The sequence below is a fragment of the Pseudomonas sp. NPDC089741 genome (assembly GCF_044748825.1).
In the GTDB taxonomy this organism is placed as follows: domain Bacteria; phylum Pseudomonadota; class Gammaproteobacteria; order Pseudomonadales; family Pseudomonadaceae; genus Aquipseudomonas; species Aquipseudomonas helmanticensis.
In genome coordinates this window covers 229943-285570 of the sequence record NZ_JBIVGT010000006.1, presented here as the reverse complement: position 1 = coordinate 285570, position 55628 = coordinate 229943, and the positions used below count along the sequence as shown (strand labels likewise).

Annotated in this window: 56 protein-coding genes and 2 pseudogenes (2 of these 58 running past the window's edge); 34 read left to right on the top strand and 24 right to left on the bottom strand. The window is 58.8% G+C overall.

Features of this window, described 5'->3' with window-relative positions; translation table 11 throughout:
• Window positions 1–556: pseudogene (tssI, locus tag ACIPZE_RS09740) on the top strand (type VI secretion system tip protein TssI/VgrG); its annotated part reaches 442 nt to the left of the window's first position; the annotation flags it as partial.
• 172 nt (window positions 557–728) lie between these two features.
• Here the strand turns inward: tssI and ACIPZE_RS09735 are convergent.
• Window positions 729–1025, bottom strand: a complete 297-nt coding sequence (locus ACIPZE_RS09735; protein WP_283436551.1) for a hypothetical protein — start codon at window positions 1023–1025, stop codon at window positions 729–731.
• A 490-nt stretch (window positions 1026–1515) separates the two neighbouring features.
• Here ACIPZE_RS09735 and ACIPZE_RS09730 point away from each other — a divergent pair, with 490 nt between their 5' ends.
• On the top strand, window positions 1516–1785 hold the full coding sequence (locus ACIPZE_RS09730; protein WP_129393657.1) for a DUF2790 domain-containing protein: 270 nt from the start codon (window positions 1516–1518) through the stop codon (window positions 1783–1785).
• 90 nt (window positions 1786–1875) lie between these two features.
• The gene (locus ACIPZE_RS09725; RefSeq protein ID WP_129393655.1) at window positions 1876–2274 is read left to right on the top strand and encodes a hypothetical protein; all 399 of its coding nucleotides are present in this window, start codon (window positions 1876–1878) and stop codon (window positions 2272–2274) included.
• On the opposite strand, the gene ACIPZE_RS09720 is transcribed toward ACIPZE_RS09725, so the two are convergent.
• Window positions 2271–2540, bottom strand: coding sequence for a DUF1652 domain-containing protein (locus tag ACIPZE_RS09720; protein ID WP_129396125.1), 270 nt, complete (start codon window positions 2538–2540; stop codon window positions 2271–2273). The genes ACIPZE_RS09725 and ACIPZE_RS09720 overlap by 4 nt on opposite strands.
• Window positions 2541–2909: 369 nt before the next feature.
• Between ACIPZE_RS09720 and eco the strand changes: the two genes are divergently transcribed.
• Both eco and ACIPZE_RS09710 read left to right on the top strand, forming a co-directional pair.
• Window positions 2910–3395 carry a serine protease inhibitor ecotin gene (eco, locus tag ACIPZE_RS09715; RefSeq protein WP_283436553.1) on the top strand — a complete coding sequence of 162 codons (486 nt, stop codon included), beginning with the start codon at window positions 2910–2912 and terminating at the stop codon, window positions 3393–3395.
• A gap of 21 nt (window positions 3396–3416) precedes the next feature.
• Window positions 3417–3722, top strand: a complete 306-nt coding sequence (locus ACIPZE_RS09710) for an NIPSNAP family protein (protein WP_129393651.1) — start codon at window positions 3417–3419, stop codon at window positions 3720–3722.
• A 30-nt stretch (window positions 3723–3752) separates the two neighbouring features.
• On the opposite strand, the pseudogene ilvA reads toward ACIPZE_RS09710, so the two are convergent.
• Window positions 3753–4742, bottom strand: a pseudogene (ilvA, locus tag ACIPZE_RS09705) (threonine ammonia-lyase, biosynthetic); the annotation flags it as partial.
• A gap of 301 nt (window positions 4743–5043) precedes the next feature.
• Between ilvA and ACIPZE_RS09700 the strand changes: the two are divergent.
• Complete coding sequence (locus ACIPZE_RS09700; protein ID WP_283436555.1) at window positions 5044–5379, top strand: DUF2834 domain-containing protein; 336 nt, start codon at window positions 5044–5046, stop codon at window positions 5377–5379.
• 117 nt (window positions 5380–5496) lie between these two features.
• On the opposite strand, the gene ACIPZE_RS09695 is transcribed toward ACIPZE_RS09700, so the two are convergent.
• Together ACIPZE_RS09695 and ACIPZE_RS09690 are read right to left on the bottom strand one after the other, a co-directional pair.
• Entirely contained in the window at window positions 5497–6420 is a 924-nt protein-coding gene (locus ACIPZE_RS09695; protein WP_283436556.1) for a magnesium transporter CorA family protein, read from the bottom strand.
• A 7-nt stretch (window positions 6421–6427) separates the two neighbouring features.
• Window positions 6428–8002 (bottom strand): RimK family protein, encoded by a 1575-nt coding sequence (locus tag ACIPZE_RS09690; protein ID WP_283436557.1) that lies wholly within the window; start codon window positions 8000–8002, stop codon window positions 6428–6430.
• Between the two features lie 92 nt (window positions 8003–8094).
• Between ACIPZE_RS09690 and ACIPZE_RS09685 the strand changes: the two genes are divergently transcribed.
• The gene (locus ACIPZE_RS09685) at window positions 8095–9195 is read left to right on the top strand and encodes a peptidase C39 family protein (protein WP_283436558.1); all 1101 of its coding nucleotides are present in this window, start codon (window positions 8095–8097) and stop codon (window positions 9193–9195) included.
• Between the two features lie 120 nt (window positions 9196–9315).
• On the opposite strand, the gene ACIPZE_RS09680 is transcribed toward ACIPZE_RS09685, so the two are convergent.
• Both ACIPZE_RS09680 and ACIPZE_RS09675 read right to left on the bottom strand, forming a co-directional pair.
• Complete coding sequence (locus tag ACIPZE_RS09680; protein WP_283436559.1) at window positions 9316–10470, bottom strand: PQQ-dependent sugar dehydrogenase; 1155 nt, start codon at window positions 10468–10470, stop codon at window positions 9316–9318.
• A gap of 50 nt (window positions 10471–10520) precedes the next feature.
• Window positions 10521–10856 (bottom strand): hypothetical protein, encoded by a 336-nt coding sequence (locus ACIPZE_RS09675; RefSeq protein ID WP_400772609.1) that lies wholly within the window; start codon window positions 10854–10856, stop codon window positions 10521–10523.
• 189 nt (window positions 10857–11045) lie between these two features.
• Here ACIPZE_RS09675 and ACIPZE_RS09670 point away from each other — a divergent pair, with 189 nt between their 5' ends.
• The gene (locus tag ACIPZE_RS09670; protein ID WP_122855156.1) at window positions 11046–11900 is read left to right on the top strand and encodes a Ku protein; all 855 of its coding nucleotides are present in this window, start codon (window positions 11046–11048) and stop codon (window positions 11898–11900) included.
• 159 nt (window positions 11901–12059) lie between these two features.
• On the opposite strand, the gene lpxO is transcribed toward ACIPZE_RS09670, so the two are convergent.
• A complete protein-coding gene (gene lpxO / locus ACIPZE_RS09665) occupies window positions 12060–12959 on the bottom strand; it encodes a lipid A hydroxylase LpxO (RefSeq protein WP_129393635.1) in 900 nt (299 codons plus the stop codon).
• Between the two features lie 379 nt (window positions 12960–13338).
• Between lpxO and ACIPZE_RS09660 the strand changes: the two genes are divergently transcribed.
• Window positions 13339–14925: an ABC-F family ATPase gene (locus tag ACIPZE_RS09660; protein ID WP_129393633.1), complete on the top strand. Its 1587-nt coding sequence runs from the start codon at window positions 13339–13341 to the stop codon at window positions 14923–14925.
• Window positions 14926–15205: 280 nt separating this feature from the next.
• Complete coding sequence (locus tag ACIPZE_RS09655) at window positions 15206–16393, top strand: MFS transporter (protein WP_400772606.1); 1188 nt, start codon at window positions 15206–15208, stop codon at window positions 16391–16393.
• A gap of 134 nt (window positions 16394–16527) precedes the next feature.
• Here the strand turns inward: ACIPZE_RS09655 and ACIPZE_RS09650 are convergent, their stop codons facing one another.
• Window positions 16528–17565, bottom strand: a complete 1038-nt coding sequence (locus ACIPZE_RS09650; protein ID WP_400772605.1) for an alpha/beta hydrolase family protein — start codon at window positions 17563–17565, stop codon at window positions 16528–16530.
• 236 nt (window positions 17566–17801) lie between these two features.
• Window positions 17802–18413, bottom strand: a complete 612-nt coding sequence (locus ACIPZE_RS09645) for an FMN-dependent NADH-azoreductase (RefSeq protein WP_129393628.1) — start codon at window positions 18411–18413, stop codon at window positions 17802–17804.
• Window positions 18414–18540: 127 nt separating this feature from the next.
• Between ACIPZE_RS09645 and ACIPZE_RS09640 the strand changes: the two genes are divergently transcribed.
• Complete coding sequence (locus ACIPZE_RS09640; protein ID WP_283436562.1) at window positions 18541–19449, top strand: LysR substrate-binding domain-containing protein; 909 nt, start codon at window positions 18541–18543, stop codon at window positions 19447–19449.
• Window positions 19446–19805, top strand: a complete 360-nt coding sequence (locus ACIPZE_RS09635; RefSeq protein ID WP_400772603.1) for an MmcQ/YjbR family DNA-binding protein — start codon at window positions 19446–19448, stop codon at window positions 19803–19805. Before ACIPZE_RS09640 ends, ACIPZE_RS09635 begins: the two co-directional genes overlap by 4 nt.
• Window positions 19806–19903: 98 nt before the next feature.
• Here ACIPZE_RS09635 and ACIPZE_RS09630 read toward each other — a convergent pair whose 3' ends face one another.
• Both ACIPZE_RS09630 and ACIPZE_RS09625 read right to left on the bottom strand, forming a co-directional pair.
• On the bottom strand, window positions 19904–20332 hold the full coding sequence (locus ACIPZE_RS09630; protein ID WP_283436564.1) for a DUF1294 domain-containing protein: 429 nt from the start codon (window positions 20330–20332) through the stop codon (window positions 19904–19906).
• Window positions 20329–21159 carry an undecaprenyl-diphosphate phosphatase gene (locus ACIPZE_RS09625; protein ID WP_400772602.1) on the bottom strand — a complete coding sequence of 277 codons (831 nt, stop codon included), beginning with the start codon at window positions 21157–21159 and terminating at the stop codon, window positions 20329–20331. The genes ACIPZE_RS09630 and ACIPZE_RS09625 overlap by 4 nt, the downstream gene beginning before the upstream one ends.
• A gap of 305 nt (window positions 21160–21464) precedes the next feature.
• On the opposite strand from ACIPZE_RS09625, the gene ACIPZE_RS09620 reads away from it, so the two are divergent.
• The 9 genes from ACIPZE_RS09620 (at window position 21465) to ACIPZE_RS09580 (ending at window position 29682) form a co-directional block, all read left to right on the top strand.
• Window positions 21465–23099, top strand: coding sequence for a methyl-accepting chemotaxis protein (locus ACIPZE_RS09620; protein ID WP_283436566.1), 1635 nt, complete (start codon window positions 21465–21467; stop codon window positions 23097–23099).
• Between the two features lie 145 nt (window positions 23100–23244).
• Window positions 23245–23808, top strand: coding sequence for a nicotinamide riboside transporter PnuC (gene pnuC, locus ACIPZE_RS09615; RefSeq protein ID WP_283436567.1), 564 nt, complete (start codon window positions 23245–23247; stop codon window positions 23806–23808).
• Window positions 23805–24329 carry an AAA family ATPase gene (locus ACIPZE_RS09610; protein ID WP_283436568.1) on the top strand — a complete coding sequence of 175 codons (525 nt, stop codon included), beginning with the start codon at window positions 23805–23807 and terminating at the stop codon, window positions 24327–24329. Before pnuC ends, ACIPZE_RS09610 begins: the two co-directional genes overlap by 4 nt.
• A 357-nt stretch (window positions 24330–24686) precedes the next feature.
• Window positions 24687–25136: a hypothetical protein gene (locus ACIPZE_RS09605; protein WP_400772599.1), complete on the top strand. Its 450-nt coding sequence runs from the start codon at window positions 24687–24689 to the stop codon at window positions 25134–25136.
• Between the two features lies 1 nt (window position 25137).
• Window positions 25138–25713, top strand: a complete 576-nt coding sequence (locus tag ACIPZE_RS09600; protein WP_129393610.1) for an adhesin — start codon at window positions 25138–25140, stop codon at window positions 25711–25713.
• Between the two features lie 73 nt (window positions 25714–25786).
• Window positions 25787–26794: a heme utilization protein gene (locus ACIPZE_RS09595; RefSeq protein ID WP_283436571.1), complete on the top strand. Its 1008-nt coding sequence runs from the start codon at window positions 25787–25789 to the stop codon at window positions 26792–26794.
• Between the two features lie 63 nt (window positions 26795–26857).
• On the top strand, window positions 26858–27538 hold the full coding sequence (locus ACIPZE_RS09590) for a C39 family peptidase (RefSeq protein ID WP_129393606.1): 681 nt from the start codon (window positions 26858–26860) through the stop codon (window positions 27536–27538).
• 44 nt (window positions 27539–27582) lie between these two features.
• Entirely contained in the window at window positions 27583–28329 is a 747-nt protein-coding gene (locus ACIPZE_RS09585; protein WP_283436572.1) for a hypothetical protein, read from the top strand.
• Between the two features lie 45 nt (window positions 28330–28374).
• On the top strand, window positions 28375–29682 hold the full coding sequence (locus ACIPZE_RS09580) for a hypothetical protein (RefSeq protein ID WP_283436573.1): 1308 nt from the start codon (window positions 28375–28377) through the stop codon (window positions 29680–29682).
• 83 nt (window positions 29683–29765) lie between these two features.
• Here the strand turns inward: ACIPZE_RS09580 and ACIPZE_RS09575 are convergent, their stop codons facing one another.
• Complete coding sequence (locus ACIPZE_RS09575; RefSeq protein WP_400772596.1) at window positions 29766–31091, bottom strand: sigma 54-interacting transcriptional regulator; 1326 nt, start codon at window positions 31089–31091, stop codon at window positions 29766–29768.
• A 345-nt stretch (window positions 31092–31436) separates the two neighbouring features.
• Here ACIPZE_RS09575 and ACIPZE_RS09570 point away from each other — a divergent pair, with 345 nt between their 5' ends.
• The 3 genes from ACIPZE_RS09570 to nhaB all read left to right on the top strand — a co-directional run bounded on the left by ACIPZE_RS09570 (window position 31437) and on the right by nhaB (window position 34853).
• A complete protein-coding gene (locus ACIPZE_RS09570; protein WP_283436574.1) occupies window positions 31437–31703 on the top strand; it encodes a hypothetical protein in 267 nt (88 codons plus the stop codon).
• Window positions 31704–31985: 282 nt separating this feature from the next.
• Complete coding sequence (locus ACIPZE_RS09565) at window positions 31986–33275, top strand: hypothetical protein (protein WP_283436575.1); 1290 nt, start codon at window positions 31986–31988, stop codon at window positions 33273–33275.
• 75 nt (window positions 33276–33350) lie between these two features.
• Entirely contained in the window at window positions 33351–34853 is a 1503-nt protein-coding gene (gene nhaB, locus ACIPZE_RS09560) for a sodium/proton antiporter NhaB (RefSeq protein ID WP_283436576.1), read from the top strand.
• Between the two features lie 110 nt (window positions 34854–34963).
• Here the strand turns inward: nhaB and ACIPZE_RS09555 are convergent, their stop codons facing one another.
• From ACIPZE_RS09555 to gnd, 3 genes are read right to left on the bottom strand one after another with little or no spacing between them, the layout of a single operon-like run.
• On the bottom strand, window positions 34964–35782 hold the full coding sequence (locus ACIPZE_RS09555) for an HAD family hydrolase (RefSeq protein ID WP_283436577.1): 819 nt from the start codon (window positions 35780–35782) through the stop codon (window positions 34964–34966).
• Window positions 35779–37302 (bottom strand): glucose-6-phosphate dehydrogenase, encoded by a 1524-nt coding sequence (zwf, locus tag ACIPZE_RS09550; RefSeq protein ID WP_129393592.1) that lies wholly within the window; start codon window positions 37300–37302, stop codon window positions 35779–35781. Before zwf ends, ACIPZE_RS09555 begins: the two co-directional genes overlap by 4 nt.
• The gene (gene gnd, locus ACIPZE_RS09545; protein WP_129393590.1) at window positions 37299–38279 is read right to left on the bottom strand and encodes a phosphogluconate dehydrogenase (NAD(+)-dependent, decarboxylating); all 981 of its coding nucleotides are present in this window, start codon (window positions 38277–38279) and stop codon (window positions 37299–37301) included. Before gnd ends, zwf begins: the two co-directional genes overlap by 4 nt.
• 274 nt (window positions 38280–38553) lie before the next feature.
• Here gnd and ACIPZE_RS09540 point away from each other — a divergent pair, with 274 nt between their 5' ends.
• The 4 genes from ACIPZE_RS09540 (at window position 38554) to ACIPZE_RS09525 (ending at window position 43537) form a co-directional block, all read left to right on the top strand.
• Complete coding sequence (locus ACIPZE_RS09540) at window positions 38554–38736, top strand: DUF6026 family protein (protein ID WP_400772592.1); 183 nt, start codon at window positions 38554–38556, stop codon at window positions 38734–38736.
• A gap of 199 nt (window positions 38737–38935) precedes the next feature.
• Window positions 38936–40684 (top strand): phosphoethanolamine transferase CptA, encoded by a 1749-nt coding sequence (locus ACIPZE_RS09535; RefSeq protein WP_400772590.1) that lies wholly within the window; start codon window positions 38936–38938, stop codon window positions 40682–40684.
• 246 nt (window positions 40685–40930) lie between these two features.
• Window positions 40931–43177, top strand: a complete 2247-nt coding sequence (locus ACIPZE_RS09530; RefSeq protein ID WP_400772589.1) for a TonB-dependent siderophore receptor — start codon at window positions 40931–40933, stop codon at window positions 43175–43177.
• Between the two features lie 150 nt (window positions 43178–43327).
• A complete protein-coding gene (locus ACIPZE_RS09525; RefSeq protein WP_129393582.1) occupies window positions 43328–43537 on the top strand; it encodes a hypothetical protein in 210 nt (69 codons plus the stop codon).
• 83 nt (window positions 43538–43620) lie between these two features.
• Here ACIPZE_RS09525 and ACIPZE_RS09520 read toward each other — a convergent pair whose 3' ends face one another.
• The 3 genes from ACIPZE_RS09520 to zapE all read right to left on the bottom strand — a co-directional run bounded on the left by ACIPZE_RS09520 (window position 43621) and on the right by zapE (window position 45981).
• Window positions 43621–44118: a GNAT family N-acetyltransferase gene (locus ACIPZE_RS09520; protein WP_400772587.1), complete on the bottom strand. Its 498-nt coding sequence runs from the start codon at window positions 44116–44118 to the stop codon at window positions 43621–43623.
• A 145-nt stretch (window positions 44119–44263) separates the two neighbouring features.
• Window positions 44264–44845, bottom strand: coding sequence for a DinB family protein (locus tag ACIPZE_RS09515; RefSeq protein ID WP_283436579.1), 582 nt, complete (start codon window positions 44843–44845; stop codon window positions 44264–44266).
• A 17-nt stretch (window positions 44846–44862) separates the two neighbouring features.
• The gene (gene zapE / locus ACIPZE_RS09510) at window positions 44863–45981 is read right to left on the bottom strand and encodes a cell division protein ZapE (protein WP_283436580.1); all 1119 of its coding nucleotides are present in this window, start codon (window positions 45979–45981) and stop codon (window positions 44863–44865) included.
• Window positions 45982–46191: 210 nt separating this feature from the next.
• On the opposite strand from zapE, the gene ACIPZE_RS09505 reads away from it, so the two are divergent.
• Window positions 46192–47244: an aldo/keto reductase gene (locus ACIPZE_RS09505; RefSeq protein ID WP_283436581.1), complete on the top strand. Its 1053-nt coding sequence runs from the start codon at window positions 46192–46194 to the stop codon at window positions 47242–47244.
• Window positions 47245–47349: 105 nt separating this feature from the next.
• On the opposite strand, the gene speB is transcribed toward ACIPZE_RS09505, so the two are convergent.
• A complete protein-coding gene (gene speB, locus ACIPZE_RS09500) occupies window positions 47350–48309 on the bottom strand; it encodes an agmatinase (RefSeq protein ID WP_400772585.1) in 960 nt (319 codons plus the stop codon).
• 18 nt (window positions 48310–48327) lie between these two features.
• Complete coding sequence (locus ACIPZE_RS09495) at window positions 48328–49419, bottom strand: polyamine ABC transporter substrate-binding protein (protein WP_400772583.1); 1092 nt, start codon at window positions 49417–49419, stop codon at window positions 48328–48330.
• A gap of 99 nt (window positions 49420–49518) precedes the next feature.
• Between ACIPZE_RS09495 and ACIPZE_RS09490 the strand changes: the two genes are divergently transcribed.
• The 3 genes from ACIPZE_RS09490 to ACIPZE_RS09480 all read left to right on the top strand — a co-directional run bounded on the left by ACIPZE_RS09490 (window position 49519) and on the right by ACIPZE_RS09480 (window position 52639).
• Complete coding sequence (locus ACIPZE_RS09490; RefSeq protein WP_400772581.1) at window positions 49519–50418, top strand: LysR family transcriptional regulator; 900 nt, start codon at window positions 49519–49521, stop codon at window positions 50416–50418.
• Between the two features lie 214 nt (window positions 50419–50632).
• Window positions 50633–52099, top strand: a complete 1467-nt coding sequence (locus tag ACIPZE_RS09485) for a nucleobase:cation symporter-2 family protein (RefSeq protein WP_283436585.1) — start codon at window positions 50633–50635, stop codon at window positions 52097–52099.
• Between the two features lie 66 nt (window positions 52100–52165).
• On the top strand, window positions 52166–52639 hold the full coding sequence (locus tag ACIPZE_RS09480) for an LEA type 2 family protein (RefSeq protein WP_129393566.1): 474 nt from the start codon (window positions 52166–52168) through the stop codon (window positions 52637–52639).
• A gap of 180 nt (window positions 52640–52819) precedes the next feature.
• On the opposite strand, the gene ACIPZE_RS09475 is transcribed toward ACIPZE_RS09480, so the two are convergent.
• Window positions 52820–53743, bottom strand: a complete 924-nt coding sequence (locus tag ACIPZE_RS09475; RefSeq protein ID WP_400772578.1) for a carbon-nitrogen hydrolase family protein — start codon at window positions 53741–53743, stop codon at window positions 52820–52822.
• A gap of 84 nt (window positions 53744–53827) precedes the next feature.
• Between ACIPZE_RS09475 and ACIPZE_RS09470 the strand changes: the two genes are divergently transcribed.
• Window positions 53828–54736 carry a LysR family transcriptional regulator gene (locus ACIPZE_RS09470; protein WP_400772577.1) on the top strand — a complete coding sequence of 303 codons (909 nt, stop codon included), beginning with the start codon at window positions 53828–53830 and terminating at the stop codon, window positions 54734–54736.
• A gap of 6 nt (window positions 54737–54742) precedes the next feature.
• On the opposite strand, the gene ACIPZE_RS09465 is transcribed toward ACIPZE_RS09470, so the two are convergent.
• Window positions 54743–54997, bottom strand: coding sequence for a hypothetical protein (locus ACIPZE_RS09465; protein WP_007917411.1), 255 nt, complete (start codon window positions 54995–54997; stop codon window positions 54743–54745).
• A gap of 154 nt (window positions 54998–55151) precedes the next feature.
• Between ACIPZE_RS09465 and ACIPZE_RS09460 the strand changes: the two genes are divergently transcribed.
• Window positions 55152–55469 (top strand): YqjD family protein, encoded by a 318-nt coding sequence (locus ACIPZE_RS09460; protein ID WP_016982860.1) that lies wholly within the window; start codon window positions 55152–55154, stop codon window positions 55467–55469.
• A gap of 72 nt (window positions 55470–55541) precedes the next feature.
• Here ACIPZE_RS09460 and ACIPZE_RS09455 read toward each other — a convergent pair whose 3' ends face one another.
• Window positions 55542–55628 carry the 3' end of an Ldh family oxidoreductase gene (locus tag ACIPZE_RS09455; RefSeq protein ID WP_283436588.1) on the bottom strand. It continues 954 nt past the right edge of the window, so only the last 87 of its 1041 coding nucleotides appear in the window; the start codon falls outside the window, past its right edge — the gene reads right to left on this strand; the stop codon is at window positions 55542–55544.

Here is a 55628-nt window from a genome sequence, read left to right as displayed (position 1 = left end):
CGATCAGAAGATCCGGGTGGGCAATGAACGGCACGACACCGTTGAAGCCAATACGCTGAGCGAGTTCAAGGTTGAAGAGCACCGGATTACGCATCTGGATCGCAAGAGCGAGATGCGTGCGAATGATCACCTGACGGTTGCAGTGACCCAGCACCTTAAGGTCGGGACTGCGCAGTTTGTTGAGGCAGGCACCGAGATTCACTACCACGCTGGCGAGAAGCTGGTGGTAGAGGGCGCGATGGAGCTCACGGCCAAGGCTGGCGGGAGTTTTGTGAAGGTCGATGCGGGTGGGGTGACCATTAGTGGTGCCGAGGTGAAGACCAACTCGGGTGGCGCACCCGGCTCAGGCACCGGGATTGCAATCCTCGCCCCGCTCATTCCAGGTCTCGCGGCGATCGATAACGCCGGACGTCTGCTGCAAACCCGCGTCAATCAAATGATGCAGGCAGAGTCCCTCGCCGTGACGCCGAAACTCAAAGCACCTACCGGCATCTGCGTCGAATGTCTGAAGAAAGCCATGCGCGAAAAACTCGCCCTGCAATCGGGGGCCAATTGATGACAAAGAGTGACGCGGCGAAAGCCTGGAGCGAAGCGCAAAAGAATGCTCAGTCGATATTCGCGATCGTTGAAACCGGCCTGTTGCCGGACCAAGCTCGATTGCAGTTCGCCACGCTGAAAGACGGGGCGTTTCTCACTCCGTCCCGTGGCTGCGCCCTATCAATTTCTCATCAAACCTGCGCCTTCCAACTCAACATCTGCTGCTGTGCCACCTGCAGCAAATCATTGCCATCCTGCGTCAGCAGGTAAAGCGCATGGGTGATGTGTGGAATGTCTTGCACGTCGGCGTGTTTGAAGCATAGGCAATGCAGCGTTTCGAGCAGGTCGGCGGCGGCGCGGATACGCTGGACGGCGGCTTCGAGGATGTCTTTAGGGTTGGCTTGGGTGTCGATGAGCAGCGTAGGGGTTTCGGTGACGTTGCTGCTGAGGGGGAGATAGCGGTTTTGTAGCAGTTTGATTATTGGCATATTGATTACTCGATTGTTTCAAAAGTAACCGCCGACACCGTGACCAAACGATGGGAGGCGGACCGTGTACAGGCTTGGTCAACCGAGAACAATCAACTCAGCTCGCCCGAAGGCGTCCTGCACACGGCCGCCACAGCTATGCACTTCACGGTCAAAGAACTCCGCGGAGCAGATAATGGCACATATGCAATCGATTATTCCCGGGTGACCAAACCCGAACCACTGATTTTGCAGCGGCAACCGACAATAACCGCCCCGCTCCAGCCGCCGAAAGCAGACAAGGCACCAGCCTTTGTAGGAATTGGCCAAACATCCCAAAGAAATCGTCCCACTCCCTGACAGCCGGCGTTCAGCTTGGTTAACCATCCCTTAACGCCGCGGTCAAAAACTCTACTGAACCGCACGCCCTCAGCCATTCTGGCTGTTGCCCAGTGCGGCAGGTTCGGGTGAATCACGCCGAACTCTAGAACCGCCACACGGGAGTCCTTTCATGAACATTCGCCCTTTATTGCTCACCGCTGCCCTCGCCTGCACCGCGTTCGCCGGGCTGGCCCAGGCCAATGACACGTCCGCCACATCCAAAGCCGTGCCGTATGAGTACGGCATGCCGTTGCATGTGGCCAAAGTGGTGTCGTTGACCGAGACGCCAACACAAACCTGCAAGGTGGTCACGGCTGACATGAAGTACATCGACAACGCCGGTAAGCCTGAGGAAATCAGCTATCGAAAATTGTCTGACGCGTGCAACTTCCAGAACTGACGGAAAGCTCTGATTTGCGGGTCGGCGGTAGGCGTGGGGTGGTTTCGGCAGGTATGCTCGCAACCCTCCTCACTGCCGCAAGGATTCGCCATGCAGTTGTCGTTTCGCACGTTGTCGATCATTACTTCATCACTGTGTTTTGTGCTGACGCTGGCCTGGGGACTGTTCCCGGACATACTGCTGGCGATCTGGAGTATTGAATATTCCGAAGGCGCCGGGTTTGTCGCGCGGCGTGGCGCGGTGTTGTTTGCAGCGTTGGGGATGATGTTTTATCTGGCGCGCAATGCGCCGCCGTCAGTGGCACGAAGTGCACTGAGCAACGGTTTTACCATCGGTTGTTTTGGTTTGGCGGTGCTGGGTTTCGGCGAATGGCTGAATGGCCATGCCGGCCCCGGGATTCTGCTCGCGGTGCTGGTCGAGTTCGCGCTGGGCCTTGGTTTTGTGCAGGCCCGGCGCGTGACGGTCGAACTGAGTGAAACAGTCGGTTAAATCGCCCGCGATCGCGGACTGTAGTGATGCTGAGTAGTTTGTCGGGTCAGATCCGATCGCAGCCCTGCAATCAGTTCGTTTATTTCACGACAGCCATTGAGGTGGCTGGCGTCGATGCCGCTGACCAGCAAATCGACCTGATCGGTTTGATGATCACCAAACACCTTGACGGTCATCGACAGATCCGGCGACAGCGTGCACTGGCAGCGTTTCGGCAGAAAACTGCTTTCAATGATATTGCGTAGTTCCAAGGCAGACAGAAACATGGCGAAACCCTCTCCTTACTGTGAGATGCCAATCAAGTATTCACGCTGACCGTTGCGGCCCCTGCACGGGTGTGTCCCCGCTGTTTCCTTGGGTGTGGCAAGCGGTGGTACTGCGAAATGCCCATTGGAGTGTAGGCGCCCAAACCCTGTGCGCCGCACTGAAAAGACGCATAAAGCGTGCCTTTCATCGGGTCAATCTGACCTACTTGTAAATCATGGGCTTAGCCCGCTGGCCAGTATTGGGCCAGTTGCAAAATGCCAGAAACGCCTTTCTCTGCGTTGCATTTTGCAATCTCTTGCGGGTTTGCATTCAGCGCCCTTGGCAGTAAGAATGCTGGTTATCCACCCTACACCCGCAAGGAGGCTTCCATGGGTTCTTTACGCGCTCACGCGACCACCGGGCTGATCATCGCCAGCCTGTCCACCCTCGCCCACGCTGCCAAACTTGAAGACGTCGCGCCTTACCCGAAGGCTGAAGCCGGTTTCACCCGTCAGGTCATTCACCTGCCCAAGCAGGAGCAGGAAGAAAACTTCCAGGTAGAAATTCTCGCCGGCAAAACCCTGGAAGTGGATTGCAACCGCCAGCGTCTGGGCGGTGTGCTCGACGAGAAGAATCTCGAAGGCTGGGGATATCCGTTCTATCGGCTGGAAAAAGTCGTCGGTCCGATGAGCACGATGATGGCCTGCCCGCCAGGCTCGCAGAAAAAACGCGCCTTCGTGCCCGTCGTCGGTGATGGCTTCATGCTGCGCTATAACAGCAAATTGCCGGTCGTGGTATATGCCCCTGCGGATGTTGAGGTGCGTTATCGCATCTGGTCTGCGTCGGACAAAGTCGGTACAGCCCTTGCTGAATAACCTGAGCCAGGAGCGCAGCGCGTGATTACCTGCCACGTCAGATACGTCATCGATCCTTATCAACTGACCGAGTTCGAGGCCTACGCCAAGGCCTGGCTCGGCATTGTCGAGCGCTTGGGCGGCACGCATCACGGCTACTTTCTGCCGTCCGAAGGCGCGAGCAACATCGCTTATTGCCTGTTCAGTTTTCCTTCGCTGGCAGATTACGAAAGCTATCGACACATCGCGCTGACAGATCCGGAAAGCACAGCGCTGGTCGCTGGTCTGGTCGAGAAGAAATTCATCGTCAGTTACGAGCGCAGTTTCCTGCGCCCATTGCTGCCCTGATCCGCATTACGCCGGAGCGCCGTACACAGCGGCGCGCTCGGCGACGTGGCGCAGACTGTCGAAGTTGATATTGGCGCCCGAGTCGATGGCGACGAATGTCTGATCACGAGCGCGGGTTCGTGCGACGTATTGTTTGATTCCCGCAACCGCCAACGCGCCAGAAGGTTCGGTGATCGAGCGGGTATCGTCGTAGATGTTCTTGATCGCCGCACAGAGGTCATCGTTGCTGACCGTGATCACCTCGTCCACACAGAAGCGGCACACTTGAAATCCGTACTCGCCGATCTGCGCCACGGCTACGCCATCGGCGAAGGTGCCGACGTTGGGCAGCACCACACGGTGATCCGCGGTCATGGCTGCCTTCAGGCACGCCGAGTGCTCGGATTCAACGCCGATGATCCGGACTTCCGGCCGCAGGTATTTGATATAGGCCGCGATGCCGGCGATCAAGCCGCCACCGCCTACCGGGATAAAGATCGCGTCCAGCGCGCCCTGGTGCTGACGAAGGATTTCCATGGCCACCGTGCCCTGCCCGGCAATGACATCCGGGTCATCGAAAGGAGACACGAAGGTGCGCCCGGTTTGCTCGGCCAGTTGCAGCGCATGGGCTAGGGCAAACGGAAAACTTTCGCCATGCAGCAGCGCGTCGGCACCGCGACTGCGCACGCCGATGACTTTCAGCTCGGGAGTCGTGGACGGCATGACGATCGTGGCGGCGATGCCCAGCTCGCGCGCCGCCAGCGCTACACCTTGCGCATGATTGCCGGCAGATGCGGTGATCACTCCGTGCGCTTTCTGCTCTTCACTCAGCTGCACGAGTTTGTTGTAAGCGCCGCGAATCTTGAAGGAAAACGTCGGTTGCAAGTCTTCACGCTTAAGCAGAATCCGGTTACCCAACGTTTCGGACAGCGCTGGTGCCGCTTGCAGCGGCGTACGCACGGCAATGTCATACACCGGTGCAGCAAGGATCTTTTTCACGTAATGCTCAAGCAACGCTTGCTGGTCATCGGTGTATGTCATGTTCAGCTCCTTGATAGCGATTTCATTCACTTATGTAGGAGTTGCCGGAGGCTCCTACATGAGCGGTGTTTCGAAAACCCTGGAGACAGAAAGTAAAAACCCGCCTCTAGGGCGGGTTGGGTGCTGCAGTCGTGAGCTAGCCCGCCAAATGAGGAATGGCGGTAATAATGCTTGGCTGGCAGCGCAATACGGTGGAAGTCATGGGCAGAAATTAGCTTGAGCGTCGCCGGCAAGTCAATGGTCAATTTTGCCTGACATCTGTAGGCTGGCGATTCCGCTCATCAATTCAAGGAACGAATGCATGATGTCTGTCGCCCTGCCCCTCACGGCTTTGCTTGCGTTTACCGGCTACACCGTTTCGGTGATGCTCCAGGCTGAACAATCGTTGATCGACTTCGGTATCAGTCTGATGTCGCGCCCGGATACCGCGCAGGTGGTGATTGATTTGTACCTACTGGCGACGTTGGCCGGGGTATGGATGGTCAAGGATGCGCGGTCTCGCGGGCAGGCGGTTTGGTCGGTGGTGCCCTATTTGTTGCTAACGGCGGTTTTTGTCTCGATCGGGCCGTTGTTGTATCTGGTGGTGCGCGGGATACGGGAACGGCGCAAAGGGCTGGATGTGGCGCAAGTGCGCTGATTCGGAGCATTTGGCGCTACGGATATTGCTATCGCGAGCAGGCTCACTCCTACAGGTGAGCATTCCAAATGTAGGAGTGAGCCTGCTCGTGATAGGGCATTCTGAGTCATCACATAATCATCTGGCCAACCGCCGCAGACCAAACAGCATCCCGCCCGCCCCAAGCAGCATCACCGTCAGAAACAACGGATACGACACCCACCACGGCGTCCCGGCCGTCATCATGCTGAATTCCGACATGCCACCGATGCTCGCAATCAGGTTCAACGGCAAAAACACTACGTTGATCAACGTCAGCTTGCGTAACAGGTTGTTCATGCTGTTGTTCATCAGATTGCCGCGCGCATCGATCAGCCCGGAAAACACCGTCGAATAGATTTCCGCCTGTTTGTAGCACTGGTTGTTCTCGATAATCAGATCGTCGATCAGGCCGATCGCTTCGCTGCTGAAAAGCTGTTTCTCGGCATGATTGCGCAGGCGTGTCAGCACGGCACCGTTGCTGTGCAGGGCGTTGATGTAATAGATCAGGCTTTCGCTGAGGTTGAACATCTGCACCAGATGCTGGTTCTGCATCGAGGCATTGAATTTCTGCTGCAACTCACGGGCGACCAGTTTGATCACCTTCAAATGGCCGAGGTAGTGATGGATGTTGTTGAACAGCAGATCGAGCAACACATCCAGCGGTGTGTTTAACGGCTGACGGGTGCCGAGGCCATGCAATGGCGTGTCATCGGTGGCAATCACCAGCAATTGCCCCGGCGAAAACAACAACCCGCAAGACGAAACCTCGAAAGCCAGACTGCCGCCACCGGAATAATTTTCCGGACGTTTCCAGATCAGGAACAGATGATCCGGGTGAAACTCGATCCGCGACACTTCGTCCGGGTCCAGCGCCGAGGCCAATGCGTGCTCGTCGACCTTGAAATGACTGTGAAGCAGATCACGCTCGGCCGCGTCAGGGTTGCTGAACAGCATCACCCCGGCGTCCAGTCGTTCGACCCGCTGCAACGCGCCGTGGCTCAGTGCAAAGCTGTTGATCATCGGCGGATCACCAGGCCTGGCCGCGACGCTTCAGCTCCAGCCGTCGCACAAACTCTTCCAGCACCAGTGAATACAAATCGTCCTGCAGGTAAGCGTCTTCGATGCCGGCGTCGAGGTTAGGATTGTCGTTGACCTCGATCACCACCACTTTGTTGCCCGCCTGTTTCAGGTCGACGCCGTAGAGACCATCGCCGATCAGATTGGCCGTCTTTACCGCCAGTTCGACCACTGCGCGCGGCGCTTCATGAACCGCCAAGGTGCGACATTCACCGTTGATGTCCTGCCCCTTGGCTTTGTGGTTGTAGATCTGCCAGTGGCCCTTGGACATGAAGTATTGGCAGGCAAAGATCGGCTTGCGGTTGAGGACGCCGATACGCCAGTCGTACTCGGTGTAGAAAAACTCCTGAGCCAGCAACAGCACCGAGTGCTCGAACAGTTCAGCGGTGGCTTCAAGCAGCGCCTGCTGGCTTTCGACCTTGATCACGCCGCGCGAAAAACAGCCGTCGGGGATCTTCAGTACCAGCGGAAAGCCCAGACGTTCGCCAACTCGCTCAAAGTCCTCGGGTCGCTCCTTGTAGAGAATTTCGGTGGCGGGCATGCCCAACTGATGGCTGTTGAGCAGGTCGGTCAGATAAACCTTGTTGGTACAACGCAAGATCGACGCTGGGTCGTCCATCACCACCAGCCCCTCGCTTTCAGCCTTTTTCGCAAAACGGTAGGTATGGTTGTCGACACTGGTGGTTTCGCGGATCAATAAACCGTCGTACTCGGCCAGACGCGCGTAGTCCTTGCGTTCGATCAGTTCGACATCGATGCCCATGCCCTTGCCCACCCGCACGAAGTTTTCCAGCGCCTTGCTGTTCGAAGGGGGTAATGCTTCTTGCGGATCATGCAGGATCGCCAGGTCATATCGGGCCACTTGCCGTGAACGCGGCACACGCCAGACTTTACGACTGAAACTGTCCAGAGCATTGGCAAACTGGTCTTCCTGATCATCGCGTAACTTGTGCAAGGCACCGGACTTTATGCCCTCTATGTGCCAACCATTGGTTCGACGAAACTCAACTAGCAGGATCGGACAGGGAAACACTTCAAATAACTGACGAGCGAGATCCTGCAAGGGTTCGATATGTGTCCGGCCAAAATAAAGTGTCAGCGTGAAGCCTTCTGTATCGCTATAGAGATGATGACTCAGGGCTTTTTCGAGAGTTTTATCCAGGTCGTCCAGGGCCAGGCCGTAGAGTGATTTTTTAGTCAGTTCACTGATCGTACGTACCGATGGAATAACCTTGTGGCCGCGAGCTTCAGCCAGCAGCGAGCAGTAGTAGCCGTGGCCCAGATACTTGTAACTGCGGCACAGATTGATCACCTGAACCCGCTTGCCCGCCTCGCCTTCACGGGTTTGCTCAAGGTATTCCTGCGCCGTGATGATGTCTTCGCTGGGGAAGTACGAAGCCCAGTCTTCCTTGCGCTCGACAATGATCAGCACCTGACTGGAAGTTCTAACCGTTGAATTTAAAAAAGTTGCCGTCGGCAAACTTTGCTCGGATACTTCGCGCCAATGACCCTGTACCGCTGACATAGAGATTGATCCGTTGGAGAACAAGACCATTTCTATTAAGCACGAAGTTTTTCGAAAGTCCCGTTTCGTTACGCAACTTTTACGGTGGTCATATGAGTGCTGTTTTTCGTTTGGCGGTAGTTGAAGATTTGCCGGCGTTGCTGGCATTGGAAATGCAATGCTTCACTACCGATCGGCTCACCAGTCGCAGCTTCCAGTGGATGATCACCCGGGCTAACGGACAGTTGCTGGTGGCAGAATCCAGCGGCCAGTTGCTGGGTTACGCACTGGTGTTGTTTCATCGCGGCACATCACTGGCGCGGTTGTACTCGATTGCCATTGCCGCCGAGTCGCGCGGCAGCGGATTGGGCAAACAACTGCTGCAACGGATCGAGGTCGTTGCCCTTGAGCATGATTGCGCCTACCTGAGGCTGGAAGTACGCACTGACAACCCGGCTGCGATTGCCCTGTACGAGCGCAACGGCTACCGGCGCTTCGCGGTGATTCACGATTACTACGAAGACCATGCCGATGCACTGCGCCTGGAAAAACGCATCCTCGAGCATCGCGACTCGCGCAGCATCAAAGTGCCCTACTACCCGCAAACCACCGAATTTACCTGCGGCCCGGCCTGCCTGCTGATGGCCATGGGTGCGTTACAGGCCCAGCGTTTACTGGAACGTCGCGAGGAACTGCAGATCTGGCGTGAAGCGACCACGGTGTTCATGACTTCCGGCCATGGCGGATGCAGCCCGCAAGGATTGGCGCTGGCCGCTTGGCGACGGGGTTTTAAGGTACGCCTGCAGTTGAGTCTGACCGGGGCGTTGTTTCTCGATGGCGTGCGCGATGCGCATAAAAAAGACGTCATGCGCTTGGTGCACGAGGAGTTCATGGCGCAATTGGCGGAGTGCGACGTCGAGCAGGTGATCGGTGTTGCCCTGGACCTCCCGCGGTTACTCGCGGCTGGGGGACAGCCGCTGGTGTTGATCAGCAGCTATCGGCTGACTCGTTCCAAGTCCCCGCACTGGGTGATGGTCACCGACTGTGATGAGGATTTTGTTTATCTGCATGATCCGGATGTCGATCACAGCCAGCATCGCCAGCCGATGGACTGCCAGCACGTGCCTGTCAGCCATGAAGAGTTCGAAAAAATGTGCCGATTTGGCCGGGAAAAGTTGCGTTCAGCAGTCGTCCTGTTCTCCCGCGAAACATAAGCCCCATCCGTATCTGTAGGAGCTGCCGAGTGCAACGAGGCTGCGATCTTTTGATCTTGTTTTTTAAAATCAAAAGATCGCAGCCTCGTTGCACTCGGCAGCTCCTACAGGGGATGGCGGTCAAGGTGTGGGTTTGAGGCCTAGTTTGTAGAGGGAGCCGTTCGACTCATCCGTGAGTACATACAAGTAGCCGTCCGGGCCTTGGCGTACGTCGCGGATGCGCTGTTTGAGTTCGCCGAGCAAGCGCTCCTCATGCACAACCTTGTCGCCATCGAACTGCAAGCGGATCAGTTCCTGCGTCACCAGCGCGCCGATAAACGCATTGTGTTGCCACGGTTTGAAGCGGTCACCGTCGTAGAACGCCATACCGCTGACACCCGGTGACTTTTCCCAGACATGATGTGGCGCAACCGTGCCTTCGACGGTCTTGCCTTGCGCCTCAGGGATCGGCTGCATGGAATAATTGATGCCATGGGTCGCCAACGGCCAGCCGTAGTTCTTGCCGCGCTCGATGATGTTGACCTCGTCGCCACCGCGCGGGCCGTGTTCATTTTCCCAAAGCGTGCCGTTCCACGGATTCAGTGCTGCGCCTTGCGGGTTACGGTGGCCGTAGGACCAGATCTCCGGACGCACGCCGGACTGACCGACAAACGGGTTGTCGTCTGGCACTCTGCCGTCGGGATAGATGCGCACGACCTTGCCTTGCAGTTTGTCGAGGTCCTGCGCGGTTGGCCGGTCGTTGTTTTCGCCGAGGGTGATGAACAGATAGCCGTCACGGTCGAACACCAGACGCGAACCAAAGTGATTGCCTACCGAAAGTTTCGGTTCCTGGCGGAAGATCACTTTGAAATCCTTGAGCGACTTCAGGTCATCCGACAGTCGCCCACGCCCCACCGCCGTGCCAGCCTTGTCGCCAGCACCGCCGCCCTCGGCGTAAGACAAGTACACCAGGCGATCCTGTCTGAAGTCCGGCGACAACACTACGTCGAGCAAACCACCCTGGCCCTTGGCCCAGACTTGCGGCACACCGCTGATCGGTGCTGACAGCTTGCCATCGACACCCACCACCCGCAGGTTGCCCGGGCGCTCAGTCACCAGCATGCCTTGGCGATCCGGCAGAAACGCCAAGGCCCATGGATGTTCAAGACCTTGGGTAATCGTGGTGACTTCAAGAGTGCCCTGTTCGCTTTGCAATTCTTTGGGCGCTGCGGCAAACGCTGGAGCACTGATCAGTGCGCCGACGCAAAGGCTGGCTAGAAGGGTTTTACGCAACATGCACGATTCCTTTTGTTCGTCTCAAGGCTGACAGGCTTCAGTCCTGTCGTTTAACGGGTAGTACCGGTGCTTCGTGAAGGTGGATTGGGGATGAAGGTTGGCGGTGTACTCGGCACCGAGCGGATTGGCTGACCATTGCCGATACCACGGTTTTCGAGGGTCGGCGGGCGCGGCGCCGGCACGGTGTTGGGGCCACGGATCGGCGGTGCACTGGGTTGAGTGCCCTGCATGCTGTTGGGGTTGGCCCGGCGGATCGGACTGTTGTAGGGATTGTTGCTGTTGCCGGTCGGACTTTGTGTCAGCAGCAGCGTGGAGGACGGCACGTCCGCATGAGCCCAGCCCGCACCGAGGCTGAGAAAAGCGATGACAAACAGAAATCGGTTCATGGGGCGGCCTCTCGATGCGCCAGGGATAGTGCGTTCGAGTCCACGCTACGCCCAGGGTTCGGATTTGTTAAGTCACAGCCTTTAAACAACATGTAACACGGCTTGACCAAGTCAGCGGCGGCCGCCGCAATCACTGGAAACTTTCGCCCAGCGTAACAGGTCACCTGATCATCACTCGGAGAACTCACCATGGCTCGGGCAATCTGGAAAGGCGCGATCAGTTTCGGACTGGTACACATCCCCGTCGCGCTGGTCTCGGCGACCTCGTCGCAAGGCGTCGATTTCGACTGGCTCGACAGCCGCAGCATGGATCCGGTGGGCTATAAACGCGTAAACAAAGTGACCGGCAAAGAAGTCACCAAAGAGCACATTGTCAAAGGCGTGGCCTACGAAAAGGGTCGCTATGTGGTGCTTAGCGAAGAAGAAATCCGTTCAGCGCACCCGGTCTCGACGCAAACCATTGATATCTTTTCCTTTGTCGATGCCGAGCAAATCCCCCTGCAAAACATCGACACACCTTATTACTTGGCACCCGACAAGCGCGGCGGCAAGGTGTATGCGCTGCTGCGTGAGACGCTGAGCAAAACCAACAAGGTTGCCCTCGCCCGTGTGGTTTTACATACCCGCCAGTATCTGGCGGCGTTGATGCCGCTGGAATCGGCGCTGGTGCTGGTAAAGCTGCGTTGGCCACAGGAAGTGCGCAGCCTCGATGAGCTGGCACTGGGCAGTGAGGTGACCAAGCCGCAACTGGCCAAAGGTGAGCTGGACATGGCCAAGCGACTGGTGCAGGACATGAGCGCAGACTGGAAACCCGAGGATTACAAGGACGAGTTTGAAGACAAGATCATGGCCCTCGTCGAGAAAAAGGCCCATGAAGGCAAGATCGAAGATGTCGAGACGGTGGGTGGCGAGGAAGAGCGCAAGTCTGCGGATGTGATTGATTTGACGGAACTGCTCAAGCGCAGTCTGGGCGGGAAAGCGGCGCCGAAGCCGAAAGCCAAGGCTGCGCCGGCGAAGAAAACGAAGAAAGCGTCAGGCAACTGACAGGTTGTTTTTGCGAGAGTCGTAGCACTCCGACGCGACGCAGACCCAATGCAGGAGCTGCGGCACGCTGCGATCTTTTGACTTTGATCTCTCTACTGCAAGATCAAAAGATCGCAGCCTCGTTGCACTCGACAACTCCTACAGAAATCAAATGATCCGTCAGATCAGAATGAAGATCGCCAGCAAACTGCCGAAGATCGCCCACTTTTCCATGTAGTACAGCTTGCGATTACGCTTTTTCAGCTCTTTGCCACGCAAACGAATCTTGTAGATTTTGGTGAACAGGCGATTGATACCACCGGTGCGGTCACCGGCATCGTTCGGCGCACCCGCCGCCGACATCACGGTGCGACTGAACCAGCTGTTGAACGCCGCCGCCCAGCGGTACTTCAGCGGACGCTCGATGTCACAAAACAGGATGATCCGGTTCTGGTCGGTGGTGTTTTCCGCGTAATGAATGAAGGTCTCGTCGAACATCACCGCTTCGCCGTCGCGCCAGTGATAGTTCTCGCCGTCGACGTTGATGTAGCAACCGGCATCGTTCGGCGTTTCCAGGCCCAGGTGATAACGGTAGGAGCCGGCATAGGGATCACGGTGGCGCACCAGTTTCGAGCCCGGTGGCAGCTCGGCAAACATCGCCGCCTTGATCGAACCGATGCTTTGCACCAGTTCAGTGGTGCGCGGGCACAGTTTCATGGCGGACGGATGGCTTTCGCCGTACCACTTCAGGTAGAAACGCTTCCAGCCGGTTTTGAAGAACGAGTTGAAGCCGACGTCATCGTACTGGTTCGAGCGCTTGATCTCGCCGGCGCGCAGCAAATTCTGGCCTTCTTCGCGAATCTCCTGCCAATGCGCCTGCAACGGGCTCAGATCAGGAAATTCCGCCGGATCGAGAAAAGGCTTGTTGGGCTTTTTCGAGAACAGGTAAAGGAAGCAGTTGATCGGCGCGAGAAACGTCGAGTGATCGCTGAGTTGGCGACCCAGTTTGTGACGCACACGGCCACGAAGATGAACGTATGCAATCGAAATGACATAAATAGCAGCAATGATGAGTTTCACGGAAATCGTCACACGTCAGAAGTGAACAAACTGCGCGCCTGGCGGCCTGAGGCCCAGCGTCTGATGCAGTGGTCTGATTACAAATGGCACATCCATGAGCCCGCGCCGTTCTGGGGCGCTGGGTGAATGGATGGCATTTTAGCCACACTTTGTAACCGATGGTGAGCCTTCATCTGTGAAAATCTGTCTCGCGAGCATGCCAATCGGCGATCGTGACGTCATCGCCCTATCGTTTAAAGAGCCAGACCAGTACAATCGCCGCCAAACTTTACGCGCCCCCCTTGGTTGATGACGGGTCTTTCCCGCTTCAGCGCACTTTGACTCGGGCCAAGCGCTCCAGCCGCACCCTCGCTACTCGAATGCTTCGCAGGAAAAACACTTGATCTCTACAGCTAACATCACGATGCAGTTCGGCGCCAAGCCGCTCTTCGAAAACGTTTCGGTAAAATTCGGCGCGGGCAACCGCTACGGCCTGATCGGCGCCAACGGTTGCGGCAAGTCGACCTTCATGAAAATCCTCGGTGGCGATCTTGATCCGACCGGCGGCCAGGTCATGCTCGAGCCGAACGTGCGTCTGGGTAAATTGCGCCAGGATCAGTTCGCCTACGAAGAATTCACCGTGATCGATACCGTGATCATGGGTCACGAAGAGCTGTGGAAGGTCAAGGCCGAGCGCGACCGCATCTACTCGCTGCCGGAAATGTCTGAAGAAGACGGCATGGCCGTGGCCGAGCTGGAAACCGAATTCGCTGAAATGGACGGTTACACCGCCGAATCCCGTGCCGGTGAGCTGTTGCTGGGCCTGGGCATCGGTATCGAGCAACACTTCGGTCCGATGAGCGAAGTCTCGCCAGGCTGGAAACTGCGTGTATTGCTGGCGCAGGCACTGTTTTCCGATCCGGAAGTGCTGTTGCTCGACGAACCGACCAACCACCTGGACATCAACACCATTCGCTGGCTGGAGAACATCCTGACCCAGCGTAGCAGCCTGATGATCATCATCTCTCACGACCGTCACTTCCTGAACAGCGTGTGCACGCACATGGCTGACCTGGATTACGGCGAGCTGCGCCTGTTCCCGGGCAACTACGACGAGTACATGACCGTGGCGACCCAGTCCCGCGAGCAACTGCTGTCGGACAACGCCAAGAAGAAAGCGCAGATTACCGAGCTGCAATCGTTCGTCAGCCGCTTCTCGGCCAACGCCTCGAAAGCCAAGCAGGCCACGTCCCGCGCCAAAGCGATCGACAAGATCCAGCTGGCCGAGGTCAAGCCTTCGAGCCGTGTCAGCCCGTTCATCCGTTTCGATCAGAACAAGAAGCTGCACCGCCAGGCTGTCATGGTCGAGAAGATGGCCAAAGGTTTCGACGGCAAGCCGCTGTTCAAGGACTTCAGCTTCCAGGTTGAAGCTGGCGAGCGCGTAGCGATCATCGGTCCGAACGGTATCGGCAAGACCACCCTGCTGCGCACCCTGGTCAATGAACTGACCCCGGACGCGGGTAGCATCAAGTGGACCGATGCCGCCGAGCTGGGCTACTACGCCCAGGATCACGCTCATGACTTCGAAGACGACGTCAGCCTGTTCGACTGGATGGGTCAATGGACTCAGGGCGAACAGATGATTCGCGGCACTTTGGGCCGCATGCTGTTCTCCAACGACGAGATCCTCAAGTCGGTCAAAGTGATTTCCGGTGGTGAGCAAGGTCGCATGCTGTTCGGCAAGCTGATCCTGCAAAAGCCGAACGTGCTGATCATGGACGAACCGACCAACCACTTGGACATGGAATCGATCGAGGCGCTGAACCTGGCGCTGGAAAACTACCCGGGCACGCTGATCTTCGTCAGCCACGACCGTGAGTTCGTATCGTCCCTGGCCACGCGCATCATCGAGCTGACGCCGGACGGCGTGACCGACTTCAGCGGCACCTACGATGACTACCTGCGTAGCCAGGGTGTGGTGTTCTAAAAAGCAGCTTCTAGTGTTGAGCTGTTAGCTTCAAGCTAAAGCCCTGTCCATGTGACGGGGCTTTTTGCATTTCAGGGTGAGGGATTTGCGGGTGCGGCTACCTTCGCGAGCAGGCTCGCTCCCACAGGTGAATGCACTCCAAAGGTGGGAGCGAGCCTGCTCGCGAAAGGGCCATCAGCAGCAACATCAACCCCCAGGAAAAATAGTTAGCCTGCTTCCTTTTATTTCACGCCCACGCCATGATGCGAACTCTCCCACCGCCGCCCGCGAACGAGTCCTCATGTCTGCGCAGCAACAGCCCCCACAAACCTCCATGGCGATCACCTTGCAGATCGTCTCCATCGTTTTCTACACGTTTGTCGCCTTCCTCTGCATCGGCCTGCCGATTGCGGTGTTGCCGGGTTACGTGCATGAACAACTGGGTTTCAGCGCGATCATCGCCGGGCTGGTGATCGGCTCGCAGTACCTTGCCACCCTGCTCAGTCGGCCGATGGCCGGGCGCATGTCGGACACCATCGGCACCAAACGGGCGATCATTTACGGTTTGTGGGGGATCGTGCTGAGTGGCGTGCTGACGCTGATTTCGACGTTGCTGCAAAGCTTTCCGCTCACGAGTCTGTTGATCCTGATTATTGGTCGCCTGCTGCTGGGTATCGCTCAGGGGCTGATCGGCGTCGGCACCATCAGTTGGTGCATGGGCCAGGTTGGTGTCGAACACACGGCGAAATCGATTGGCTGGAACGGCATTGCGTCTTACGGTGCGATTGCCATCGGCGCGCCACTGGGCGTGGTGATGGTTGCCGATTACGGTTTCACCAGCCTCGGTATTGCGCTGTCGGTGCTGGCGGCGGGCGCGCTGCTGCTGATTCGCAACAAACCGTCGGTGCCGGTGATTCGCGGCGAACGGCTGCCGTTTTGGGCAGTGTTCGGGCGGATTGCACCGTTTGGCGCCAGCCTGACGCTGGCCTCGATCGGCTACGGCACGCTGACCACCTTCATCACCCTTTATTACCTCAATCGCGGCTGGACCGGCGCGGCGTACTGCCTGACGGTATTTGGCGTGTGCTTCATCCTGTCGCGTCTGCTGTTTATCTCGGCGATCAGTCGCTTCGGCGGCTTCACCTCGGCCATCGCCTGCATGACCATCGAAACCGTAGGGCTGGTGATGCTGTGGCTGGCGCCTTCTACTGCTTTTGCCCTGGTCGGCGCCGGACTGGCGGGATTTGGCTTGTCGCTGGTGTATCCGGCGCTGGGTGTCGAGGCGATCAAGCAGGTGCCGAGTTCCAGCCGTGGCTCGGGACTGGGGGCGTATGCGGTGTTTTTTGATCTGGCGCTGGCGATTGCCGGGCCATTGATGGGCGCGGTGGCGTTGAATCTGGGGTATTCGTGGATATTCTTCTGTGCGGCGTTGTTGTCGGTGATCGGTTTGGGGCTGACTTTGCTGCTCAGGCGCCGAGCCTCTTCCTGAAGTTCGCCGCGATCCCCTGTAGGAGTGAGCCTGCTCGCGATAGCGGAGTGTCAGCGAAGTAAATGTCGACTGACACTCCGCTATCGCGAGCAGGCTCACTCCTACATTGGGTTAGCGGTGTTTACGAGGTCGGGTTATTGATCGGCGGTTTGCATGCCCGCCCGGGTCGGTTGGCCCAGCGCATGGGAGAAGAATCGTCCTGCCTCGGAGATGAGGTTGCGGTGAATGTCTTCGCGATCAACGCCATCGGCATCGGTACACAGCGCCGGCATGGCGAGAATCTGTGCTTCGGTGCACGGCGCCATGAACACGAAGTGCCCTGCCCCGGCCAATAACTTGAAGTCCGGTGCGGTCGGCAGTTTGCGCGCCAGTGCCGCCGCGTTTTTATCGAACGCGACGAGTTTGTCGCCATCGCCGCTATAAAGCAGCACCGGCACATGCACGTCGGCCAGCGTATGACGGCCGAATTTGAGGCTGAGCGGCGCCATCAACAGCAAGGCGTGCACGCGCGGATCGGCGACAGGTTGCAGGTCATCACGGTCAACGATGAGCTCGCCTTTGGTGTTGCAGGCGTCACGGTCGTCCGGACGTTCCTGGCAATAGCGCCGCAGACGATCGAGATCCGGCTGCGCCCCCGACAGAATCAGTGCCGTCTCACCGCCCGCCGAATATCCGATCACGCCAACCTGATCGGCATTGACGAAGGGTGCGAGCATACGGTCGCCCAGCGTCGCGGTAATCGCTTCGGAAATCTGGATCGGCCGTCCGTACAGATTGCTCAAGGTGCCGAGCCGACTGTGATCCTTGGAGTTGTCGCCAGGATGAATCACCGCCACCACGACAAAGCCTTTGCGCGCCAGCGAAGTCGCGAGATCGTGCAATGCCAGCGGTGTGCCGGTGTTGCCGTGGGACAGCATCAACATGGGGAAGCGGCCGATGGCGACTTTGGTGTCTTCGCCGGCTTCGACCGAATAACCTTCGAGCAGGCTCATGTGCTCGCGGTCGCTCGAGGGATAGAACGCGATGGCGCGCATCGGTTGCAGATCCAGCGGATCGAGGAACGTCATCTCGTGGTAGCCGACGCTCCAGACGGGATGGCGGCCGGGCGCGGCATGCACTGTGTTAAGGCTGCCGAGCAGGCAAATCAGTAACGTTGCACAAAGACGCATCATGGGATGCCCCACCCTGTTGTTACTCAATCGAAAGATCCATTGCGTTGCGGGCCTGAAACGCCGGGGATTCGGTGTTTCGGTACGACAATGCATTCAGACGCTGATTGTGTGACTGCATAACCCGGGCCAGATTATGTAACAGTCGGAAACAAAAAACTCCGTATTTGGCCCTTGCAGAACCAGAATACAGAGTTTTTTGGGTGTTACCTGAACCTCAGCTGTTCTTTACGCAAGCCTTACGCTGCGGCGAACAATTGCTCGCTGATCTTCGCTTGAGCAGCAGTCATGGCGTTGTTGCGCACTTCGTCGCCATACGCCAGGCCTTCAGCGCGGACGATTTCGATGTCGGTGATGCCGAGGAAGCCCAATACCAGTTTGAGATATTCCTCGTGAGCGATACCGCTGGCCTGACCGGCGTGAATGCCGCCCGACGTCGACACGATGACCACTTTCTTGCCACCGCACAGGCCTTCAGGGCCGGCTTCGGTGTAACGGAACGTCTGGCCAGCAACGGCAACGCGGTCGATCCAGGCCTTGAGTTGGGTCGGTACGGTGAAGTTGTACATTGGCGCGGCGATGACCACGGCGTCGGCAGCGATGAACTCAGCCAGGGTCGAAGCGCTCAGTTCAGCTTCGTGCTGTTGTGCAGCGTTGCGCAGTTCAGCGGTGGTGCCTGCGGCAACCAGGGTGGTCGACGAGAAGTGGCTGATGGCGTCAGCGGCGAGGTCGCGGTAGGTCACCACAGCGCTCGGCTCAGCGGCTTGCCAGGCTTTGACGACTTGGCTGCTCAACTGACGGGAAGCCGAGTTGTCGCCCAAAATGCTCGAATCGATATGCAGCAGTTTCATGTGAATCTCCTGGAATGAATCGCCGGTGGCGACGGAATGGAGACAATCCTACGCAAGAAACCAATGGATGATTAGCCGCCTGCAATGCGATAGTTTGTCCCATTGATAGAACAATCGGGATTCACTCATGCAAGATCTCAACGATCTCTACTATTTCGCCAAAGTCGTCGAGGCCGGTGGCTTTGCAGCGGCCGGGCGTTTGCTCGGCATTCCGAAGTCGCGATTGTCACGGCGCATTGCCGAACTCGAAGAGCGCCTCGGTGCACGTTTGCTGCAACGCACCACCCGCCAACTCAATCTCACGGCGGTCGGTGAACGCTATTTACGCCACTGCCAGGCGATGTTGCTGGAGGCGGAGATGGCCGACGAAGCCGTGGCCAGCATGTCCAGCGAACCGCGCGGCCGCTTGCGCGTGTCCTGCCCGACCGGTCTGGCCCACGAAATGCTGCCAATGGTCATCAGCGACTTTCTCGGCAAGTTTCCGCAGGTACAGCTGGAAGTCGTCCTGCTTAATCGCCGGGTCGATCTGGTCACCGAAGGCATCGATGTTGCGCTGCGTGTGCGCGAGCTTGGTGATGAAGATCCCTTGCTGGTTACCCGGCGCTTGCGTCAGGCGCAAATGGTGGTGATCGCCAGCCCGGCGTTTCTTCAAGGCAAAGAGATCAATCATCCGCAGGATTTGAAGAATCTTCCCGCGCTGGGCGCGCTGGAAGCGGATCGCATGGTCCACGTTCGTTTGCTTGATCAAAAAGGCAAAAGCTTCGAACTGAGCATGGAAGCGCGGCTGGGCATCGACGACTTTATCGTGCGCAAAGCCTGCGTACTGGCCGGCCAAGGCTTCACGATGCTGCCGATGATGTATTGCGAAAGCGAATTGAAAAACGGCACGCTGGTGCAGATGCTACCGGAGTGGTCGCTGCCCGGCGGCTGGCTGCAAGCGGTGTATCCGCATCGGCGTGGAGTGATGCCGGCGGTGCGCGCGTGGATCGATCACCTGGTCGAATCGTTCAATGCCTGTGGGGAGCGCTTGTTATGAAAAAGGGAAAAATGAGCGAAGCGGATGTCGCCGCGTTCTGCCTGGCATTGCCCGGTGCGCGGGAAGACTACAAATGGGGTGGCGTGCGGGTGTTTTCGATTGCCAGCAACAAGATGTTCGCGTTGCAGGGTCTGCGTGGTGATTCACTGGCATTCAAGGTCGACAAGGATCTGTTTCTCGGTCATTGCGACCGCCCGGGCATTCACCCGGCACCGTATCTGGCGCGCGCGCAGTGGATCATCATGCACCCGCCCTACCCGCTGGGTGCTGAAGAGTTGCAGGGGTTGTTGCAGCGCTCGCACCAACTGGTGGTGAGCAAACTGCCAAAGAAAACCCAAATCGGCTTGTTGCTTTAACGCGCCCGTGTAGGAGCTGCCGAAGGCTGCGATCTTTTCTGCTTTTTAAAAGATCAAAGTCAAAAGATCGCAGCCTTCGGCAGCTCCTACAGGGGGGTTTAGAATCGTGACAGCAGGTTCGAGCCGAGGAATAGCTGGTCGATCCAGAACACCTGGTGCAACGCGACGATCACCCAGAACAGAATCTGGAACGACACCTTGCGCGTCTTGTGCCGGAACACCTGCTGGGCAATCAACGCACCCGGCCAGCCGCCGGCCAGTTCCACCGCGTGGAGGACGTTCTCCGGTGTGCGCCAGGCATCGGCGCGCGCCTTGCGCTTGTCTGCCCAATACATAAAGAACGCCAGCACGCTGACGATCGCGTAAGCGGCCAGCGGCACCGACGAAATTCCGCGCAGGCACATCGACAGTGAGCCGAACAACGGCAGCGCACAAACGATCAGCAGCACCAGCAGCTTCAACTTCAGATTCTGGATACTGCCCCCTGAAGGTCGCCCTTCAGGTCGGCGCGCGCGGGAATCACTCATGGCTTGGCCGCCGCCCAGTCGACCCAACCGAACTGCCAGGTGGCCAGAATCAGCAGACCGAACACGATCCGGTACCAGGCGAACGCCGCATAGCTGTGGCTGGCAATGAACTTGAGCAAGCCGCGCACGGCAATCATGGCGAAGATGAACGCGGTGACGAAACCGATCGCGAACACCGGGAAGTCCGCCGGCACGAACAGATGGCGGTACTTGAAGCCCGAATACACCGCCGCACCGACCATGGTCGGCATGGCGAGGAAGAACGAGAATTCGGTAGCCGTCTTGCGCGACAGGCCAAAGAGCAAGCCGCCAATGATCGTCGAGCCGGAACGTGAAGTCCCCGGAATCATCGCCAGGCACTGGGCGAAACCGACCTTCAAGGCGTCCTTCCAGGTGATCTCGTCGACGGTCTCGGCATGCACTTCATGCTGACGTTTTTCCGCCCACAACATGATGATGCCGCCAATCACCAGCGCGGTTGCCACGGTAATCGGATTGAACAGGTATTCGTGGATCAGATCGGCAAAGATCACGCCCAATACCAGCGCCGGCATAAAGGCGATCAGCAAGTTGGCGGTAAAGCGCCGTGCACTTGGCTGGGTCGGCAAACCGATGACTACATCGAAAATCTTGCGGCGAAACTCCCAGACCACCGCGAGGATCGCGCCGAGCTGGATAATGATATTGAACGCCATGGCCCGCTCACCACCGAAGTCGAGCAAGTCGGCAACGATGATCTGGTGTCCTGTACTTGAAATGGGCAAAAACTCCGTCAGCCCTTCTACAACTCCTAGTATCAGTGCCTGCAAGGCGGTCCAAAGATCCATCAATCCCCCAGAGAGCGATGCGCGGCGGCATGCCCCGATAGTATTTTTCTTACGTTCACTGCGACCAGCGTAGCCGTTTATTGCTGTACCGATTCCACGCGCCAAGGATCCACAAAAAACGGTCAAAATTCCGTGAAATATCAACCTGGATTCAGGTTTTCCCGCGCGGGGCCGAAATCCTATCAGACAAGCCGTAATAGCGCTGCCGCGTTATACGACTTGGGTCGCGTATGCCCGATCACCTGAATGTGGTTGGATGCTGGCGTTGATTTATGACAAGAACAAGAAACCGGAGTGACAGCGTTATGAACAGCTTGCGCAGTGTGTCGATCAGCCGACGCTTGTGGCTCATCTTGATTGTGGCGGTGGTCATGTTGTTGACCTTGGGCGCGTTGATGCTCAAGCAGATCCACGATGATCTGTATCACGCCAAAGCGCAGAAAACCCAGCACGTGGTGCAGACCGCCAGCGGCCTGCTCAGCTATTACCACGACCTGGAAACCGCCGGCACCTTGAGCAAGGATGCCGCCCAGAAGCAGGCGCTGACGGCGATTCGCGGCCTGCGTTACGACCAGAGTGACTACTTCTGGATCAACGACCTCACGCCCGTGATGGTCATGCACCCGACCAACCCTAAACTCGAAGGCCAGAACCTCTCGGCGATCCGCGATCCGGACGGTTTTGCGGTGTTCAACGAGATGGTTGCGATTGCCAAAGCAAAAGGCGCCGGCATGGTCGACTACCGCTGGCCGAAACCCGGCGCCAGCGAGCCAGTGGCGAAGACGTCCTATGTGAAACTCTTCGAACCGTGGGGCTGGGTGATCGGCTCCGGCGTCTACATCGACGACGTCCAGGCTGAGTTTCAGGGCCAGGTGATCAAGGCCTCGGCCATCGGCCTGGTGATTGCGCTGATCATGGCGCTGCTGGTGATCCTGATCGCCCGCAGCATCGTCCGGCCGCTGCAGGAAACCGTCAACGCCATGGCCAATATTGCCAGCGGCGAAAGCGACCTGACCCGTAGTCTCGATACCCATGGCCAGGACGAAGTCACCGAGCTTGCTCATCACTTCAACGCGTTCACGGCGAAACTGCGCCGGGTGATCGGCGACCTGCAGGTTTCCGCCAGCGCCCTCGGGCAGTCTTCGAGTGAATTGGGCAACGATGCCACGCAAGCCCAGCAACGCAGCCAGCAGCAATCACAACAGATGGAGCTGGTGGCCACGGCAATCAACGAAGTGACCTATGGCGTGCAGGATGTGGCGAAGAATGCCGAGCATGCCGCCAGCGAAATGCGTGACGCCGAAGCACAGGCGCAACAGGGCCAGATCAATATCGACGGCAGCCTGCAACAGATCGACAAGCTCTCGGGCACCATTGATCAAGCCGTCGAAGTGATTCGCACGCTGGCGGCGGAAAGCACGCAGATCGGCAGCGTACTGGAAGTGATTCGCTCGATTGCCGAGCAGACCAATCTGCTCGCGCTCAACGCGGCTATCGAAGCGGCGCGGGCTGGCGAACAAGGGCGTGGTTTTGCCGTAGTCGCAGACGAAGTGCGTTTGCTCGCCCAGCGCACACAGAAGTCGACGGCGGAAATCCAGTCGATGATCGAGCGCCTGCAAAATCATTCCGAAGCCGCTGTGCGGGTGATTGGCGACAGCAGCAAGGCCTCGCAACTGACCATTGAACAGGCCGGATTGGCCGGTGCCAGCCTGAATGCCATCGGACAGGCCCTGCGTAATCTCAATGGCTTGAATGCATCGATTGCCAGCGCGACGTTGCAGCAGGCGCATGTGGTCGAGGACATCAACCAGAACGTCACGCAGGCGGCCGGACTTTCGCACAGCACCGCCATCGCTGCCGAACAGTCGAGTGCGGCCAGCCTGAAGCTCGGCCAACTGAGCGAACAACTGAACGGCCTGCTGCGCCAGTTCCGCGTCTGACACCCCCTGTAGGAGTGAGCCTGCTCGCGATCGCGTCCGTCAGCCAACATTTGCGTTGCTGACACTCCGTTATCGCGAGCAGGCTCACTCCTACAGGTTTTTGGGTACAATCCGCTCCCTTCTTCGACTCCCTCCAGGAACCCACATGTCCGGGCTTGAACTGTTTGCCGCCGCTCTCGGTGTGATTGCCGTCTGGCTGACGGTCAAACAGAATCCATGGTGCTGGCCGATCGGGCTGGTCATGGTGCTGCTCTACAGCTGGATCTTCTTTGAAGTGAAGCTGTATTCGGACATGTTGTTGCAGGTGATTTACGCCGCTTTGCAGATCTACGGCTGGTGGCAATGGACCCGGGCCGGAACGATGCACGACGGCCGCGAGGTCACGCGGCTCGACCAGCGTTCGATTCTGCAGGGATTGAGCGCGGGTGCCGTCGGCAGTTTGCTGCTCGGTGCGGCCATGGCTCACTGGACCGATGCCGCACAACCGTGGCTCGATGCCGCGCTCACCGGTTTCAGTCTGGTCGCACAATTGTGGATGGCGCAGAAACGCCTGCAATGCTGGGCGTTGTGGTTCGTGCTCGATGTGATTTTCGTCGGCCTGTTCATCTATAAGGGGCTTTACCTCACTGCGGCCTTGTACGGCCTGTTCACCCTGCTCGCGGTGCAAGGCTGGCGCGAATGGCGCGCCGATCCGGCGTTACGGACATGAAGGTAGTTGTCCTTACCGGTCCCGAGTCAACCGGCAAAAGCTGGCTCGCGGCGGGCCTGCAGCAGCGCTTTGGTGGCTTGCGCGTGGATGAATACGTGCGCCGGTTCATCGAATTGAATCCGCGTGATACGTGCCTGGCGGATATTCCCGAGATCGCTCGTGGTCAGTTGCAATGGGAAGATCAGGCGCGCGCGCAACAACCGCCGCTGCTGATTCTCGATACTCACCTGCTGAGCAATATGCTCTGGAGCCAAACGCTCTTCGGCGATTGCCCGCAATGGCTGGAAACCGAGTTGCTGGCGCGCCATTACGACCTGCACCTGCTGCTGTCGCCGGAACAGATCGACTGGACCGATGACGGCCAGCGTTGCCAACCGGATCTGGCTGAGCGCCTGGCGTTTTTCCACGCCACCCGCGACTGGCTGGTTCAGCATCAACAACCCTTCGAGATCATTCAGGGCAACTGGCTCGAACGCCAGCGCCAGGCATTCGACCGGGTTGCACGACTGCTGCTCGATTAACCCGGTTTTCGGGGCGCCAGCCCCATCGGTTGCCCCTGTTCTGGGGGTAAAGTGTCCGATCCTGATACACCCGCCCGCGTGCAAAGTGGCCGTTTAAGCGCTCTGCTGCGCTTTGTCATGCCACCTGTTACATCGCTGAAACATACCGGCGCAAACCCCCATTCCAGAGCATTGTTCAGGCAACAGACAGGTTAGCCGCAGCACCCGTGTTTCAAGATTGAAACAGCGTGTGTCTCACCTGCGCGTTGGTTTCCTGTAACCCATTGAAATTCCGAAAGAACTCAAAAGCGGCACAGCTTTCGCTCTCTCCTTCACAACGCTGACAAGGGCCAGCCCACTGAAGAAGGAATTGCAGCCGTGGGGAACATCAAAAAAGGTTTGACCTGCCTTTTGCTGATCGGATCAGCAGCCAGCACATTCATCAGTTTCAATGTGCAGGCGGAAGGCAACGGTGTGATCGTCCTCAATCGCGACGTTCAACCTATTCCCATCGGCCGCAGCGGCGGCAAAGACCCCTACCCGACTACCGTCAACGCCAACCCTTCGACGCGCATCAACCAAGCGATGGCCAGCACCGAGCTGGATGACGGTGACTTTGCCGCGATCGCCAGTGGCTCGTCCATTCGCAGCACCATGTCGACGACGACCGGCAGCCTGCCGGGGACCAATGTCCTGACCAACCCTAACGGCCTGCCTGGCATGAGCTCCGGTCACGGCGGCGGCGGAGGCAGTTCGATCTCCAACACCGTCAACCGCGCAATGGGCGCCGGCCTTGCCCCGCTGACCCGCATGGCTGGAGGCCAATAAGATGAATCGCTCCCTGCTCCTGCTTGCCCTTTTCGGTTGCGCCAGCGCCATGGCGGCCGATCCCAGCTCAGTGAACAACGCGAACATTCAAGACACCGGCATCCAGTACCACGGCAACTACAACGTCAACCAGGCCGCCGGCGACCAAATGCAACAAACCAACACCAAGGCCATTGCCATTGGCACCTCGGCCAGCGCCACCACGAGCGTACGGCAACACATCGACACGCCGGCCAATCCGGCGACCAATGCCAGCGCAACCATTGGCGGCAGCTCTTTCAGTAATGGCAACGGGATCCTGGGCGTGAACCAGGGCGCCGGCGCCAACAACCAGATGGCCAACGTGACGCGTATCAGCATCAGTGCTGGGCCGCAAAGCGTTGACGACAGCGCCCTTTCGCAACAGAACGTGGCGTTTTTACCGAGCTCAGGAGCAACTGGTACCTCACCCGGCAGTCGCCAGGTCACGACAAGTGATCAGGCCTTCACCGGCAGCCGCGGGGTAATCCAGGTGAACCAGAGTGCCGGGGTGGGGAACCGTATGGCTAACACCCTGAGCATCCGGGTCGCTGACTGACCCAAACAACAAGAGCAGTGCAATTAGAAAGTACCAACACTTAACCAACTAATAAGCACGATGGAGAAACACCATGAAACCTACAATGGCTCTCAAACCACTGGTATTCGCACTTGCAGCGGTAATGGCAATGGCGGCTCAAGCAGGCGGCAATGATCATGGTAACAATGGCGGTCACGGCGGCCATAACCCTCCTCCTCCTCAAGGCCCAACCCTTGAAGAGTTGCTGCAAATCGGCGCAGGTGCCGGTGCCGCAGTACTCGACGTACAAAACAGCCAGGGCAACGTAGTCGGTAACCAAGGCACAAAAAATAGTGCAGGTATCGAAAACTCGGCGAATGGCTCGAACGGCAACGTGGGCATGAACAACACCGCTGGTGACGGCAACCAGCAAGATAACGCTGCTGCTCTGGCAACCGCTGACGAAAGCTTCATCTTCGGTTCGGCCGTTTCCGCTTCCAGCGCTACTCAGGTGAACTCCGGCAACGCTGTTGCCAACTACTCCACCACCAACACTGCTGGCATGAGCAATGTCGGCAACAGCGGTTCCGGCAACATTGGCGTCAACAACAGTGCCGGCAACTTCAACCAACAGAAAAACAACCTGGCAATCGCCGTATCCGGTGGCCGTGTGGCCCAGGCTGCTGCAGCTGCCAACCAAAGCTCTACCGGTCTTAACGTAGGCAACTACGGTACTCAGACCTACAAAACCAATACCCTCACTGGCACTGTTGCTGCCGTCGGCGTGTTCGGCGCCGTGGGAGAAGCTACCATCAAAGATGACGATCACGGTCACGGCGGTGGCGGTTATGGCAACAACGACAAAGGGCATGGCGGCAGTGGCGGTAGCAAAGATCAGAAAGCTACCTTCGAAGCCGTGGGTGTCTTCGGTCTGGCTGGCGTGACCACTCAACAAGTGATGACTCCAGACGGCTGGAAAAACCCTGTGACCAACAACGCTGCCATCAGCAATGTTGGCAACAACTTCTCCGGCAACGCTGGCTTCAACAACGCCGCAGGTGTTGGCAACCAACAAAGCAACTCGCTGTCCATCGCTGCAGGTTGCAAAGCCTGCATGTAATCGCGATCGAAACGAAAGCCCCGGAAACGGGGCTTTTCCTCAGTCCGCAAAGGCGTATCGATCATGCGTAAGACTGCCTTCATCGCCCTGCTTTGCCTGTCTGGCCTGACTCAGGCTGCCCAGATGCCAGTCGCTGCCCTTCCCGGCGGCGTACTCGTCTACAAGCACGTGCAAAGTATTCGTGAGCGCAAGTTTGCCGACATCGTCGAACAGAAAACCGATTTCAGCTGCGGCGCTGCCGCACTGGCCACGGTGTTACGCCAGGCCTATTGGCTCGACGTCGATGAAGAGCACATCATCAAAGGCATGTTGGTCAACGCTGACCAGGATCTTGTTCGTACTCAGGGTTTTTCCATGCTCGACATGAAGCGCTACATAGAAAGCATCGGCATGCGCGCCAGGGGTTACAAGATTCCGCCGGAGAAGCTCGACGCAGTAACGATTCCGGTGGTGGTACTGATGGAAATTCGCGGCTACAAGCATTTCGTGGTCTTGCAGCGTTCGGACAAGGATTGGGTTTACATCGGAGACCCGGTTCTCGGCCATAAGCGTTACAAACACGACGACTTTGTCAAAGGTTGGAATGGCATTGTCTTCGCCATCGTTGGCCCCGGATACGACAAGGCAAATGCCCTGCGTAGCCCTCCGGTGCCATTGACCGCCAAGAACAAGCTGGATGGCTTCAACCCTGTCAGAGATGCTGAATTGATGGACTTCGGGTTCATACAGAGCGACTTCTTTTAATCGCCGATTATAAAGAATGGGGCTGGATGTCCCGGGAGCAGCAGATGAAAACCTCATACTGGCTGGCCGCCGCCTGCCTGGCAGCGAGTGCGTCAGGCTATGCCAATGCAGGATTCAAACCTATAGAAATCCAGGACCAGGAACTGTCCCAACTACGTGGTCGTTATGTAATGCCGGGGCGAATCATCAGCTTCGGCATTGTCATGAGCAGCACCTGGCGCAATGCCAGCGGTGATTTGATCGGTGCAGCCACCTCGATGCAACTTCAGGCAGCAACGGTAAAACCAGAATTCTATGTTTCAACCATCAAGGAAACCGGCCACGGCAATCCTGTGCAGACAGGCAACGGCACCATCACCGGGGGCGCAGGGCTCAATAGCAGCCAGGGCGTGACCCAAAGCGTGCGCGCCGCCGGCGACAGCAACTCCGCCTACAACAACGTTGCGATCAACGTTTCCGAAGCCAATCAGGCCCCGGCAATCGTGCCCGCGCAAGGGCAGGCGCTAATGGCCGGGCAAACCATCGGTGGCAGTAATGCCGCCGGCAGCGTGGCGGTTTCAGCCACCAACGGCGGCGTCCAAATGGCCATTCAGGCCTCCGGCAATCAGGGCACAGCCCTGCAACAGGTCGCCCAGGGCGGTTTGCTGCAGAACACCCGTTTGCTCGGCAGCGCAAACGTGGTCAATAACATGACTCAACTCAACGTCGTACTGAACAATAACGGCATGAGTGCCGGCGCACTGGACTGCAACCTGACTCAACTCAGGGCACTACGCAATATTGGATATTGAACTACGCTGAGTCTCGATCATTGGGCTTAAAGGGACGGCTTATTCATGTATCGATCAGTATCACTGCGTGCGGCTATTTGTTTGAGTACCCTTCTACCGGCAGCCATGCTGCAAGCGGCACCGGACGCCGACGTAGAAGCCCTGAAACAGGAGCTTCTGGACCTTAAGCAACGATACGAAGTACAACAAAAAGCGCTGGCGGTACTTGAACAACGGGTCCGCCAGGTCGAAGATCAACCGGCGGCCCCGCAACCCAAGCGTCTGGCCAAGTCGCCAGCCGATATGAAAGGCAATCCAAAAGTGGCCACCGGTACCGGGGCTGCAGCGGCGTCGGGGGGCGCGGCCGGGGGCAGTGGCGCTTCCTACGGGCAATCGCTGGCCGACGACTCGCAACCGGCGCAGAGTGTGTCCAACCTGTACGACGAGGCCAGCGGCTTTTTCGGCGGGGGCAAGTTCAGTCTGGAAACCGGCATTACCTATTCGCGTTATGACACACGCCAGTTGATCCTCAACGGCTTTCTTGCGCTGGACTCGATCTTCCTCGGCAACATCAACCTTGACCGGATCAAGGCCGACACCTGGACGCTCGACCTGACGGGCCGCTACAACTTCGACAACCGCTGGCAGTTCGACCTGAACGTGCCCGTGGTGTACCGCGACTCTACGTATCAATCCGGCGGCGGCAACGGCGGCGCCTCCAACGTCACTACCGAACAGGACGTTGATCGCGATCCAACTATCGGCGACGTGAACTTCGGTATCGCCTACAAGTTCATGGACGAGTCGGTCAACACCCCGGATGCCGTGGTCACCTTGCGGGTCAAGGCGCCTACCGGCAAGGATCCGTTCGGGATCAAGCTGCGTCAGACCGATGCCAACTCGAACCTGTTCGTGCCTGACACGCTGCCAACCGGCAACGGCGTCTGGTCGGTCACTCCGGGTATCTCGCTGGTCAAGACGTTTGACCCGGCCGTGCTGTTCGGCAGCCTGTCCTACACCCACAACCTCGAGGAGTCGTTCGACGACATCAGCTCGACCGTCAACCAGAAAACCCCGGGCAAGGTACGCATCGGCGACAGCTTCCAGATCGGCGCCGGTATCGCCTTTGCGCTGAACGAGAAGATGAGTATGTCGTTCTCCGTCTCGGACCTGGTGCAACGCAAGAGCAAGCTGAAACAGGATGGCGGTGATTGGGAATCGGTGGTGTCCAGTGACGCCAACGCCGGTTACTTCAACGTCGGCATGACCATTGCGGCCACCGACAACCTGACCATCGTGCCCAACCTGTCCATCGGCATGACCGACGATGCCCCGGACTTTTCCTTCAGCCTGAAATTCCCGTACTACTTCTAAGCAAAGCAAAAGATCGCAGCCTGCGGCAGCTCCTACATGGGTAATCCTGTAGGAACTGGCGCAGGCTGCGATCTTTTGACCTTCTAGCGAATCTGATGCTTGTGCAGCAAACGGTAAAACGTCGGCCGTGAAACCCCAAGGACTTTGGCCGCAACACTCAGATTGTCACTGTGCCGATTCAGCACATCACACAACGCCTGACGCTCGGCGCGGGTTTTGTAATCTTCCAGCGTGCCCATCGGCGTGGCGATCGAGTGTTGACTGATCAGCCCGAGATCACGCGCCTCGATCTGCCGGCCTTCCGCCAGAACCAGACCGCGACGCACGCGGTTGGCGAGCTCGCGCACATTGCCCGGCCAGTCATGCTTGCCCATGGCTATCAGCGCATCTTCACTGAAGCTGCGCGGGCGGCGGCCGGTTTCATGGCTGTAAAAGTGCGAAAAATGGTTGGCGAGCATCGACAGATCGCCATGGCGTTCACGCAACGGTGCCGTCACCACCTGCAAAACGTTGAGCCGATAGTACAAGTCTTCGCGAAAACGCTTTTTCTCGATGGCGGCTTCAAGATCAACGTGAGTCGCCGCCAATACCCGCACATCGACGGGAATCGGATGACTGCCGCCGACCCGTTCAATGTGTTTTTCCTGGAGAAAGCGCAGCAGATTGGCTTGCAGTTCCAGCGGCAGATCGCCGATTTCATCGAGAAACAACGTGCCACCGTTGGCCGCTTCAATGCGCCCGACCTTGCGTTGATGAGCGCCGGTGAAGGCGCCTTTCTCGTGACCGAATAACTCGGACTGGATCAGGTGTTCGGGGATCGCCCCGCAGTTGATCGCCACGAAAGGCTTGCTGTGACGCTGCGACTGCCGATGCAGCGTGCGCGCGACCAGCTCTTTACCGGTGCCGCTTTCACCACGAATCAGTACCGGCGACTCGGTAGGCGCCAGCTTGCTGAGCAATTTGCGCAGCTCGCGGATCGGTTTGCTGTCACCGAGCAATTCGTGTTCAGGCTGATCCACATGGATCGTGCCCTGCCCGCGCAGACGCGCCATGCCGAATGCGCGGCCGAGCGTGACCTGCACGCGCGACACATCGAACGGCAAGGTATGGAAATCAAAAAACCACTCGCAGACAAAGTCTCCGACGTTCTGCAAGCGCAGGACTTCCTGATTGAGTACCGCAATCCATTCGGTGCCGCTGCGGCTGATCAGTTCCTTGACGGCCTCGGGACGTTCCAGATGAAAAGGTTGCAGGCGCAGCAGGCCGACATCACAACTGCGGTCGGCGGCATTTTCTAGGGTGCAACTGTCGACATCCCAACCTACCGCACGTAATCCGGGTAATAGGCGATGGCAGTCGTCACACGGATCGACCACCAATAAACGTCTCAACGCAGGCGCTTCGCTCATGACTGTTCCTTGGCGCCAAATTTTAGGAAAAGGTTGTAAAAACAGTCATTTGGCAGACCTGGCTGTAACATTAGCAAGAATTTGACGGCAGCTTGTATCGATTGCTTATAGGTGTACAAGCTAAGTAGTTATAAGAGTGGGCTTTGTTAGTTAGCTATCGAGTGGCTTTCTTTCAATAACCTTTCAGAAACTGTCGAAACACTGAGCCAATGAAAGAAAGTTGAAATTTCTTTGTTGCGAGTGTGACCCGCCCCGGGGTTGCGTGCATCAGTACAAGTAACCAGCCGAACGGTAAGCCCAACCGACGGCAGATCACTTGATTGGGCACTATAGAGAGAAGACCCCATGACCGCCCCGCTCCGTATCAACGAAGCTCTTTTGATTGCCAACCACGCCTTCAAACCTTTTCAATGCGTGGCCTGGGCGCCACAAGACGGCAATGGTGAACTGAGCCTGACCGTCATCGACCGCACCAACTCGCACATTGGTCGCAAACAGATTCCAAGCAGTACCTATTCCGATCCGGCACAGCTGGAACAACTGCTGCAGCAGGCTCGCGCCGAGCTGAGCAACGAAGGCCACCTGTTGCAATCCTGGTCGATGCCGCACTAATAGCGGGACAATGCGGATGACTTCGTGTCATCCGCCCGCTTCTTGTTAGTTGCCATATCTATTTACCCTTCAGTACTTTTGTACAACTTTCAGCGTGCGCTTTTTGGCGTAACTGCTTGGCTCACTTGCTATTGGTTCAAAAAGACACTGTTCTGGCACAGTCTGACCCTCCGCCTGTTAGTTCTTACAGTTGTACTTCTCCCGGTTCAGGGATTGAATGTTCGGCTCATGCAGTAAACCGCCCAATTTAGGGTATTGGTCTACTCGCAAGGAGACGCGTGCATGTCTACCCAGAGCTCTTGCGCCCGATTGGAGCGAATCAACCAGGCCGGCCAACTGGACCCTGCTTTTGCCGGTAACGGCATCGCCCAAGTGTATTTTGCCGACAGTCTTTCCAGCATGACCCAGGGTGTCGCGGTTGACCGACAGGGTCGCGTGCTGGTCGCAGCGAAAGTCAAAATGCCCAACGGCAGTTGTTTTGGCCTGGCGCGTTTGCTGGCGGACGGTTCGGCCGATCTGAGTTTCGGTCATATGGGGAGCGTCATCGGCAAGTTCTCGTCCGGGTTCGGCAGCATGGCCGGCAACGTTCGCGTGCTGCCCGACGGAAGAATCCTGCTCGCCGGCCTGCACTACGAAACCGATCACTGCACCCTGCCCGGCCTCGCCCTCTTCGATGAGCAGGGTCGCCCGGCCCCGGAGTTCGGCGACAACGGTCACCTCGTGGTGCGCCTGCCCGGCGACCTGTCGATGGGCACGCTCGACGATTGGCTGCCACCGGGCATTCCGGGCGCCGAAGCCTGCGACATCGCGGTACAGGACGACGGCCATATCCTGTTGCTCGCCAATCACCACTTCGAATGCGCCGACCACGCGGGCATGCTGATTCGCCTGACCGCCAATGGCCAGCTCGACAAGACCTTCAATGGCCGTGGTTTTGTCATGGTTCGCCATCTATTGCTCAACACTTGGCTGAGCAGTCTGTCGTTGCAAGAGGACGGGCGGATTGTGGTCGGCGGCTCAATGAGCTTCCCTCAGGAAGGTCTGCTTGCGCGCTACCTGGCGGATGGCCGGCTCGACGAAACCTTCGCCATCGATGGCTTCATGGCCTTCACCGCCCTCGGGCACGGCGCGCTGGTCAATCAGGTGATCGAGTCGGCGGAGCATTTGCACTGCTTCGGCAGCAGCCGTGATCCGCTACGCTGCATGACCCTCAACCTGCATCACAATGGCCGTGCAGATCTGCGTTGTAACTCGGGTCTGCCGCAACTGCTGGACATCGGCCCCAGTGGTTGCCAGTGGAACGCCGCCCAGCGCCTGCAAGACGGGCGGATTATTGCTGTCGGCGCGACGATTGGCGGCTTCGAGGCGGACTTCGTCGTCGCACGCTATTTGCCTGACGGCTACCTCGATCACACGTTCGGTGATGGCCACGGCTGGCTGCGGACGCGTTTGGGCCGAAGCCTGGACACGGCCAATTCACTGGCCCTGCAAGCGGACGGTGGAATTCTGGTTGGCGGGTTTTCGCTGGATGGCAATTATCGGGCGATGGTCGCGCGGTATCTCAATGACTGACAAATACCCATTAACAACTTGAACTTGCGCGACACATCCGGCAACTTGCGCGCTTCTTAAGACAAGGAGCAACCGATGTCCGGTTCAATGGCTCAGGCGTTCGCGCAAAATTTTCTCGGGCACTCGCCACGCTGGTACAAGGCGACCATCGTCGGCTTCCTGATCCTCAATGCATTGGTGTTATGGACCGTCGGCCCAGTAGCCGCAGGCTGGCTGCTGGTCATCGAATTCATCTTTACCCTGGCCATGGCGCTCAAATGCTATCCGCTGATGCCCGGCGGTCTGTTGCTGGTCGAAGCGCTGCTGCTGAAGATGACCACGCCGCAGGCGCTTTATGACGAGCTGGTGCACAACTTTCCGGTGATCCTGCTGCTGATGTTCATGGTGGCCGGCATCTACTTCATGAAGGATCTGCTGCTGTACCTGTTCTCGCGCCTGTTGTTGGGCGTGCGCTCGAAAGCGATCCTGGCGCTGCTGTTCTGTTTTCTCTCGGCATTCCTCTCGGCGTTTCTCGATGCACTGACAGTGACGGCGGTGATTATCAGCGCCGCTGTCGGCTTCTACTCGGTCTACCACCGGGTGGCCTCGGGCAATGATCCGCGCCAGGACAGTGAGTTTGGCGACGATCAGAACCTGCCCAGACTGCATCACGATGATCTCGAACAATTCCGCGCGTTCCTGCGCAGCCTGCTGATGCACGGTGCGGTCGGCACGGCGCTGGGCGGTGTCTGCACGCTGGTCGGCGAGCCACAGAACCTGCTGATCGGCCATGAAATGGGCTGGCACTTCGGCGAGTTCTTCCAGAAAGTCGCACCGGTGTCGATGCCGGTGCTGGCAGCGGGTCTGGTGACCTGCGTACTGCTGGAGAAACTGCGCTGGTTCGGTTACGGCACGCTGTTACCGGACAACGTGCGCGCCGTGCTGGCCAACTACGCCGCTGAAGACGACGCCGAACGCACGCCGCGCCAACGCGCTGCGCTGCTGGTGCAGGGCGCTGCCGCATTGATCCTGATTGGCTGCCTGGCCTTTCATGTGGCGGAAGTCGGCCTGATTGGTCTGATGGTGATTGTGTTGATCACCGCGTTTACCGGCATCACCGATGAGCATCGTCTGGGCAGCGCATTCAAGGACGCCATGCCGTTCACTGCGCTGTTGGTGGTGTTTTTTGCGGTGGTCGCGGTGATTCACGATCAGCAACTGTTCGCCCCGCTGATCCAATGGGTGCTGACATTGCCGACGGATCAGCAACCGGGCATGTTGTTCATTGCCAACGGCTTGCTCTCGGCGATCAGTGACAACGTGTTTGTCGCGACGATCTACATCACCGAGGTGAAGCAGGCATTCCTCTCCGGGCATATGAGCCGCGAGCATTTCGAAACACTGGCGATTGCGATCAACACCGGCACCAACCTGCCGAGCGTGGCGACACCGAATGGTCAGGCGGCGTTTCTGTTCCTGCTGACCTCGGCGATTGCACCGCTGGTGCGATTGTCGTACGGGCGGATGGTGTGGATGGCATTGCCCTATACCGTGGTGATGGGCCTGCTCGGCTGGTACGCCGTGAGCTACTGGCTCTAACCCCACAAAACTTTGTAGGAGCTGTCGAGTGAAACGAGGCTGCGATCTTTTGATCTTGCTTTATAAAAACGAGATCAAAAGATCGCAGCCTTCGGCAGCTCCTACAGGTGTTACGGGAGGATGTATTTTTCGATAGCCTCGGCGACGCCGTCTTCGGTGTTGGGGGCGGTGACCACGTCGGCTTGGCGTTTTACGGCGTCTTCCGCCTGGCCCATGGCAATCGATAATCCCGCACAGTGGAACATTGCCGGGTCGTTGCCGCCGTCACCAATCGCAGCGGTCTGTTCCAGCGCTATGCCCAGATGTTCGGCAATCGTCGTCAGTGCGGTGCCTTTGTTGGCTTCCAGCGCGGTCACGTCGAGGTACACCGGTTGCGAGCGGGAGACTTGCGCCATACCGTTGACCTTCGGAATCAGGCGCGCCTCCAGTTCGATCAGCAGCTCAGTGTTGTTGCTGGTCGCGACAATCTTGTCGATGCGCTCCAGATACGGCTCGAAACTCTCGACCACCACCGGCGGATAGCCGAGGCCATGCTGTTCGCGTGGCACCATTGGCCCGTGCGGATCCTTGAGCAGCCAGTCGCCGCCGCTGAACACCCAGATTTCGACATCCGGCTGATCGGCAAAGGTGGCCAGCGTAATCAGCGCGGTGGTGGCCGGCAGGTAATGCGCCACCAGCAGACTGCCGTCCGGATTGACGATCGTGCCGCCGTTGAACGCCGCAGTCGGCAAGTCGACGCCCAAGGCTTCGATCTGCTGCAACATGGCTTTCGGCGGTCGCCCGGTGGCGAGACTGAACAGCACGCCCGCCTCACGCAAGGCGCGAACCGCATCAATGGTGCGCTGGCTCAGCGAGTGATCGGGCAGCAACAGCGTGCCGTCCATGTCGCTGAGCAGAAAACGGATGGGTTGTTTCGTCAGCTCACTCATCCGAGGCCATGCCAGACGCGACCATCGCGAGTCAGCAAATCTTCGGCGGCTTGCGGGCCGTCGTCGCCGGCGGCATAAGTCTGCACGCTCGCGTCCTGCTGCCAGGCGTCGAGGAATGGCTGCACGGCGCGCCAGCCATTCTCGATGTTGTCAGCGCGCTGGAACAGCGTCTGATCGCCGGTCAGGCAGTCGTAGATCAGGGTTTCGTACCCCGTCGACGGTTGCATCTCGAAGAAATCCTTGTAGGCAAAGCCCAGCTCGATGTTGGCCATGTTCAGCGCCGGCCCCGGCCGCTTGGCCAGCAGGTCGAACCACATGCCTTCGTTCGGCTGGATCTGGATGCGCAGATAAGTCGGCTGCAATTCGTCCACTTCGGTGTCACGGAACTGCGCATAGGGCGCCGGTTTGAAGCAGATGACGATCTCGGTGTCGCGCACGCTCATGCGTTTGCCGGTGCGCAGGTAGAACGGCACGCCGACCCAGCGCCAGTTGTCGATCATCACTTTCAGCGCGACGTAGGTTTCCGTGCTGCTGTCGGGGGCAACGTTGGCTTCCTGGCGATAACCGTTCAGCGCTTTGCCGTCGACCTCGCCAGCGCTGTACTGGCCGCGAACCGAATTGGCCCGCGCCTCTTCGATAGTCCACGGGCGGATCGCGCCGACCACCTTGGCCTTCTCGCCGCGCACCGCGTCAGCGCCAAATGCCGCCGGCGGTTCCATGGCAACCATGGCCAGCAACTGGAACAGGTGATTGGGCACCATGTCACGCAGCGCACCGGTGTGTTCGTAAAAACTGCCACGGGTTTCGACGCCGACGGTTTCCGCCGCCGTGATCTGCACGTGGTCGATGTAATGGTTGTTCCAGAAGGCTTCGAACAGGCTGTTGGAGAACCGGCTGACCAGAATGTTCTGCACGGTTTCCTTGCCCAGGTAATGGTCGATCCGATAGATCTGCTTCTCGGACATCACCTTGAGCAAACAGGCGTTCAACGCTTCGGCGGTGTGCAGATCGGAGCCGAACGGCTTCTCGATCACCACCCTTCTGAAGGCTTCGGGGGTTTCTTCGAGCAAACCGGCGCTGCCGAGACGGCGCACCACTTCACTGAAGAAACGCGGCGCGGTGGCCAGGTAGAACACCGCATTGCCGGTGCCGCTGGCGGCGATTTTCGCCGCCAGCGCGGAATAGGTGCTGTCGTCCAGAAAGTCGCCCTGGACGTAGCTGATACCTTTGGCGAGCTTGGCCCACAAGGCCGGATCAAGCATCTGATCGCCCTTGCCGACTTTCGCCGCGACTTCGGTACGGATGAAGTCTTCGAGCTTCTGCGCGAAGGCCTCATCGGTAATGGCGTTGTGGTCAACGCCAACGATCCGCAGGTTTTCGTCAAGCAAGCCGTCGCGACTGAGGTTGTACAGCGCCGGCATCAGCAAGCGCTTGACCAGGTCGCCGTGGGCACCGAACAGAAACAGCGTGGTCGGTGGTGCGGGTTCTGCCTTGGATTTCCTGCGGATCGTATGGGTCATTTCTTCGGTGTCTCCACGTGGCCGCCGAAGCCGAAGCGCTGGGCCGAAAGAATCTTGTCGCCAAAGGTGCCCTGGCCGCGCGAGCGATAGCGCGAGAATAGCGAGTTCGACAGCACCGGAACCGGCACCGCTTGTTCCATGGCCGCTTCGATGGTCCATTGACCTTCGCCGCTGTCCGCAACAGAGCCGGAGAAGCCGTCGAGCTTCGGATCGCTGGCCAGTGCATCGGCGGTCAAGTCGAGCAACCACGACGACACCACGCTGCCACGACGCCAGACTTCGGCGATGTCAGCCACGTTGAGATCAAAACGCTGATCTTCCGGCAGACGCTCGCTGGATTTGGTCTTGAGGATGTCGAAGCCCTCAGCGAACGCGGCCATCATGCCGTATTCGATACCGTTGTGAATCATCTTCACAAAGTGACCGGCACCGGCAGGACCGGCGTGGATGTAGCCGTGCTCGGCGCGATGGTCGTCGGACTTGCGATCCTTGGTGCGCGGGATGTCACCCATGCCCGGTGCCAGTGCGGCGAACAGCGGGTCGAGGCGCTGCACGGTTTCGGCGTCGCCACCGATCATCATGCAATAGCCGCGCTCCAGGCCCCAGACGCCGCCGGAGGTGCCGACGTCGATATAGTGCAGGCCTTTCTCGGCCAGGCTCTTGGCCCGACGGATATCATCCTTATAGTTGGTGTTGCCGCCGTCGATGATGGTATCGCCGGCCTCCAGCAGATTGCTCAAAGTGGCGATGGTGTCTTCAGTCGGCGCGCCGGCCGGCAGCATGACCCAGACCGCACGCGGTTTGGCCAGACCGGCAACCAGTGCCGGCAAGTCGGCGACGCCAGTGGAGCCCTCGGCGACCAGGGTGTCGATGAAAGCGGTATTGCGGTCGTAAACAACGGTGGTGTGACCGTTGAGCATCAGACGCCGCGCAATATTGCCGCCCATGCGGCCCAGTCCAATAATCCCGAGTTGCATGTGCTGATGCTCCTTACTACAAATAAATGTGTGTCATTGGTTATAGCCCAACGCTGCTGATGGAGGTTAGTCCAGAGCGTTGCGATGAAGTTTCCGGGCATTGTGCCCGATCCAGACTGATAACGCCCCGAATCCTGCCGAAGACACACCGACCATGAAAAATAAAAAAGTTCCAATCACAGGCAAAAGAAATCAAAATTGGCGCCGATAGTAAGTCAGCACCGCAAAAGCGCGGGCTATTTACAGTTGATGCACGCCATTTGCGAGGTGAGCAATGGGCACAGTACACACAGCAATGCCGCCACAAACCCTGTACGTGACAATCCGTCGCGAAGAATTGCGCCAGTTGAAAGACGAGCGCGACCAACTCAAGCAGGAGCTGGCGCAATTGCGCGCGTTGACTCAGGGCGTTCAGCCCAAGCCTCTGCCGGTTGTCCAGCGCCACCCGCACGCCTGATTTCCCCGCCTGTTTCGGGAGCGACCTGTGTCGTTCCCGACATGATCCTGCCCTTTCGGTAACCCGCAACTAACAAAGTTTTCACATTCGCTTGGCGATACTCCGGCGCATTCTGGCCGGGCGTACGCGTTCGGCCTCCGTTCGTCGGTTTCATGGAAGCGTTCCGGCGGTGGTTGTGACGATCGAGCTGGAGTGCTGAATGGCATTGTTCAAACGCAGCAAAACGACTGCGACAGGTTTCGACTGGGCCGGTGTTCTCTGGCTGTTCGCTTTTTTCTGGTACTTCTCGGGTATTACCCAACTGCTGATCCAGCTGACCGGGACCTCCGGTTTCACCGGGTTCCGCCAGGCGTTCGTGATGAGCGCGATCTGGCTGGCACCGATGCTGCTGTTTCCCAAGCGCACCAAACTGCTCGCGGCGATCATCGGCGTGGTGTTGTGGGCCTGTTCCATGGCCAGCCTGGGTTATTTCTTCATCTATCAGCAGGAGTTCTCTCAGAGCGTGATCTTCATCATGTTCGAGTCGAACATCTCTGAAGCCGGCGAGTACATGACCCAGTACTTTGCCTGGTGGATGGTGCCGGCGTTCCTCGCGCACACGCTGTTCTCGTATTTCCTGTGGACTCGCCTGCGTCCGGTGTACATGCCCCGTGGCCGCGCGGTCGTGGCAGCGCTGGCCATCGTTATCGCTGTAGTCGGTTATCCGCTGGTCAAGCAAACGATGCGCACCGGCAGTTTCGCCGGCGGCTTCGAGAAGTTCGAAACCCGTATCGAACCGGCCGTGCCGTGGCAGATGGCTGTGGCCTATCACCGTTACCTCGACACCCTCGCCGAAATGCAGGGCATGTTGCACAGCGCGAGCAAGATCCCGCCGCTGCACAATCTCAAGGATGCCGGCGCCAATCAGCCTGCGACTTTGGTGCTGGTGATCGGTGAATCGACCAACCGCCAACGCATGAGCCTTTACGGTTATCCGCGCAAGACCACGCCGGAACTCGACAAGCTCAAGGATCAACTGGCGGTGTTCGACAATGTCATCACCCCGCGCCCGTATACGATCGAAGCGTTGCAGCAAGTGCTGACCTTTGCCGATGAGGAAAGCCCGGATCTGTACCTGTCGACGCCGTCGCTGGTCAGCATGATGAAACAGGCGGGTTACAAGACCTTCTGGATCACCAACCAGCAGACCATGACCAAGCGCAACACCATGCTCACGACGTTCTCCGAGCAGGCTGACGAGCAGGTCTACCTGAACAACAACCGCAACCAGAACGCCGCGCAGTACGACGGCGACGTGATCGAGCCGTTCAGCAAAGCCCTGGCCGATGCCGCGCCACGCAAGTTGATCGTCGTGCATCTGCTCGGCACGCACATGAGCTATCAGTACCGTTATCCGCCGAGCTTCGACAAGTTCCAGGACCGCGAAGGCGTACCGCCTGCCCTGCGCGACGATCAGGTGCCAACTTACAACAGCTACGACAACGCCGTGCTGTACAACGACTTCGTGGTGTCGAGCCTGATCAAGGATTACGCCAAGTCTGATCCGAACGGCTTCCTGCTGTACCTCTCGGATCACGGCGAAGACGTCTTCGATTCGGTTGGCCACAAAACCCTGGGGCGCAACGAAAACAAACCGACCGCGCCGATGTACACCATCCCGTTCATGGCCTGGGCATCGCCGAAGTGGAAGGAAAACCACAATTGGAATTTCGCCGGTGACCTGGGGCGGCCTTACAGCAGCTCGCACCTGATCCACACCTGGGCCGACATGGCCGGCCTCAGCTTCGACGAACTCGATCGCAGCAAGAGCCTGGTCAGCGACAGCTTCAAGCCGCGTCCATTGATGATCGGCAACCCTTACGAGCGTGAGCAAAGGGCATTGATCGACTTCAGCCTGATGAAGCCGAAAAAACCCGATCCGGCGGTCGCAGCCACCGCCGAGCAGTAAAACCAAGGGGCCAATCACTGGCCCCTTTTTATTGCACACCGCCGACATGTAGGAGCTGCCGCAGGCTGCGATCCTTTGATCTTGCCCCTGAAAAAACAGGATCAAAAGATCGCAGCCTGCGGCAGCTTCTACCGATTCGGAAACGCCCTCAAATAATAATATTTCTCGTTTGATACTAAATCGCAGATTCTCGCTTCGTCTTTGAACAAACGGATTTTTTCCCTCGAAGACAAGGAGTCGGCTGCGATGTTCGCGCCCATCACCCGTTCCATGACCCTCACGCTTGGCCTGTGCAGCGCTGCTTTCAGCGCCGAACTGCTGGCTGAAAACACCGCTGAACAACCGCCCGAACCCGCCAGCTCCGCGCTGGAACTGGCTTCGACCAGCGTCACTGCGCAAGGCCTGGGCAACACCACCGAAAACACCGAGGCCTACACCACCGGCGCGATGAGCACCGCGACACGGATGAACCTGTCGATCAAGGAAACCCCGCAATCGGTGTCCGTGGTCACCCGCCAGCAGATGGATGATTTCAAACTCGGTACATTGTCCGAAGCCATGCGTCAGACCACCGGCATTGTCGTGCAACACCTCGATTCCGATCGGGTCGACTATTCCTCGCGCGGCTATTCGATCAACAATTTCCAGATCGACGGGATGCTCAACACCTTCGATCGGATGAAGTCCGATTCCGACACCATCATCTACGACCGCATCGAAGTGGTTCGCGGCGCGACGGGATTGACCACCGGTGCAGGTGACCCCTCGGCGACCATCAACATGGTGCGCAAACGACCAACCGCCCAGTTACAGGCGCTGGCCGGGGTCAGTGGCGGCAGCTACGACGATTACTACAGCTACGTCGACGTCGGTGGCCCGCTGGCCTTCGACGGCCGCTTGCGCGGGCGCACGGTGCTGGCTTACCGCGACAGCCAGTCGATCCGCGACAAGTACGCACTGCAACGCGAAGTCGGCTACGGCATCCTCGAAGCCGACCTGACTGAATCCACCGTGCTGGCCGTCGGTTACGACTATCAGGACAAACACGTGCAAGGCAGTTCCTGGGGCACCGTGCCGTACTGGAATGCCGATGGCAGCAAGGCTGGGCTCGGTCGCTCGACCAACATGGCGACCTCATGGAGTTCCTGGCCGATGCGCGACAAGACCGCTTTCGCCACGCTCGACCAGCAATTGGCGGCGGGCTGGCATCTGAAAGCCGCGTATACCCATCGCAACAGTGACAGCGACGGCAAGACTTACTACGGCGGTGGCGGCTTCCCCGAAGCTGATCGTAGCGGCATGAGCGCCTACATGGGCCACATGATCGGCGAACAGAGCATGAAGGCCTATGACTTCAACATCTCCGGCCCCTACTCGCTGCTCGGTCGCGAACACGAACTGATGTTCGGCTACGGCGAGGCCGAACGCCGCGCCGATTCGCCCTACGCCTACGACGACCCGCGCGCAGCAGATTACGAAAACATCCGTGACTGGAAGTACATGGGCGACATCGGCAAATTCCCTGACACTGTCACCGGCCTGAGCGGCTCCAAGGGCAAGACCCGGCAAAAGGCTGGTTACCTGGCAACACGCCTGAATTTCACCGAGCAACTACATGCCGTGATCGGCAGCCGCTACGGCAGTTGGGAAGAATCCAGTCGCGACAGCTACTACGACAGTCAGCTGCAGTTGACCAAGGTTGATGCCACCAGCCAGAGCCAGAATGACGTATGGACACCTTACGCCGGCCTGCTCTACGACCTGACACCGGAATACACCGCGTACGTCAGCTACACCGATATCTTCAAACCGCAGAGTAATCGCGACAGCAGTCGCAACTACCTCGATCCGGTGGTGGGCAGCAATTACGAGTTGGGGCTCAAGGGCAGCTTGCTCGAGGAGCGTCTGAATCTGTCGACAGCGTTGTTCTGGAGCAAACAGGACAACGTCGCCGAAGTCGACGATTCGGTCGCCCCGGATCCGGTTACCGGCGAGGAGTTCTACAAGAGCGGCGGCCAGGGCAACAAGGTCAACGGCTTCGAAGCTGAGGTCTCGGGCGAGATCCTCAATGGCTGGAACATGACCGCCGGTTACACCTACACCCACTCGGCCGATGGCGAAAAGCAACGCAGCAACACCAACCAGCCACTGAACATGTTGCGTTTGTCCACCGCCTATCGCTTGCCGGGCCACTGGAGCGCCCTGACCGTGGGCGGTGCGGTGAATTGGCAAAGCGATGTCTACGGCACCGCCAACCGTCCGGTCGGGCGCGGCGCCAATGGCCGGATCCTCACCGAACGTACGCGAATCAATCAGGACGCCTACACCGTGGTCAACCTGATGTCGCGCTATGAATTCGACAAGCACCTGTCAGCGTCGCTGAACGTCGACAACCTGTTCGACAAGAAATATTACGACAACGTCGGCTTCTACAACGGCGTGTACTGGGGCGATCCGCGCACGGTGACATTGAGCCTGGACTGGAAGCTCTGATCCCTTCAACACACCGCTAACCCTGTGGCGAGGGGGCTTGCCCCCTCGCCGCGGGCTGCACTTAACCCCGAGTTAATTACGCGGGGAGAAAATCTCCCCCGAGATCTGCTTCATGGACGAACGGCTCCGACTTGTTCAGTAGGAGGCACCATGAAAATCACTACCGCAATCCTTACCGCACTACTTGCTCTCGGCTCCGCCAGCGCTTTCGCTGAAGGCGGCGCCGAACGCATGCGTTATTACTACGACAACTTCCCGGTACACCACGCGCAGAGCGAGCAAACGAGTGACGCTCAGGCGAAGGAAATCCGCGTACCCGCCGACCAGACGGCGCAAGTGACCGAGTCTTATCGCAACTGAGTTTATCGAGCAACCGATGCACCTTCCGTGGCTCCGCTCTGGCCCGGAAGAGACAGTTGGGCGCCCTGTCCGGGCGCCTTTTTTTATGCTTGCAGATTCTTGATCCAGAACAGCATCTGCCCGTGATCCGGGTTGAACATGCCCGGGGCGAAGCCGAATTTGCGGTAGGCGTTCTGTGCCACGTCATTACCTTCGAGGACTTCCAGGGTGATCTTGCAGCAGCCGCGCTGGCGGGCAATCTCCTCGACCTTACGGAGCATCTTCTGGCTCAGCCCAAGCCCGCGAAACTTGCTCGCCACTGCCACGTCATGCACGTTGACCAGCGGCTTGCAGGCAAACGTCGAAAAACCTTCAAAGCAGTTCACCAGCCCCGCCGGTTCCCCCCCCACGAATGCCAGCACACTGAAGGCATACGGTCGGCGAGCCAGTTCTTCCGGCACCCGGCGCAGCAATTCAGGGTCGATCGGCTGGCCGCCCCCCATGGGATCTTCGGCATAGTGATTGAGCACCACACCAATGGCCTCGGCGTGCACCGGATTGCTATAGCTGGCTTGAAGCACAAGAATCTCTGCGGAATCCATTTCCATCCCCGAACACACAAATACCCCGGCGCGCAAAGTGCGCACTGAAAGGCAGCTCGACCTTAGCGCGCCGCCAGCCCTGGCGACAACCCTGGAGGGGCAATTCCCATGCAGGAGCTGCCGAAGGCTGCGATCTCTTGATCTATCAATGCCCCCAGATCAACTCTTCCGTCCATCCCAATTCAGCGAAATCCGCAGCCCGCAACCCAGCCTCCCCCGCGCAGAAGAACTCGTCCAGTTGCGGCGGTTGCACCCGCGTATCACTGAGCATCGCGTGCACCTGGCCACGATGATGGATCTGGTGCTCGAACAGGTGCGAGAGCATGCGCAGACGGCTGTCGTGTTGCGGCGTGTCGCGGGCGATGGTGACGATCCGTCCCAGGCTGTCATCGCGCAACTGCTCGCAATAGGCGATCAGCCGTCGATCGACATGGGCCTGCTCTGCGCGCAACGGACTGGCCTCGATGAACGGCTCGTCCAGATTGAAAAACACGTAGCAGTCAGGATGCGGTTCGTCACCACGCAGTTCCCGTTCCAGTGCGTCAACGTAGAACCAGTCGCAGGTCAGAACATGATTGAGGGTCAAGCGAATGCTGGGGAAGAAACTCACCCGTTGCGCTGCCAGCTCAGCGTCATCGAGCTGCGTCCAGGCCTTGGCCAGGCGATGATTGGCCCAGGCATTTTGATAGGCCATGGTCAGCAGATGATGGGATAGCGGCTGGGTCATGTCTGCGCCCTCTTCACTCAAGCTTCGGCAAAGCGCTGCAACTGCATCTCCTGCAAACGACTGAGGGTGCGGCGGAACGGGAATTCCAGATAACCCTCGGTATACAGCGCAGGCATCGGCACTTGTGCCTCGATGTACAGCGGCACCTTGCGGTCGTAGCACTCATCGACCAGCGCAATGAACCGGCGCACGCCATCGTCGTGCACTGACAACTGCGGCAGCTCGCGATCCCCGGCGATCACACGCTCAGCACCGTCTTCAGTGCCGCGAGCAATCCGCCCCTCGCGTTTCTGCGCGCTGAGATTGGGCACGTCGCTCATCAGGATAGCCCGGTAGGTATCGCACAGCGCGATGAAATCCATGGCGGCAAAGGGTTGTTCGCACAGATCAGCGTAGCGACACCACAGCACCGATTCACTGGCCCGCACCACGTTGAGTGTCCGATGGCCGACCGGCACTGGTTCGCAGCTGGAGGCCTGCCCTTGTGTCAGCGTCCGGAATACCTCATCCAGGGCGCTGGGCGAGTCCGGCGCGGCGACAAAGAAGCGTTGCTCGATGGCCCCCGGATGCAAACGATGATCCTCGGCGCCATTGACCGCAACAACTTGCATATGCGCCTTGATTGCCGCGATTGCCGGGGTAAAGCGGTCGCGATTGAAACCATCGGCGTACAGCTCGTCCGGCGGCAGATTCGAGGTGCAGACCACGACGACGCCTTCGTCGAACATCACCTGAAACAAGCGGCCAAGAATGATCGCGTCGCCGATGTCGTTGACGAACAGTTCATCGAAACACAGCACTCGCACTTCAGCCGCCAGCTCCTTGGCCAGCGCCCGCAATGGATCGGCGATGCCGGTCAACTGGAATGAGCGTTGGTGCACCCAGCCCATGAAATGATGAAAGTGTTGACGCCGCGCCGGCACCCGCAGGGTCTGATAGAACTGATCCATCAGCCAGGTCTTGCCGCGCCCGACCGGCCCCCACAAATACACACCGCTGACCGAGCGGGCACCGGCATGCAAGGCTTCGTGGCATTTTTGCAACGCCCAGACGGCGTGCTCCTGGGCTTCATCCTGGATGAAGCCCTTGTGCTCGATGGCATGCTGCCAGGCGCTGAGGGGAGAGTCGAAAGTCATGCGCGGCAGTATGCCACGATGCTCACCGGGAGGTATCCAGCCGCGCGATTTTCCCCCTGCTCGTTGGATCGGAATGTATAGCGCAACTGTGCCGAACTTCCGGGACTGACCGTTGAGCGACAAGCGTCTTGACAGTGAATATTACCAGCATCATATTGGCGTCATATTTCACTCGTAATTTTCAAACCGTTTTTCATCGAGGACGTCGCTATGCATTATAAGGTTTTTGGTCGTAAAACCGGCTTGCGCGTTTCGGAACTGGCGCTCGGCGCGGGCAACTTCGGCACCGGTTGGGGTCACGGCGCCGAGCGCGATGAAGCCAAGCGCATCTTTGATGGCTATCTCGAGGCCGGGGGCAACTTCATTGATACCGCTAATGGCTATCAGGGCGGGCAATCGGAATCGATGCTCAGCGAATTCATTGCCACGGAACGTGATCGTCTGGTGATCGCCACTAAATACAGCATGGGGACTACACCGGCAGACGGTATTTCACACACCGGCAACAGCCGTAAAAACATGGTGCGCGCCGTCGAAGAGAGTCTGAAACGCCTGAACACCGATCACATCGATCTGTTCTGGGCCCATATCAGCGATGGCGTGACGCCGATGGAAGAAATCCTGCGCGGCTTTGATGACCTGGTTCGTGCTGGGAAAATTCACTACGCCGGACTGTCGAATTTCCCGGCATGGCGCATAGCCCGCGCCGACCTGCTCGCGGAGATACGCGGGTTCGCGCCGATTGCCGCGATTCAGGTCGAATACAGCCTGGCCGAACGCAGCGCCGAGCGCGAGTTGCTGCCCATGGCGGAAGCTCTCGGTTTGGCGGCCACGCTCTGGTCACCACTGGGCGGCGGCTTCCTCACCGGAAAATATCGCAACAGCGACGACAACAACCGCGCGGCCAAACTGGGCATGCTGGTGCATGCCGAAAAGAGCGCCCGGGAAACCGCCCTCCTCGACACCCTGCTTGCTGTCGCAGTCGAACTCGACACCAGCCCGACCCACGTCGCCATTGCCTGGCTCCGGGAAAAAGCCAAACGTTCAAGCACCGCACTGATCCCGATCCTCGGCTCCCGCACCCGCGAACAATTCGATGCAACCCTGGGTGCACTCGATGTGCAGTTGAGCGACGCGCAACTGGCCCGGCTTGACGGCATCAGCAGCGTGCCGGCGGGTGTGCCGCACGAGACGATTGTCAGCTCGGCACCGCGTTATACCGCTTCTTCGATGCTGGATTTGCCAAAGATTCCAGTGGCGTGAGGCGGCAGAGATTTGCTCGCGAGGGCGACGGGTCAGTAGAACATGTGCTGGCTGATCCGGCGCTATCGCGAGCAGGCTCACTCCTACAGGGGTATGCGCTGAGTGTTAGAGGTCGACTTTGTGCCTGGCTGCATAAAGGCAGAGCATTTCCATGGCCAGGGTGGCGGCGGCCAGCGAGGTGACGTCGGCGTGATCGTAGGCCGGAGCGACTTCGACGACGTCCATGCCGACCAGGTTGATCCCACGCAAGCCACCGAGAATTTCCAGCGCCTGCACCGTGCTCAAGCCGCCGCATACCGGCGTACCGGTGCCAGGCGCAAAGGCCGGATCGAGGCAGTCGATATCGAACGTCAGGTACACCGGGTTATCGCCGACCCGCGCGCGAATCGCTTCGACAATCGCCTCGCAGCCACGCCGGTGCACTTGTCGCGCATCGAGCACCTGAAAGCCCATGTGATCATCATTGGTCGTGCGCAGGCCGATCTGCACCGAACGCGCCGGATCAACCAGCCCTTCCCGCGCGGCATGCCAGAACATGGTGCCGTGATCGACACGTTTGCCCTCCTCGTCCGGCCAGGTGTCGCTGTGCGCATCGAAATGGATCAGTGACAGCGTGCCATGTCTGCGCGCATGGGCCTTGAGCAGCGGGTAGCTGATGAAATGGTCGCCGCCAAAGGTCAGCATGGCGCTACCGGATTCAAGAATCCGCCCGGCATGCGCCTCGATGCTCTCCGGGATGGTCTGCGGGGAACCGTAATCGAAGTCGCAATCGCCGTAATCGACCACCGCGAGATGATCGAACGGATCGAACGCCCATGGCCAGTGGCGCTCCCAGGCAATCCCGGTGGACGCCGCGCGAATCCCGCGTGGCCCGAAGCGTGCACCCGGACGATTGCTGGTGGCGGTGTCGAATGGCACGCCGCTGACGGCCACGTCGACACCGCGCAAATCCCGGCTGTAACGACGGCGCATGAAACTGGTGATGCCGGCGTAGGTGCTTTCGGCGGCAGTGCCGTAGAGGCTGTCGCGCGTCATCGCCTGATCGTTCTGCATTGGCACGTCCATTTCGGCGCGCTCCTTTGGTTATTGATGGCTACGGAAAGTGGTCCAGAGACGGGTGCGCTGACGCATGTCCTTGAGGCTCATGCTGCGGTCCGCGTAGAGCAGGTCGCGCACCTCGGCCGGTGGGTAGATGTCCGGATCGTTGCGCACCGCCTCATCCACCAGCGGTGTCGCGGCCTGGTTGGCGGTGGCAAAAAACAGCGTATTGGTCAGCTCGGCCACCGAATCGGCGCGCAACATGAATTCGATGAACGCCCGCGCGGCCTCGGGGTGTGGCGCGTCCTTGGGAATCGCCAGATTGTCCTGCCAGATCAGCGTGCCTTCCCTTGGAATGCGATACGCCACTTCGAACGGCTTGTTGGCTTTGCGCGCCTGATCGGCGGCCATGCTCGCGTCACCGTTGTAGGTCAGCGCCAGGCACACGTTACCGCTGGCCAGATCATTGATCTGTCGGCCGGTGGCGACGTAGAGCACCGACGGCTGGAGTTTTTGCAACAACGCCTCGGCGGCAGCGAGATCGTTCTTGTCGGTGCTATAGGGATCTTTGCCGAGGTAGTGCAGCGCGAGGCCGATGACCTCTTGCGGCGAATCGAGAATCGCAATCCCGCAGTCCTTGAGCTTGCTGGCGTATTCGGGCTTGAACAGCAGATCAAGGCTGTTCAGCGGCACATCGGGCAGACGCTGCTTCACTGCTTCAACGTTCATGCCCAGGCCCAAAGTGCCCCAGGTGTACGGCACGCCATAACGGTTGCCGGGATCGACGGCGGCGAGTTTTTCCAGCAAGTCCGGATCCAGATTGGCGTAGCCCTTGAGTCCCTCGTGGGGGATTTCCTTCAAGGCCCCCGCCGCCAAACCGCGCGCCAGCACACTGGATGACGGCACCACCACGTCATAACCGCTGCCGCCAGTGAGCAGTTTGGTTTCCAGTACCTCGGAGGTGTCAAAGGTGTCGTAACGCACGTGAATGCCGGTTTCCTGCTCGAAACGTTGCAAGGTTTGCGGCGGCACATAATCGGCCCAGCTATAGAGATTGAGGGTTTTGTCCTCGGCCTGAGCATTGATGACCACGGACAACAACAGCGCGGGGAAACACAGCTTGAACACGGGAGCCATGACGAACACCTGACCGGAGGAAGTGGTGGCAGAATGCGCCGTCGCATACATTAGAAAAATAGCTGAATAATTATCCTGACTTTACCCCGGAGTAATGTGATGCTCGGTCAGCTCCACGATGTTGATTTGCAGTTGTTGCGCCTGTTTGTCCGCGTGGTCGAGTGCGGTGGTTTCAGCGCTGCGCAGGGTGATCTGGGCCTGAGCCAATCGAGCATCAGCCAGCAAATGGCCAAACTCGAAACCCGTCTCGGCTATCGTTTGTGCAGCCGTGGCAAGGCTGGTTTCAGCGTCACGCCGAAGGGCGAGCAGTTGCTGCTGGCGGCGCGCAGCCTGTTTGAATCGATCGAAATATTCCGCCATCAATCCAACGGCGTGGCCGGGCGTCTGATCGGCGAAGTGCGCCTGGGCATTTCCGAGGCGGTCGAGCCCTCGGTATTGCAACGTGTCGCCGAAGCGATCCGGCGGTTTCGCGAGCGTGACGAGTCGGTCCGTATCGAGTTGATCAGCGCGATGCCCGGCGAGATGGAGCGCCTGCTTCTGCAACAGCGACTCGACCTGGCCATCGGTTATTTTTCGCAGGTGCAAAGCGCGTTCGACTATCGCCAGTTGTTCAGTGAAACCCAGCATTTGTATTGCGCGCCGGGGCATCCACTGTTTACCGACGCAGCGCCCAGCGATGAAGCGTTGCAGGCGTGCGACCGGGTTGATCATCCGTATCGCTTCCTGCGCAGCGACGAGCCGTTTCAGGGCAAGCTGTGTTCGGCGCGCTCGGAGCAGGTCGAGGGCACGCTGGCGTTTATTCTCTCCGGCAGACACGTCGGCTACCTGCCTGATCACTATGCGCGCAGCTGGCAGGCGAAAGGTCTGCTGCGGCCGGTGCGTGAGGGTGAGTTGAGTTTCGAGGTGGCGTTTCATCTGGCCCGGCATCGGGCGCAGGTGCCGGGTGACGCGCAAAAAGCCTTCGAACAGGACTTATTGGCTGCCTTCAAACCTGTGTAGGAGCTGCCGGAGGCTGCGATCTTTTGATCTTGATCCAAAAAAACAAAATCAAAAGATCGCAGCCTTCGGCAGCTCCTACAGAATCGGTTCAGCTCCTCACCCCAATAAAACCTGACCTTTCAGGCAGTTATTGCTCGTTGCCCTCGCTGCCCTCTTCCGGCATCCTGCGCCTCCATTTTCTGACCCGGCCCCGCCTCGCGGCGCGCAAATCACCATGACCGCCTCTGAAAAAGTCCCGCGCAACAACGATCTGATCTACGGCCTCAACGACCGTCCGCACCTGACTGCCACCGTGTTTGCCGCGCTGCAACACGTATTGGCCAGCTTCGTCGGCATCATCACCCCGACCCTGATCATGGGCGGCGCCCTCGGCCTGCACAGCGAAATCCCCTACCTGATCAGCATGGCGCTGTTCGTCTCCGGCCTCGGCACGTTCGTTCAGGCCAAACGTTTCGGCCCGGTGGGTTCGGGGTTGCTGTGCCTGCAAGGCACCAGTTTTTCCTTTATCAGCGTGATTCTCAGCGCCGGCTTCATGGTCAAGGCCCGTGGCGGCGGTACCGATGAGATTCTTTCGACAATCTTCGGGGTGTGCTTCTTCGCCGCCTTCATCGAGGTGGTGCTCAGCCAATTCATCGGCAAACTGCGCATGCTGATCACCCCGGTGGTGACCGGCACCATCATCACCTTGATGGGCCTGTCGCTGATCAAAGTGGCGATGACCGACATTGCCGGCGGTTTTGGCGCAGCGGATCTCGGTGCATCCGGTCATCTGTTTCTCGCCGCACTGGTGATTGGCACGATTGTGGTGCTGAACCGCGTCGACGTGCCGTTCCTGCGCCTGGGCGCAATCGTTATAGGCCTGACCCTCGGTTACGTGGTCGCCTGGATGATGGGCACCGTGGATTTCGCCTCGATGCCCGAGGTGCCGCTGGTCAGCGTGCCGGTGCCGTTCAAATACGGTTTCAATTTCGACTGGGTAGCCTTCGTCCCGGTTGCGGTGATTTTCCTCGTGTCGCCGCTGGAGGCTGCGGGCGACCTGACGGCCAACTCGATGATCTCGCGGCAACCGGTCAAAGGCCCGCTGTACATTCGCCGCATCAAGTCCGGCCTGCTTGCAGACGGTCTCAACTCGGCCATGGCGGCCGTGTTCAACAGCATGCCAATGGTGACCTTCGCGCAGAACAACGGCGTGATTCAGCTAACCGGTGTGGCCAGCCGCTACGTCGCCTTCTTCATCGCCGGCCTGTTGGTGCTGCTGGGCCTGTTCCCAATGATCGGTGCGGTGTTGCAACTGATGCCAAAACCGGTGCTCGGTGGCGCCGAACTGGTGATGTTCGGCACCGTCGCCGTCGCCGGTATCAAGATCCTCGCGGAGGCCGGTCTGCATCGACGCAACATGCTCATCGTCGCCATTTCGCTGGGCATGGGCCTGGGCATTGCGGCGGTACCGGAAGTCCTGCGTGAGCTGCCGCAAGCGCTACGCAACATTTTCGAATCGCCGATCACCGTCGGTGCGTTGTGCGCTATCGTGCTGAACATCTTCCTGCCGGAAGAATTCATCGAGCTGGAAGAAGACGATTTCGATCCGGAAGCTTCTATTCTTCAGGTCATGGAAAACCCGGAGATGCCGGCCAAAGCTGAACCTGCCCGACCGGCGGCTGTCGCACAGTTGAACCGTTAACGTCCAGCCTGTTTAGAAAGGGCTGCACCGGCAACGGTTCAGCCCTTTTTAGTTGAGAGACCGTTTATGCGCCGCCTCCACGCCGTCATTCTGTCAGTACTGCTGTTGTCGCTCAGCGCCTGCGCGCTGTTTCCCGATCGTGATCCGGTGAACATCAACGTAGTCGGGCTCGAACCCCTGCCGAGCCAGGATCTGGAAGTGCGTTTCGCGATCAAGATTCGTGTGCAGAACCCTAATGAAACCGCGATCGACTACACCGGCATTGCCCTGGATCTGGAGGTCAACGGTCATTCACTGGCATCCGGTGTCAGCGACCAGGGCGGCTCGATCGGGCGTTTCTCGGAAACCATCGTCAGCGTCCCGGTCAGCGTTTCGGCGTTCTCGGTACTGCGCCAGACACTCGGCCTGAGCCAGACGCAAACCCTCGATAACCTGCCATACGTGCTACGCGGCAAACTCGCCGGTGGCGTGTTCGGCACCATGCGTTTTGTCGACAGCGGCACCCTGAGCCTGCCCAAGGCGACTGCCGCGACCTGGTAAACATGCCGCAGTCTCCCCAAGAATGGCTGCATCGCCGCTAAACCCTACCCCTGCGGCTGCATCGCCGTTAAACCCTCACCCTGAGCTGCCGCAGGCTGCGATCTTTTGATCCTGTTTTTACAATCAAGATCAAAAGATCGCAGCCTGCGGCAGCTCCTACAGGGTGGTGCGGGTTGGCGATCAGGTGTTGAAGCGTACGCCGGGTTTCGCGCGCTCATCCACAGTTAACTCGAACACGTCCGGCCGCGCATAGTGCCCCACCACGTCGTAGTCATACCGCGCCCGCACCAGTTCATCGGTGTCGATCTCGGCGGTCAACAGTCCGGCCTCGCCGCGCAACGGTCCTGCCAGCACATCGCCCATCGGCCCGACGATCACGCTGCCGCCAGCAATCAATGGCCGATCCGCCGGCCAATTGGCTATCTCCAGCCCCAACTCGTTTGGCGATGCCTGCACCTGGCACGCACTGACCACAAAGCAGCGCCCTTCATGTGCAATGTGCCGCATGCTGACTTGCCACATCTCGCGCTCATCCACAGTCGGCGCACACCACACTTCAATACCTTTGGCGTACATCGCCGTGCGCAGCAACGGCATCATGTTTTCCCAGCAGACCACCGCGCCAAGTTTGCCGACCTGGCTGTCGAGCACCGGCAAGGTCGAGCCGTCGCCCTTGCCCCAGATCAGTCGTTCGGTGCCGGTTGGCATCAATTTGCGGTGTTTGCCGAGCAATCCGGCTTGCGGGTCGAAATACAGCACCGTGCAATACAAGGTGCTGCCTGCCCGCTCGATGACTCCGATCACCAGATTGGCGCCAGTGCGTGCGGACAAACCGGCCAGCGCTGCGGTTTCCGCGCCCGGCACATCGATGGCATTGGCGAAGTAACGCGCATAGGCCTCACGCCCCTCAGGCAGTCGATAGCCCAATTGCGTGCCGAAACTTTCGCCTTTCGGATAACCGCCGAGCACGGCTTCCGGCATCACCACCAGCGCCGCGCCGGCTTCGATGATTGCGTTTTCCCAAGCGAGAATCTGTTCCAGGGTTTCGCCTATGCCGCCGGGCAAGGCGCCGATCTGCAGGGCAGCAACAATTGACTTGGGCATCGCGATCACTCCATCAGGTTCAGAGGTTGCTGATTCTCCGGCGCCAAGGGATCATGAATAAAGCCCCGATCACTGCTGAATGATATGAGCCAAATGAATATCGCCAACGTCGACCTCAATCTGCTGAAAGTCTTCGAAGCCCTGCACGAGGAATCGAGCGCAAGCCGCGCGGCCCTGCGTCTGAACGTGACTCAATCGGCGGTCAGCGCGGCGTTGCGTCGATTGCGCGAGGTCTATGGCGATCAGTTGTTCGTGCGTACCGGCCGTGGCCTGGCGCCGACACTCAAGGCCAATCAACTGAAACCGGTGGTCAGCGAGGCGCTGGACAAATGCCGGCAAAGCCTGGCCATGGTCGACCCGGCGGCCAATCAGTACGAAGGCCGTTCGGTGACGGTCGGCCTGTCGGATGATTTTGAAATTGCCTACGGCCGACGCTTGATCGAAGAAATCGCCCGCAGTGCGCCGAAACTGCGGCTGATCTTCCGGCAGACCCACAGCCAGATCGTCGCGCGGGCGCTGATGGAGCGCAGTATTGACCTGGCGATCACCGCTGGCGGCTTTGCCGAACGCCTGCTCAGTCGGCAGGTCTTGGGGGAAGGCGGTTATGCCTGTCTGGTCGATCCGGCAAGCCTTGCACCGGGCCAGCAGCACATTACGCTGGAGGAGTTTGTCGCGCGCGAACACCTGCTGGTGTCGTCCGGCGGCTTTATCGGCATCACCGATGAAGGCCTCGCGGCGCTGGGCCGAAGCCGCCGGGTATGCGCCTCGACCACGCATTTCGCGGCGTTGCCCTACCTGCTAATCGGCAGTCAGGCTGTGGCGACGATCCCGACGCACGCCGCCGAGCGTATCGCTGCGCTCAGCGGTCTGACACTGCTGCCCTGCCCGCTGGATTTGCCGCGCTACCCGATCGAACTGGGTTGGCGGACCAGTACGCAGATCGATCCGGTGGTGGTCAAAGTGCGTGAGGCGATCGCCGCCAGCTTCAGGTAAAAAACCTTACTTGTTCGCCGCCATCAGCCGGTTGACTTCACTGCGCACCATATTGGCAAACTCCGGCGGCGACATGCCGTCCAGCTCCGCACGCACCCACTCGGCCCACTTGCCTTTACGCTTGCCGCGCTCGCCGAACAACCGCGCAGCCTCACCTTTGGCTTTGCCCAGATTGTTCTGCCAGAGTTCGAACAGACGGGATTTCTCGTCTTCCAGCGCCGCGCGCTCTGCGAGGGATTTGTCGGCCAGATTGAAACTCATGGGGAATTATCCTGCTGCGTAAAATGGCGACATCTTACACGCTCGACGGAAATCTCCTGCGCAGGTTTTTATTCCTGACCTAAATTCAGTGCAACTTTTTACGCAGCGCCACACTCCATTGATCACTGTCCATTCACCTGCAAGGAGTCACCCAATGGCCCGGAAATCCGCCGTTCAAGCCGCCGAAGACCAAATCAAGGATCAGGCCTTCAGCGAACTTCAGGCTCTGATCGAAGAGTCGGACAAACTGCTCAAGAGCAGCGCATCGCTGGTCGGTGAAGAAGCGGAAACCCTGCGCGGGCAAATCGCCCTGAAACTGCAGCAAGCGCTGGATTCGGTCTCCAGCGTACGCGATCGCACCAAGCCGGCCGTCGACGCAACCGAGAGCTACATTGGCGGTCATCCATGGCAAACCGTGGCAATTTCCGCAGGCTTCGGCCTCGTGGTCGGGTTGTTGCTCGGTCGTCGTTGAAACATCGCGAGCATGTAACAGACAAGAAAAAGGCGAGCCCTGTGGCTCGCCTTTTTCATGCCTGCAATGCGTTCAATCCCCCGCCAGTTCGCGCAGCTGCGCCAAGGTTTGCTCATCCAGCGCAATGCCTTCGGCCAGCGAGCGCGCGCGCTGCCAATG

Coding starts and splice junctions, on each gene's coding strand:
- ACIPZE_RS09630 (WP_283436564.1), bottom strand. CDS start 20,332: ATGAGTGATTCCCGCGCGCGCCGACCTGAAGGGCGACCTTCAGGGGGC.
- gnd (WP_129393590.1), bottom strand. CDS start 38,279: ATGCAACTCGGGATTATTGGACTGGGCCGCATGGGCGGCAATATTGCG.
- ACIPZE_RS09690 (WP_283436557.1), bottom strand. CDS start 8,002: ATGTCAGCGGTACAGGGTCATTGGCGCGAAGTATCCGAGCAAAGTTTG.
- ACIPZE_RS09525 (WP_129393582.1), top strand. CDS start 43,328: ATGAAAATCACTACCGCAATCCTTACCGCACTACTTGCTCTCGGCTCC.
- zwf (WP_129393592.1), bottom strand. CDS start 37,302: ATGACCCATACGATCCGCAGGAAATCCAAGGCAGAACCCGCACCACCG.
- ACIPZE_RS09490 (WP_400772581.1), top strand. CDS start 49,519: ATGCTCGGTCAGCTCCACGATGTTGATTTGCAGTTGTTGCGCCTGTTT.
- ACIPZE_RS09495 (WP_400772583.1), bottom strand. CDS start 49,419: ATGGCTCCCGTGTTCAAGCTGTGTTTCCCCGCGCTGTTGTTGTCCGTG.
- ACIPZE_RS09475 (WP_400772578.1), bottom strand. CDS start 53,743: ATGCCCAAGTCAATTGTTGCTGCCCTGCAGATCGGCGCCTTGCCCGGC.
- ACIPZE_RS09625 (WP_400772602.1), bottom strand. CDS start 21,159: ATGGATCTTTGGACCGCCTTGCAGGCACTGATACTAGGAGTTGTAGAA.
- ACIPZE_RS09650 (WP_400772605.1), bottom strand. CDS start 17,565: ATGATGCGTCTTTGTGCAACGTTACTGATTTGCCTGCTCGGCAGCCTT.
- ACIPZE_RS09515 (WP_283436579.1), bottom strand. CDS start 44,845: ATGACCCAGCCGCTATCCCATCATCTGCTGACCATGGCCTATCAAAAT.
- ACIPZE_RS09520 (WP_400772587.1), bottom strand. CDS start 44,118: ATGGATTCCGCAGAGATTCTTGTGCTTCAAGCCAGCTATAGCAATCCG.
- ACIPZE_RS09685 (WP_283436558.1), top strand. CDS start 8,095: ATGAGTGCTGTTTTTCGTTTGGCGGTAGTTGAAGATTTGCCGGCGTTG.
- ACIPZE_RS09580 (WP_283436573.1), top strand. CDS start 28,375: ATGTATCGATCAGTATCACTGCGTGCGGCTATTTGTTTGAGTACCCTT.
- ACIPZE_RS09505 (WP_283436581.1), top strand. CDS start 46,192: ATGCATTATAAGGTTTTTGGTCGTAAAACCGGCTTGCGCGTTTCGGAA.
- ACIPZE_RS09670 (WP_122855156.1), top strand. CDS start 11,046: ATGGCTCGGGCAATCTGGAAAGGCGCGATCAGTTTCGGACTGGTACAC.
- ACIPZE_RS09570 (WP_283436574.1), top strand. CDS start 31,437: ATGACCGCCCCGCTCCGTATCAACGAAGCTCTTTTGATTGCCAACCAC.
- ACIPZE_RS09565 (WP_283436575.1), top strand. CDS start 31,986: ATGTCTACCCAGAGCTCTTGCGCCCGATTGGAGCGAATCAACCAGGCC.
- ACIPZE_RS09530 (WP_400772589.1), top strand. CDS start 40,931: ATGTTCGCGCCCATCACCCGTTCCATGACCCTCACGCTTGGCCTGTGC.
- ACIPZE_RS09535 (WP_400772590.1), top strand. CDS start 38,936: ATGGCATTGTTCAAACGCAGCAAAACGACTGCGACAGGTTTCGACTGG.
- ACIPZE_RS09465 (WP_007917411.1), bottom strand. CDS start 54,997: ATGAGTTTCAATCTGGCCGACAAATCCCTCGCAGAGCGCGCGGCGCTG.
- ACIPZE_RS09555 (WP_283436577.1), bottom strand. CDS start 35,782: ATGAGTGAGCTGACGAAACAACCCATCCGTTTTCTGCTCAGCGACATG.
- ACIPZE_RS09485 (WP_283436585.1), top strand. CDS start 50,633: ATGACCGCCTCTGAAAAAGTCCCGCGCAACAACGATCTGATCTACGGC.
- ACIPZE_RS09680 (WP_283436559.1), bottom strand. CDS start 10,470: ATGTTGCGTAAAACCCTTCTAGCCAGCCTTTGCGTCGGCGCACTGATC.
- ACIPZE_RS09675 (WP_400772609.1), bottom strand. CDS start 10,856: ATGAACCGATTTCTGTTTGTCATCGCTTTTCTCAGCCTCGGTGCGGGC.
- ACIPZE_RS09645 (WP_129393628.1), bottom strand. CDS start 18,413: ATGAAACTGCTGCATATCGATTCGAGCATTTTGGGCGACAACTCGGCT.
- ACIPZE_RS09460 (WP_016982860.1), top strand. CDS start 55,152: ATGGCCCGGAAATCCGCCGTTCAAGCCGCCGAAGACCAAATCAAGGAT.
- ACIPZE_RS09735 (WP_283436551.1), bottom strand. CDS start 1,025: ATGCCAATAATCAAACTGCTACAAAACCGCTATCTCCCCCTCAGCAGC.
- ACIPZE_RS09695 (WP_283436556.1), bottom strand. CDS start 6,420: ATGATCAACAGCTTTGCACTGAGCCACGGCGCGTTGCAGCGGGTCGAA.
- ACIPZE_RS09635 (WP_400772603.1), top strand. CDS start 19,446: ATGAAAAAGGGAAAAATGAGCGAAGCGGATGTCGCCGCGTTCTGCCTG.
- ACIPZE_RS09640 (WP_283436562.1), top strand. CDS start 18,541: ATGCAAGATCTCAACGATCTCTACTATTTCGCCAAAGTCGTCGAGGCC.
- ACIPZE_RS09620 (WP_283436566.1), top strand. CDS start 21,465: ATGAACAGCTTGCGCAGTGTGTCGATCAGCCGACGCTTGTGGCTCATC.
- ACIPZE_RS09470 (WP_400772577.1), top strand. CDS start 53,828: ATGAGCCAAATGAATATCGCCAACGTCGACCTCAATCTGCTGAAAGTC.
- ACIPZE_RS09730 (WP_129393657.1), top strand. CDS start 1,516: ATGAACATTCGCCCTTTATTGCTCACCGCTGCCCTCGCCTGCACCGCG.
- ACIPZE_RS09480 (WP_129393566.1), top strand. CDS start 52,166: ATGCGCCGCCTCCACGCCGTCATTCTGTCAGTACTGCTGTTGTCGCTC.
- ACIPZE_RS09725 (WP_129393655.1), top strand. CDS start 1,876: ATGCAGTTGTCGTTTCGCACGTTGTCGATCATTACTTCATCACTGTGT.
- eco (WP_283436553.1), top strand. CDS start 2,910: ATGGGTTCTTTACGCGCTCACGCGACCACCGGGCTGATCATCGCCAGC.
- ACIPZE_RS09720 (WP_129396125.1), bottom strand. CDS start 2,540: ATGTTTCTGTCTGCCTTGGAACTACGCAATATCATTGAAAGCAGTTTT.
- speB (WP_400772585.1), bottom strand. CDS start 48,309: ATGGACGTGCCAATGCAGAACGATCAGGCGATGACGCGCGACAGCCTC.
- zapE (WP_283436580.1), bottom strand. CDS start 45,981: ATGACTTTCGACTCTCCCCTCAGCGCCTGGCAGCATGCCATCGAGCAC.
- ACIPZE_RS09700 (WP_283436555.1), top strand. CDS start 5,044: ATGATGTCTGTCGCCCTGCCCCTCACGGCTTTGCTTGCGTTTACCGGC.
- ACIPZE_RS09595 (WP_283436571.1), top strand. CDS start 25,787: ATGAAACCTACAATGGCTCTCAAACCACTGGTATTCGCACTTGCAGCG.
- ACIPZE_RS09540 (WP_400772592.1), top strand. CDS start 38,554: ATGGGCACAGTACACACAGCAATGCCGCCACAAACCCTGTACGTGACA.
- ACIPZE_RS09610 (WP_283436568.1), top strand. CDS start 23,805: ATGAAGGTAGTTGTCCTTACCGGTCCCGAGTCAACCGGCAAAAGCTGG.
- ACIPZE_RS09590 (WP_129393606.1), top strand. CDS start 26,858: ATGCGTAAGACTGCCTTCATCGCCCTGCTTTGCCTGTCTGGCCTGACT.
- ACIPZE_RS09655 (WP_400772606.1), top strand. CDS start 15,206: ATGTCTGCGCAGCAACAGCCCCCACAAACCTCCATGGCGATCACCTTG.
- pnuC (WP_283436567.1), top strand. CDS start 23,245: ATGTCCGGGCTTGAACTGTTTGCCGCCGCTCTCGGTGTGATTGCCGTC.
- ACIPZE_RS09600 (WP_129393610.1), top strand. CDS start 25,138: ATGAATCGCTCCCTGCTCCTGCTTGCCCTTTTCGGTTGCGCCAGCGCC.
- nhaB (WP_283436576.1), top strand. CDS start 33,351: ATGTCCGGTTCAATGGCTCAGGCGTTCGCGCAAAATTTTCTCGGGCAC.
- ACIPZE_RS09575 (WP_400772596.1), bottom strand. CDS start 31,091: ATGAGCGAAGCGCCTGCGTTGAGACGTTTATTGGTGGTCGATCCGTGT.
- ACIPZE_RS09585 (WP_283436572.1), top strand. CDS start 27,583: ATGAAAACCTCATACTGGCTGGCCGCCGCCTGCCTGGCAGCGAGTGCG.